This window comes from Streptomyces incarnatus (genome assembly GCF_001027185.1).
Classification (GTDB): domain Bacteria; phylum Actinomycetota; class Actinomycetes; order Streptomycetales; family Streptomycetaceae; genus Streptomyces; species Streptomyces puniciscabiei.
In genome coordinates this window covers 6,341,835-6,399,173 of sequence record NZ_CP011497.1, presented here as the reverse complement: position 1 = coordinate 6,399,173, position 57,339 = coordinate 6,341,835, and the positions used below count along the sequence as shown (strand labels likewise).

The following is a 57,339-nucleotide window of genomic DNA, read 5'->3' as shown; positions in this document are numbered from 1 at the left end:
CCAGCGCGGTCAGGGTCACGCGCCTCACCGGCGCGGTCGGGGGCATGCCCGCCGGATCACCGCGCCGGCCGCCGCCCCCATCTCCTCTCCTTGGGCAGCGGCTGCTGGTGGCTGCCCGCTCGGCTGGTGGTCAGGTCCAGGGTGACCAGGGACTCGGCGAGTTTGACCGCCGCCGCGACGCCGTCGACCACGGGCAGCCCCAGCTTCTCCCCCACCGCCCGCTGCAGCCCCGTCATCCCGGCGCAGCCCAGGACCAGGACCTCGGCGCCCGCGTCCCGGGCCCGCTCGGCCGCCGTCAGGAACGCGGCCTCGGGGCGGCCGGGATCGCCGGCGAGGTCGAGGACGCCGAGACCGGTGCCGACGACGGCGGCGCAGTTCCGGGCCACGCCCGCCGTCTCCAGGCTGTCCTCGATCTGCCCGCAGGAGCGGTCGAGGGTGGTGACGACGCCGTAGCGGCGGCCGAGCAGGCAGGCGAGGTGGGCGGCTGCCTCGGTGATGTCCACGACCGGGACGTCCACCAACTCCCGTACGCCCTCCGGGCCGTGCTCGCCGAAGCCGGCCAGGACGACGGCGTCGTAGGCGGGCCCGTCGTACGTCCGCAGGGTGTCGAGCACGGCGGCGGCCGAGAGGTAGCTGTCCAGCCAGCCCTCGGCCGACGCCGGGCCCCAGGCGGGGGTCAGGCCCGTCACCGTGGTGCCGGGGCCGCGGCGTGCCGCTGACGGGCGCGGGCCGGCCGAGGCCGGTGTCGGGGCGGGCCGGTCACCGCAGTCCGGCCGTCCTCGCCGCCGCGCGCAGTACCTCGCGGAGCATCTCGGTGGTGAGCCGGCCGGTGAAGGTGTTGCGCTGGCTGACGTGGAAGCAGCCGAACAGGTCGAGGCCGTCGAGCGCGACCCGGGTGCCATGGGCGAAGGCCGGGCGGGGCCGGGGCACGGTCCAGCCCGCCTCGCTGAACGCGGGCAGCGCGGCCTGCCAGCCGAAGGCGCCCAGCACGACCGCGGCCCTCAGCGTCGGGCGCAGCAGCCTCAGCTCCTGGACCAGCCAGGGGCGGCAGGTGTCCCGCTCGCCCGGGGTCGGCTTGTTGGCGGGCGGGGCGCAGTGCACCGGCGCGGTCACACGGACGCCGTAGAGCTCCAGCCCGTCGTCGGCGCTGACGGACGTGGGCTGGGAGGCGAGGCCCTCGTCGTACAGCGCCTGGTAGAGCACGTCTCCGGAGCGGTCTCCGGTGAACATCCGGCCGGTGCGGTTGCCGCCGTGCGCGGCCGGGGCCAGCCCGATGATCACCAGCCGTGCGTCGGCGGGGCCGAAGCCGGGCACCGGCCGCCCCCAGTACGTCCAGTCGGCGAACGCGGCCCGCTTCGTGCGGGCCACCTCCTCGCGCCACTCCACCAGCCGAGGACAGGCCCGGCAGTCCGCGACCCGCCGATCGAGCCGGGCAAGGGCGCTGCTGTCGTCCATACGGCCACCGTATGCCCCGACGGGCCCGACCAGCACGGGTGCGATGGAGACGGCGGGAGCCGCTGCGGGAGGGGTGGGCCGAGGTCAGGGCCGTCGAAGCCGTCGAGGCCGTACGGCGTGGTGTCCGTCTCGGCGGTGAGCGCACGAGGACAGGGCACCGCCGTGCTGTGGCACATTCAGGGTGCGCCAGGCTGGGTGCGGCCTCCCGTGATCCGCACGGGTGCCTGGGCACCGCCGGCCTCCACCACCCCGGGAAAATCGCCTCCGGCTCACCCGGCCCGGGGAGTTAAGGTCGGGGCATGGCTTCCGAGGATGCGGACGAGAACGTGAACCGTGGGACCGCCGGACCGGATGGGCCCGACCCCGCCCAGGACGCGCCGGACGCGCAGGGCACCCACGGCTCCGGTGTCGCTGCCTCCGCCGAGCAGCCCCTCGATCCGAAGATCGCCGCCGCGGTGGCCGCCGCCGAGGACGCGGGGCCGGGCAAGGGCGAGACGGTCCGGATCGACAGCTGGATCTGGGCCGTGCGTCTGATCAAGACGCGTTCCCTGGGCGCCACCGCCTGCCGGGGCGGCCACGTCCATGTGAACGGCGAGCGGGTGAAGCCCGCCTACTCCGTGCGCGTCGGCGACGAGGTCCGCCTGCGGCACGAGGGCCGGGAGCGGATCGTGATCGTCAAGCGCTTGATCCGCAAGCGGGTCGGCGCGCCTGTGGCCGCCCAGTGCTACATCGACAACTCCCCTCCGCCGCCACCCCGCGAGGCCGTCGCACCCGCGGGCCTTCGCGACCGCGGTACCGGCCGCCCCACCAAGCGCGACCGCCGCGAAATGGAACGCCTCCGCGGCCTCGCGGGCCCGGGCCTCCCGGGCGGCTTCGGGGCCCTCGGCGCCGCCGCAGGCTCCCCCGGCTTCGCCGGACTCGGCGGGCCCACCGGCCTCGGCGGCTCCGGTGGATCCGGGGGCCGAGGCGGGTCCGGGGGCCGAGGCGGGTCCGAGGGCGGGGGCGGGTCCGAGGGCGGGGGCCGCTCCGAAGGCCGGAGTCGGTCCGGGGGCCGAGGCGGGTTCGGATCGGGCGGCCCCGGTGGATCCGGTGAACGTGGTGGATCCGGTGGGCGCGGCGGATCCGGTGGGCGCGGTGCATCCGGCGCGTCCGGCAGGCGCGGCGCGTCCGGGTCGGGCGGCAGTGGAGGGCGCGCCCGGGGACGGTGACCCGGAGCCGCCACTTCCCGCCCGCACACGACTTCCCGCACGCACCCGCCGGCGCCGTCGGCCGGGCCCCCGCGCCCGGCCGGCCGCGTCGGCGCCGCGCTCCCGCGTCACCGCCGCCGCACCAGCCGCAGCAGCTCCCCGTTGTGCTCGCGCCGGACCCAGGCGATCAGGGCGAGCGGCACGATCAGGATCAGCGGGGTCGCCGCGTTCTGACCGTCGAAGGCCGTGAGCTGGACGATGAACGCGCCCACCATCAGCGCGCTGAGCGCGATCGCCGCCAGGGACTGCAACACGGGGACCAACAGCGCGACCGCTCCGGCGAGTTCGAGCGCACCGATGGTGTACATGGCCCCGCTGCCCCAGCCGATCCTGTCGAAGGCCTCGACGGCCGAGGGGTGCGCGATGAGCTTGGGCAGCGCGCTCGCTACGCCGTAGAACAGCGCGAGCAGCACCTGCACGGTCCGCAGCGCGACCCGGGCCGCACGCCTGCGGCCACTGAGGGAGCCGGCGGAGGAGGCGGAGGCGGTGCGGGCGGTGGGAGCGGCGGTCGTCTCGGACATGAGGATCTCCTGGGGAAGCGGTGCCGATTGCTTTCACCGTGGTAGACCCCGCGCCGTCCGGAAACTCATCGCTCTCCCGGCCGCGCCGCGCGACCGAGTGCCCGCTATCCCTTCCGCACCGCACGCACCCATGTCCGGTCCGGTGTCAGATACGCGTCCACCTCCAGCCCCGCTTCCTCCAGTGCCGACTCGAACTGCTCCTTGGTCAGCGGCCGGGCCAGGAACGTCTGGGTCCAGCGCGCGTCCGGGAAGTCGTACTCGACATGGACCGAGTTCGCTCCGTTGCCGACCGGCTCCGCGGAGACGATCCGCACGGTGAAGCCGCTCGAATCGACCCGCTCCCTGGGCACGTTCGTGTGGTAGTCCTCGCCCTCCCGCTGGATGAGCACGCAGCCGTGCTCATCCACATGCCGGGCGCAGGTGCGCAGCAGGCCCCGGCGCACCTCCTCGTCACCGGCGTGCACGAGGAACGACGCGAGCATCACCACGTCGAACTTCTCGCCGCCCAGGTCGAGTTGCTCGATGGGCCCGCATATCGTGCGTGCCCCGCGGATCCGGCTCAGCATCTCGGCGGACTCGTCCACCGCCGTGACCGTGAAGCCTCGTTCGAGCAGGGGGTGGGTCATCCGGCCCACCCCGCTGCCCAGCTCCAGGATGTGCGCCCCGGCCGGTACCGCCGCGGCGATGATGTCCGGCTCGTCGCCGACCGGCAGCCGCTCGTACAGTTCGACCGCGCAGCCGTCCGGGGTGATCGCGCCGGGTCCCGTGCCCTCGTATCCCTCACGCATTTCGACCGTCATGCCCGAACAACGGCCCGCCCTCGCACGGTCGTTCCCCTCCGACCATGGTTCACCCGTTCGAGTGAGCCCGCGCTGCCCGGCTCAGCCCTCACCGTCCGGCTCAGGCCACACCGTCCGGCGCAGGCCACACCGTCCGGCGCAGGCCACACCGTCCGGCTCGGCCCGCACCGTCCCTCAGTCCTCACCGTCGACCGTCCGCTGTTGGCCATCGGGCCAGAACGGGAACCAGCCGTGTCCGATGTACCAGTGGCCGCCCGCACGCAGGTGGTCCCCCACCGCCCGCTCCACGGACGTGCGGCGCGGCAGGTCCGCGATCGCAAGGCCGGGGTCGCCGAAGACGAACTGGACGGGTTCGGTGTCGGACGGCTCGGTGTCCTCGCGGGCGGTGCGGAACCGGTCCTGGAAGCGGATGATGTTGGAGTCGGCCGGCAGGTATCGCTTCAACTGCGGGTCGAGCAGCCAGGAGTGGCACAGCGCGGCCACCGGCCGCTCCTCCGGGAAGTGCCGGGGGAAGAACTCACGGGCCCGGGCCAGCGAGCGGTCGCAGGCGGACGGGGTCAGCGGGCCGAGGAAGTCGGGGATGTGCAGGTTCAGGCAGGGGGTGCCGGGCGCCACGTCCAGTCCGGCCGCAGCGATCACCGCGGACGTGCGCTGTCCGTGCCGCGCCCGCTCGAACTGCAGCCGCCCCAACTGGTACAGCTCGCCGCGGAAGTGCCGGACGAGCCAGCGCCGGGCGTTCACCCCGGTCGTTCCGTGCCGTCGGCGGTGCACGGCCATCTGACGGCCCAGGTCGGCCAGGGTGCGCCGGGAGACCTCGGCCGGTATGCCGCGTTCCCGGTGCCGGGCGAGGGTGTGCGGGGCCGCGGCGACGAAGACGTACGCGGCGAAGGTGCCGGTCACATCGGCCGGCGCCGCGTCGAGGAGTTCGGTGAGCTCGGGTGTGCGGCCGGTCTCCTCCGGATCGCGGAACAGCTCCTCGACGCACTCCCGCAGGAGTCTCAGCACCCCCGGGTCACCGGTCACCCGGCGGGACCCGGCCACCAGGCCGTTGATGTCCTCGTGCGGCACGGCCAGGTCGAGGAGCAGTTCGGGCAGGTCGTCGGCGTCCGGCAGCAAGAGATCCCCCTTCGATGAGCAGCGGATGAGCGGCGGGCGAGCGGCGGGCGAGCGACGGACGGGCGCCGTTGATGAGCGTCGTCCGCGGAGAGTACGTTGCAGGCAGGAGTGGTGGTCCGATGCGTACGGGCAGTGAACCGGTGACCGCGCGCAGTGCTCTGCGGGCGCGGTTCTGGCTGTGCGTGTGGGGGCTGGTCTGGGCGGTCTTCGGCACCGTGGCGTTCGCGCTCGTCGGGCGCCCCGGCTGGGCGGCGGCCTGCGGGGCGCTGTGGCTGGTGGTCACCGCCGACATGATCATGGTTCTCAGGCACATCCGCCAGGGTCCGCACTATCAGCCGGGCCGTGACGTGCCGCCGTACCGCCCGCCGGAGGAGGGACCGCCGTCCCCGGGGCCGCCGAGGCACCGGCATCCATGACCAACGCCCGGCAGCCATGACCGACGCCCGGCGCCCGTGCCACCGCACCCGTACGCCGGTGCCACCGCACCCGTACGCCCGTGCCACCGCACCCGCACTCCGATGTCCGCAAGGCCCGGCGCACGCGTGCCGCTCAGTCGTCGAAGCGTGCCGCTTTCACGTACTGCGGGTTCGGGTCCAGCGCTGCGGCGAGACGGAAATGGCGTTTGGCCTGGTCGGGGCGGCCCTGGCGCTCATAGGTCCGGGCCAGCGCGAAGTGCGCGAACGCGTTGTCCGGCTCGCGCTCCAGCACGATCGTGAACTCCAGCTCGGCGGGCCGCAGTTGGGCCGCGGCGAAGAACGCACGCGCGCGGAGCAGCCGGGCGGCGGTGTTCTCCGGGTGCGCGGCGATGACTGGGTCGAGCAGCTTCACCGCACCCCGCGGGTCCCGTGAGTTGAGCAGATGCTCGGCGGCACGGAAGTCGATGACATGCGTCTCCGGAGTACGTCCGGTGGAACCGCTGGTCTCGGGCACGGCAGAATCCTTCCCTCACTCCGTCCGTTCAACGCGCGAGGAGGGGGCCGCTATTCCTGTCTCTGCCTGCGCTACCGCGCGGTGCCCTCATGCGCCCGCCGTACGAGGTCCTCCCACACCTCGGTGACACGCTTGTGCAGCGCGTCCAGCGGTACGTCGTTGTCGATCACGATGTCCGCGATCTGTCTGCGCTGCTCGCGGGTCGCCTGTGCGGCCATACGCGCGCGCGCGTCCTCCTCGGTCATGCCGCGCAGCCGGACCAGCCGCTCGAGCTGGGTCTCGGGGGTCGCGTCCACGACGACCACGACGTCGTACAGCGGCGCCAGGCCGTTCTCGGTGAGGAGGGGCACGTCGTGGACCACGACGGCGTCGGCGGCCGCGGCCTCCTCCAGCTCGCGGGAACGGGCGCCCACCAGGGGGTGCACGATCGAGTTGAGGACGGCGAGCTTCTCGGGGTCGGCGAAGACGATCGCGCCGAGTCCGGGCCGGTCCAGGCTGCCGTCAGCGGCGAGGACGTCCTCGCCGAAGGCCTCGACCACGGCCGCGAGGCCGGGGGTGCCCGGCGCCACGACCTCGCGCGCGATGCGGTCGGCGTCGATCAGCACCGCTCCGTGTTCCACGAGCAGCCGTGACACCTCGCTCTTGCCGGCACCGATTCCACCGGTCAGGCCCACTTTCAGCATGAGCGTCAGCTTAGGCCCTGGCACTGACAGCGGGGCCGGCGCAGGTCAGTTCTCGCCTTCCCGCTCCGCCAGGAACCGCTCGAACTCGCGCCCGATCTCGTCCGCCGAGGGGATCTCCACCGGCTCGGCCAGCATGTTGCCCCGGGTCTCGGCGCCCGCGGCCGCGTCGTACTGGTGCTCCAGGCCCTGGACGAGCGCGGTGAGTTCCTCGTCGCCCTCCTGGATCTGCCGGTCGATCTCCGTCTGGGTGCGGTACGCGTCCGTGCGCAACGAGTGCGCGACGCCCGGAAGCACCAGACCGGTGGCGGCCGTGATGGCCTCCAGAACGGTCAGGGCGGCGTCCGGGTACGCCGAACGGGCGATGTAGTGCGGGACGTGCGCGGCGACGCCCAGGACGTCGTGCCCGGCCTCCATCAGGCGGTACTCCACGAGCGACTCCGCGCTGCCGGGCACCTGGGCCTCCTCGAAGGGGCTGCGGTGGCCCGGGACGAGGTCGGTGCGGTTGCCGTGCGGGGTGAGACCCACCGGGCGGGTGTGCGGGACGCCCATGGGGATGCCGTGGAAGTTCACGGAGAGGCGGACGCCGAGCCGCTCCACGATCTGGCGCACGGCGGCCGCGAACCGCTCCCATTCCACGTCCGGCTCGGGCCCGGAGAGCAGCAGGAAGGGAGCACCGGTGGTGTCCTGGACGAGGCGGACCTCGATGGCCGGCACCTCGTAGTCGGTCCAGCGGTCCCGCTTGAAGGTCAGCAGGGGGCGCCGGGCCCGGTAGTCCACCAGCCGGTCGTGGTCGAAACGGGCGACGAGCTGGTGGGGCAGCGAGTCGAGCAGCCGGTCGACGATCTGGTCCCCGGTCTCGCCCGCGTCGATGTATCCGTCGAAGTGGTAGAGCATGACAAGACCGGCCGACTCCTGGGCGAGCGCCATGTCGACCACGGCGAGGCCCTTCGGCTCCCATGCGTACAAACCCTGCGGATCAAGCACTGTGACCGCTCCTCCTCGTGTCCGACATCGTCAACACGCCCTGGAGGGTGGGCATTCCCGCGACACGCCGTTGATCAGGGATCTCACGGACGACAGTACAAGGGCAACTCCTCGGCCACGGACGCGGTGATCCCCTGGGGGCGCGGGGAACCGCGCGACAAGCCGCGACGAACCTGCACGCGAAGGACGACGGAAAGCCCCCGGACACGCCCGAGGGGCCGCACCTCGAAAGGTACGGCCCCTCAGAACCAGCTATCGGCTAAGCCCAGCGGCTTGCGTCAGCTCTGGCCACCGGCCAGCTTCTCGCGCAGCGCGGCCAGCGCCTCGTCCGAGGCCAGCGCACCGGAGGTGTCCGCGCCCTCGGAGGAGTACGAACCGCCGGTCGCGGCCGGAGCGGCGGCCTCGCCGCCACCCTCGGCGGCAGCGGCGGCGTCCGCCTCGCGGGACTTGATGACCTGCTGCTGGTGCTGCTCGAAGCGGGCCTGCGCCTCGGCGTACTGGCGCTCCCACTCCTCGCGCTGCTTCTCGTAGCCCGGCAGCCAGTCGTTGGTCTCCGGGTCGAAGCCCTCGGGGTAGATGTAGTTGCCCTGGTCGTCGTAGGACGCGGCCATGCCGTAGAGGGTCGGGTCGAACTCGACCTCCTCCGGGTGGGCACCGAAGGACTCGTTGGCCTGCTTCAGCGAGAGGCTGATGCGGCGGCGCTCGAGGTCGATGTCGATGACCTTGACGAAGATCTCGTCGTTGACCTGGACGACCTGCTCCGGGATCTCCACGTGGCGCTCGGCCAGCTCGGAGATGTGGACCAGACCCTCGATGCCCTCGTCCACGCGGACGAACGCACCGAACGGCACCAGCTTCGTGACCTTACCGGGCACGACCTGGCCGATCTGGTGGGTGCGGGCGAACTGCTGCCACGGGTCTTCCTGGGTCGCCTTCAGCGACAGGGAGACGCGCTCGCGGTCCATGTCGACGTCGAGGACCTCGACGGTGACCTCCTGGCCGACCTCGACGACCTCGGACGGGTGGTCGATGTGCTTCCAGGACAGCTCGGAGACGTGGACCAGACCGTCGACGCCACCCAGGTCCACGAAGGCACCGAAGTTGACGATCGAGGAGACCACACCGGAGCGGACCTGACCCTTCTGCAGGGTCGTGAGGAACGTCTGGCGGACCTCGGACTGGGTCTGCTCCAGCCAGGCACGGCGGGACAGGACCACGTTGTTGCGGTTCTTGTCCAGCTCGATGATCTTGGCCTCGAGCTCCTTGCCGACGTACGGCTGGAGGTCGCGGACACGGCGCATCTCGACCAGGGAGGCCGGGAGGAAGCCGCGGAGGCCGATGTCGAGGATGAGACCACCCTTGACGACCTCGATGACGGTACCGGTGACGATGCCGTCCTCTTCCTTGATCTTCTCGATGGTGCCCCAGGCACGCTCGTACTGGGCGCGCTTCTTCGAGAGGATCAGGCGGCCTTCCTTGTCCTCCTTCTGGAGGACCAGGGCCTCGATCTCGTCGCCGACGGCGACGACCTCGTTCGGGTCGACGTCGTGCTTGATCGAGAGCTCGCGGCTCGGGATGACACCTTCGGTCTTGTAACCGATGTCGAGCAGGACCTCGTCCCGGTCGACCTTCACGATGACGCCGTCGACGATGTCGCCGTCGTTGAAGTACTTGATCGTCTCGTCGATCGCTGCGAGGAAGGCTTCCTCGTTACCGATGTCGTTGACCGCTACCTGCGGGGTGGTGGCGGTGGTCTCGGTGCTGCTCGTCATGTGGGAAAGGGCTCCGGTACGGACATTGAAGTCGTAGGTACTGCTTACGCCGGGAGCCCGTTTCGCTCTGCAGAAGCCGGACAGCCAAGGAAGCGCCACCAAATGGACACCGGGTGCCCGGTGGCGCCTCGACAACCGAGGGGACATACAACAGATGCGAGCGCAGCCTGCTACGTCTGAGGTGCGCAGGCCCGCAGCGCAACTTGTAGCATACGGGGGCAGCCGGACATGGTCAATGCGCGAAGGCGCACACCCGGGGCGGATCGCCCCATAACCGGCAGAAGAAACGTCCCTTGAGGCCACGCAGGCCTACGGGACCGGTTCCGTGAACCCCGGCGGGTTGGACGGAAGAGTACGACGAGGGAGCCGATCATCCAAGAGCCGGAAGCGTACGAGCCCGGAGGACCCGAGGCGGGCGAGCCGGAGGCGACACGCCGTGACGCCGGGGTCGCGGAGAGCGCACGGGCCAACCGGGGCTGGTGGGACCGCAACGCGGACGAGTACCAGGTCGAGCACGGCACGTTCCTCGGCGACGACCGCTTCGTGTGGGGCCCGGAGGGCCTGGACGAGGTGGAGGCGGAGCTGCTCGGCCCGCCGGAGGAGCTGAAGGGCAAGGACGTCCTGGAGATCGGCGCGGGCGCGGCGCAGTGCGCGCGCTGGCTGGCCGCCCAGGGGGCCCGCCCGGTGGCGCTGGACCTCTCGCACCGTCAGCTGCAGCACGCCCTGCGGATCGGTGGATCGTTTCCGCTCATCTGCGCGGACGCCGGCGCGCTGCCCTTCGCGGACGGCTCCTTCGACCTGGCCTGCTCCGCGTACGGCGCGCTGCCCTTCGTCGCCGACCCGCGGCTGGTGCTGCGCGAGGTGCGCCGGGTGCTGCGGCCGGGCGGCAGGTTCGTCTTCTCGGTGACGCATCCGATCCGCTGGGCGTTCCCGGACGAGCCGGGCCCCGAGGGTCTGTCGGTGTCGTCCTCCTACTTCGACCGCACGCCCTACGTGGAGCAGGACGAGGAGGGCCGCGCGGTCTACGTGGAGCACCACCGGACGGTCGGCGACCGGGTCCGGGACGTCGTGGCGTCCGGCTTCCGCCTGGTGGACCTGGTGGAGCCGGAGTGGCCGGCCTGGAACACCTCGGAGTGGGGCGGCTGGTCCCCGCTGCGCGGCCATCTCATCCCCGGCACGGCGATCTTCGTGTGCGAGCGGGACTGACCTCCCGTTCTTCTGCGCACGTGCACGCGCGTGTGAGGGGCGGTCTCGCCGTCGTACGACACTGGGGGGCGTGATCCGTTACGACGCCCTGGACGCGCTGCCCGTGCGCTCCGCGCTGCCCGCCCTGGCCGAGGCCCTGGAGGACGGCGGCACCGCCGTGCTCGTGGCGCCGCCCGGCACCGGCAAGACGACGCTGGTGCCGCTGGTGCTGGCGGGGCTGGCCGGGGGCGGGCCCGCGCGGCGGGTCGTGGTGGCCGAGCCGCGCCGGATCGCGGCACGGGCGGCGGCCCGTCGGACGGCGTGGCTGCTGGGTGAGAAGCCCGGTCAGAGCGTGGGCTTCACGGTGCGCGGCGAGCGGGCCGTGGGACGGCACACGCGCGTGGAGGTCGTGACGACCGGGGTGCTGCTGCAGCGGCTGCAACGCGACCAGGAGTTGCCGGGCGTCGACGTCGTCGTCCTCGACGAGTGCCACGAGCGGCATCTGGACGCCGACACGGCGGCCGCGTTCCTGTGGGACGTACGGCAGGCGCTCCGGCCGGAGCTGCGGCTGGTGGCCGCGTCGGCGACGACCGACGCGGAGGGCTGGGCGCGGCTGCTGGGCGGGGCGCCGGTGGTCGAGGCGGCGGGCGTCGCGCACCCGGTGGAGGTGGTGTGGGCGCCTCCGGCGCGTCCGGTACGGCCGCCGCACGGGATGCGGGTCGATCCGGCGCTGCTGGCGCACGTGGCGTCGGTGGTGCGGCGGGCGCTGGCCGAGCGGGACGGGGACGTGCTGTGCTTCCTGCCCGGTGTGGGCGAGATCGCGCGCGTGGCGGGGCAGCTCGGCGCGCTCGGTGAGATCGACGTGCTGCAGGTGCACGGGCGGGCGCCGGCCGCCGTGCAGGACGCGGTGCTGGCGCCCGGGGCCCGGCGCCGGGTGGTGCTGGCGACCTCGGTGGCGGAGTCCTCGCTGACGGTGCCCGGGGTGCGCGTGGTGGTGGACTCCGGGCTGGCGCGGGAGCCGCGGGTGGATCACGCGCGCGGGCTGAGCGGGCTGACGACGGTGCGGGCGTCGCGGGCGGCCGGGCGGCAGCGGGCGGGGCGGGCCGGGCGGGAGGCGCCGGGGGCGGTGTACCGGTGCTGGTCCGAGGCCGAGGACGGGCGTCTGCCGGCGTATCCGGCGCCGGAGATCAAGGTGGCCGATCTGACCGCGTTCGCCCTGCAGGCGGCCTGCTGGGGGGATCCGGACGCCTCCGGGCTGCCGTTGCTGGATCCGCCGCCGGGTGGGGCGATGGCGGCGGCGCGCTCCGCGTTGACGGCGGTGGGCGCGGTGGACTCCGTCGGGCGGGCCACGTCGGTCGGTGTGCGGCTGGCCCGGCTGGGTGTGCATCCTCGGCTGGGGCGGGCGCTGCTGGACACGGGCGGCGAGGGTGCGGAAGTCGTCGCTCTGCTGTCCGAGGAAGTGCCGCGGGACCACGGGGATGATCTTGCCGGTGCGTTGCGTCGTGCGCGGCGTGGGGGTGACGCCTATGCGGGGCGGTGGGCTGCGGAAGTACGGCGGCTGCGGGCCGTCTCGGGGGAGGTTTCCCACCCGCCCACCCATGACCTTCGGTCGGAAGGCGCCTTCCGGGTCGGACCAGGCACCGGTGACGACAGGCTCGCCGGTGTCGTCGCCGCGCTCGCCTTTCCCGAGCGGGTCGCCAAGCTCGACGGTGGGTCGTACCTGATGGCGTCCGGCACGCGGGCCGAGTTGGGTGATGCGTCGGCGTTGCGGGGAGCGCCCTGGATCGTCGTCGCCGTCGCCGACCGGCCCTCCGGTACGGGACACGCGCGCGTGCGGCTCGGCGCCGCCGTGAGCGAGGACGTGGCGCGGGCCGCCGCCGGGGCGCTGCTCGGCGAGCGGGACGAGGTGCGCTGGGGCGACGGGGATGTCGTGGCCCGGCACGTCGAGCGGCTGGGCGCCATCGAGCTGGCCGTACGGCCGCTGAAGGACGCGGACCCGGCGCTCGTGCGCGGCGCCCTGCTCGAAGGGCTGCGGCAGGAAGGGCTCGGATTGCTGCGGTGGCCGCCGGAGGCGGAGGTGCTGCGGCAGCGGCTGGCGTTTCTCCGTGCCCGCCTTGGCGAGCCCTGGCCGGACGTGTCCGACGACGCGCTGCACGCGCGCGTGGACGAGTGGCTGGAGCCGGAGCTGAGCCGGGCCCGGCGGCGGGCCGATCTCGGCCGGATCGACGCCGGGCAGGGGCTGGCGCGGTTGCTGCCGTGGGCGAGTGGGCAAGCCGGGCGGCTGGACGAGCTGGCGCCGGAGCGGATCACCGTACCGAGTGGGTCCAGAATCCGGATCGACTATCGGGATCCGGAGCGGCCGGTGCTCGCGGTGAAGCTGCAGGAGATGTTCGGGCTGCGCGAGACGCCGGCCGTGGCGGGGGTGCCGCTGCTCGTGCATCTGCTCTCCCCCGCCGGGCGGCCCGCCGCCGTCACGGCCGACCTCGCCTCCTTCTGGAAGGACGGCTACCAGGGCGTACGGGCCGAGCTGCGCGGGCGGTATCCGAAGCACCCGTGGCCCGAGGACCCGGCGGCCGCCGAGCCCACCCGGCACACCAACGCGCGGCTCAGGCGCTGACCGGTTCGGGTTCGGCCGGCTGCGCGGGTGCCGGGTCACGGGGACGGCGGGCGCGGGCCTCCAGGTAGAGGGAGAGGGCCAGGAGCAGGGCTCCGGCGGTCAGGGAGCCCCAGGGGACGTACGAGGTGAGCATCAGCACCAGGGTGCGGTTGTGCTCGACCAGGGTGACCGTGTGCGCGATGTAGTCCTCGCGCATCTTCACGTCCCCGGCGAACGCCGTGACCCTGGCCCGGCCGCCGAGCAGGGTGCCGCCGCGCAGTTCCTCCTTGTGGAGTTCCTCGCCGTAGACGGGCGCGCCGGTGACGGGTTCGACCCAGAACCTGCGGACCGTGCTGTACCAGCGGGTGGTTCCGGTCCTGGCGACCGATTCCGGCGTGATGCCCTGGACGGGCATGGTCTTCGGCATGGGGACCCTGGTCCAGCCGATGGTCTGCTCGAAGTAGTAGACCTTCAGGCCCCGGAAGGTCCGCGTGCCCTTGTAGTGGATGGGGCTGGTGGTGCGGGTCTGCGCGTCGAAGTACTCGTAGTCGCGTTTCTGCGTCAGGAACGGCCACTTGAACTCGATGCCCTGCCGGGTGACGGGGTCGCCGTCGACCATCTCGCCGGTGGCGTGCACGGGGTCCTGGCTGTGGGCGTCGAAGATGTAGCGCTCGGGGACCTTGGAGACCATCTTGCCGTCGGGACCCTGGACGTAGGAGAGGCCGTCCCAGACCACGACCGGCCGGCCCGCCGTCCTCTCGATCCGCTGGGCGGCCGCCACGTCGCCCTTGAGGGTCTGCACGATGGTGACCTTGGAGACCTTCCTCGCGCGCATGGTGCCGTAGTCGAGCAGGGTGGCACCCCTGGCCTCCAGGACCATGTCCTGGTACTGGTTCGCGGGGATCCTGGCCAGGCGCGGGAAGGCGTACCAGCGCAGGAGCGGGGCGAGCGCCGCGCAGAAGACGGCGCAGGCGAGCAGGACCAGGCTTGCCTTGCGGCGCATGAAGGCCTCCCTCCCGGACGGGCGCGGCTACGGATGCGAGGGCACCGTCGTCAGCAGCGGTTTGGGGGATGTCCGGCCCGTCGGCGCACCCATGGCGGTCATCGCCAGGACCAGGGCGAGCGCGAGGGCGAGACCGGTCGCGGCGGCGATCAGGGCGCGCATACGGGCCTCCCGGCGGACGGTGGTGTCCCCATGGGTTCCTGATGGTTCGTCAGGTTCGGCACCGTAGCAACCGGCGGGTGAGATGAGAACAGCGGTGCACGCACGAACGAGGGCGCCCTCCCCGCGGGTGCGGAGGAGGGCGCCCTCGCGTGCTCTCAGGAGGAGGCGGACGGGCTGGGCGACGGGCTCGGCGAGGCGTCCGCCGCGGCGACCTTCAGCTCGACGGTGAGCGTCGCGCCGCCGGTGGTGGTGATGCGGAGCAGGAAGGTACCGGTGGTGTCGTCCGCGTACAGCTTCGGCAGGGTCAGCAGGCCCTTGGCGTCCGTCTGGAGGCCGGTGAGCGTGCGGACCGGCTTGCCGTCGGCGTCCTTGAAGTACGGGCCCTTGTCGTTCTCGGTGGCGTCGGTGTCGGACTTGATCAGGGTGGCGGTGGCGGCGACCTTGTCCGCGACGGCGCCCTTGTACGTCGCCTTCACCTGGACCTGGTCGGCGAACTCGCCGCCCGGGGTGCAGGTCAGCGGGGTGTCGCTGGTGCGCGCCAGGGTGTCGGCGGCGCGCTCGGTGACGGTGACCGGATAGCCGAGGCCCGTGACCGTGCGGCCCACGACGGTGGCCATGACCTTGAAGTCGCCGGTCTTCTCGCCCGCCTGGAGCGCCGGGGCGAGAGCGACGCCCTTGGCGTCGGTGGCGACCGTGGCCACCCTCTCGCCGCCGGCGAAGGTGGCGTCGGTGTCCCCGGTGATGGTGAACCGGATCCTGACCTTGGCGACGGCCTTGCCGGCCTTGGTCTCGGCGCGGGTGCCGATCCGTCCGCTGAAGGCGTGCCCGGCCATCGCGGTGAGCTTGGCGGTGCCCGCGTCCCGCAGGTGGTCCACGGTGTCGGTGGGGGTCGGCGAGGGCGTCGGCGGGGCGGGCGGCTTCGGCGGGGTCGGGCTGGGGCTGCCGTTGCCGCCGGGCGTGCTGGGCTTGGGGTCCGGCTTCGGATGGGCCTTGGTCTTCGGTGCCTTCGTGTGCTTCGGGGACTTGGCGGGCGGGGTGCCGTCGTCGCTGCGGTGGCCGGGCACGCTGCCGGTGCCGTCGGGCACGGAATGGGTGCCCTTGCGGTAGTACTCCAGCCACGACAGGACGGTGTTCAGGTAGTCCTGCGAGTCGTTGTAGCTGAGGATGGCGCTGTGCAGGTCGTCCTCGCGCGCGAGGTCCCAGCCGTTGCGGCACAGGTAGTGGCCGGCGGCGAGGGCGGCGTCGTAGACGTTGTTGGGGTCCTTCTTGCCGTCGCCGTTGCCGTCGCGGCCGGCCCACGCCCAGGTCGACGGGATGAACTGCATGGGGCCGACGGCCTGGTCGTACGCGGTGTTGCCGTCGTAGAGGCCGTGGTCGGTGTCCTTGATGAGCGCGAAGCCGTTGCCGTCGAGCGCCGGGCCCAGGATCCGGCCGATCGTGGTGCCGTCGGCGTCGACCCGGCCGCCTTCCGCCTGGCCCGACTCGACCTTGCCGATGGCGGCGAGCAGCTGCCAGGGCAGGTTGCAGCCGGGCTTGGCGGAACGCAGTTCGGCCTCGGCCTTCTTGTAGGCGTCGAGGACCGTCGCCGGGATGCCGGCCTCGGCGTCGCCCTGGGGGGCGGGGGTGCCGGTGGCGCTCGGCGAGGGGCTGGGGTTGGGGCTGTTCAGGGGCGGGAGGTCCGTGTAGTACGGCGAGTTGCCGGTGGCGTTGCCGTCGGAGGTGGCGTCGGGTGCGGGGGCGGAGGCGCCGGCCGTCGCCGGTCTGCCGTGGTCCTCGCCGGGCATTCCCGGAGCCTGGGACGCGGACAGGGCCGCGACCGCCGCCGCGGCCACGGCGGTGGTCGCCGCCCCCTTGCGCAGCCGCCTTCCGAAATGCGCCGCCATCGAGTGAACCCCTCCTGTGGACTCCGTACGTCCGTCCGCGTCTGTCTGCCTCGCACTGGTGTGACGGTCGACCCGGTGTTCTGGTTGCCCCTGTGGCGTCCTTCCCCTTGTGCGACGTGCGTTCCGCCGCGCGCCGGGCAGGACACGCCGCAGGTGACCCTACGACAACTTGCTTTGCGCCGGGACCCGTTCCTGCCCGCTTTTCACCCGTTGGCCAACTCTCGTTGGTGCGCAGGACCAGGGAGGGCGGTCCGGCGTACCGGACGGACATGGGGGGCGGCCGGCCGTGCTGCTGCGCTGCGGTCGCCACGCGCGTGCGGGCACCGTCACGGTGGTTGCGCCACGCGCGCGTGCGGGCGCCGTCACGGTGGTGTGGTGGTACGTCTCCGCGGTGCCGGGTGCGCTGACGCATGTGGTGTGGGACGCGTTCACGCATCAGGGGCGGTGGGGGACGCGGCTGGTTCCGGCCATCGGGCGGGACCGGGTGGCGGGGGTGCCGCTGTGCTCGCTGCTGCGGCACGGCTCGTCCGTGGCGGGCGCGGTCGTGCTCGCGGTGTTCGCCGTGCGTGCGCTGCGGCGTGCGCCGGGCGGGGCGGCGGTGGGGTGCCCGTGCTGTCCGTGCGGGACCCGTGGCGGGCCGGCGTGGTGATCGGCGGCTGTGCGGTGGCCGGGGCGGTGCGGCGGGCGTCGCGCCGGCGAGCGCTTACAGGGGCGCCGGAGCGGCCGTGGGATCTGGTACCGCCCTGTGCTGTGCTTCGGGACGGGCGCCGGGCAGGTCCTTGGGGTGGTGCTGTACGCCGTCGGGCTCAGGGTGTGGCGCCGGGGCCCGGCTCCGGATGGTCCGGCTGATCCGGCCGATCCGGCTGATCCCGTCGGCCCCGGGGATCCCGGTGGGGTGGTCGGTGCGGGGCGGGGGCGGCCGGCCGGTCGGTGAGCGACGCGACGAAGACCGTGAGGGTGCGTCGGGGGCGCGGTCTCGGGAGCGCGGTGAGTGCGAGGGCGAGGTAACCGCGGGCGAGATCGGCCCACTGACGCCAGTCGGGGGCGTGTTCCACGGGGGCGGTCAGGCCGGCGAGTCTGTGCCGGAGGTTCCTGGCGGCCCTGCGGACGGTCGCGCTCAGGTCGGCGGGGATGCGGGCGGTGCTTGCGTCGGCCGCGAGGGCCGGGACCGGCGAGACGGGCACGGCCCGCGCCGAGGCGGCGTCCGCCCAGGCCCGGATGTCTACCTCGGGCGTCCGGCGGTGAAGCGTGCGTATACCCATGCCCGCAGTGTTGCGGCTGTGGGGGGTGGGGGGCGTTTTGGCGGGGGCCACGTGAGTGACGGTTCCCCCCGGGGGTTCGGCCGACTTGCTCTGTGCGGGTGCCGGGGGCTTGTGCTGGTGGGGGTGGGTGGGGGCGTGGGCCTGGATGCGGGGGAGTAGTGCGGGGGCGTGGGTGCGGGGGGTTTGGCACCGCCGGGTTGCGCCGTGGGGGCGGAGCGCCGTTGCGGCGGGATCTGGGGGGCGGGATTTCCAGGTGCGGGTTGAACCCGGACGTGGCCCTGCGGTGCTTCGGCACCGCCGGATTGCGCCGTGGGGGCTGGGCGCCGTTGCGGCGGAGAAATTGGTGCCGGTGCGGGGCGGCGATGGCCGGTATCGCAGGTGGCGGTGCCGGTGCGGGGCGGCAGTGGCGGCGGTGCCGGTGCGGAGGGCGCCGGTGTGGAGGCGCGGCAGTGCCGGAGCGGAGGCCGCGGTGCCGGGGCGGAGGCGGCGGGGGCGTTGCGACCGGCGGTGGTTGCAACGCCCCGCTGCTCAGGCGCCGCAGGCTAGTGCGCTGCCGATTCCCAGTCCGGGCCGACGCCGACCGAGACGTCCAGGGGGGCCCGGAGGTGGACCGCGTTGGACATCTCCTTGCGGACGACCTGCTCGGCGGCCGACTGCTCGCCGGGGGCGATCTCCAGCACGATTTCGTCGTGGACCTGCAGGAGCATGCGGGACTTCAGGTCCGCCTCCCGCAGGGCGCTGTCCACCTTGAGCATGGCGATCTTGACGATGTCGGCGGCCGTGCCCTGGATGGGCGCGTTGAGGGCCATGCGCTCGGCGGCCTCGCGGCGCTGGCGGTTGTCGCTGTTGAGGTCCGGCAGGTAGCGGCGGCGCCCGAAGAGCGTCGCCGTGTAGCCCGTCGCCCGGGCCTCGTCGACCGCCCGGCGCAGGTAGTCCCGGACGCCGCCGAAGCGCTCGAAGTAGGCGTCCATCAGGGCGCGCGCCTCGGCCGCCTCGATGTTCAGCTGCTGGGACAGGCCGAAGGCGGAGAGGCCGTAGGCCAGGCCGTACGACATCGCCTTGATCTTGCGGCGCATCTCCGCGTCCACCGCGGCGGGCTCGACGCCGAACACCTGCGAGGCGGCCGTGGTGTGCAGGTCCTCGCCGGAGGTGAAGGCCTGGATCAGGCCCTCGTCCTCGGAAAGGTGGGCCATCACGCGCAGCTCGATCTGGCTGTAGTCGGCGGTCATCAGGGACTCGAAGCCCTCGCCGACCACGAAGCCGCGGCGGATCGCGCGGCCCTCGTCCGTGCGGACCGGGATGTTCTGCAGGTTCGGGTCCGTGGAGGACAGGCGGCCGGTCGCCGCCACCGTCTGGTTGAAGGTGGTGTGGATACGGCCGTCGCCCGCGATCGTCTTGATTAGGCCCTCCACGGTGACACGCAGCTTCGCCTGCTCCCGGTGGCGGAGCATGATCACCGGCAGTTCGTTGTCGGTCTGGGTGGCGAGCCAGGCCAGGGCGTCGGCGTCCGTGGTGTAGCCGGTCTTGGTCTTCTTCGTCTTCGGCAGGGCCAGCTCGCCGAAGAGGACCTCCTGGAGCTGCTTGGGCGAGCCCAGGTTGAACTCGTGGCCGGCGGCCGCGTGGGCCTCCTTCACGGCCTGCTGCACGGCACCCGCGAAGGTCTGCTCCATCGTTTCGAGGTGCGCGCGGTCGGCCGCGATGCCGTGCCGCTCCATGCGGGCGAGCAGGGCGGAGGTGGGCAGCTCCATGTCGCGCAGGAGGTCGGCCGCGCCGACCTCCTCGAGACGGGTGCCGAAGGCCTCGCCCAGGTCGAGGACCGCGCGGGCCTGGATCATCAGAGCCTCGGCCTCGGCGCCCTCGTCGGCGCCGAAGGCCAGCTGGCCGTCGGCCGCGGCGGCGGGCGCCAGCTCCCGGTGCAGGTACTCCAGGGACAGCGCGTCCAGGTCGAAGGAGCGGCGGCCGGGCTTGACGAGGTAGGCGGCGAGCGCGGTGTCCATGGTCACGCCCTCGACGGACCAGCCGTGCTCGGCGAGGACGCGCATGGCGCCCTTGGCGTTGTGGAACACCTTGGGGCGGGCGGCGTCGGCCAGCCAGGCCGCGAACGCGTTCTCGTCGGCCTCGTCCAGCTCGGCGGGGTCGAACCAGGCGGCCGCTCCCCCGGCCGCGGCCAGGGCGACCTCGGCGACCGAGCCGGTGCCCAGCGCCCAGGTGTCGACGGTGGCGACGCCCAGGGTCCCGGCGCCGTGCTCGGCGAGCCAGGGGGCCAGCTCGCCGGTGCGCAGGATCTTGCCGTCCAGCTCCACCCCGTCGGTGGCGATCGGCGTGACCTCGGCCTCCTCGGCGCCGGGGTCGACGGCGAAGAGACGCTCGCGCAGGGACGGGTTGCGGATCTCCAGGGTGTCCAGGACCAGCGTGACGGCCCTGCGGTCGTACGCGGCCCGCTCCAGGTCGGCGACCGCCCTGGGCAGCTCGACCTGGCGCTCCAGCTCGGTGAGGACGCGGTTGAGCTTGACCGACTCCAGGTGGTCGCGGAGGTTCTGCCCGGCCTTGCCCTTGACCTCGTCGACGCGTTCGACCAGCTCGGCGAACGAGCCGAACTGGTTGATCCACTTCGCCGCGGTCTTCTCGCCGACGCCGGGGATGCCGGGGAGGTTGTCGGACGGGTCGCCGCGCAGGGCCGCGAAGTCCGGGTACTGGGCGGGCGTCAAGCCGTACTTCTCGAAAACCTTCTCCGGGGTGAACCGGGTCAGCTCGGAGACGCCCTTGGTCGGGTAGAGCACGGTGATGTTGTCGGTGACCAGCTGGAAGGAGTCGCGGTCGCCGGTGACGATCAGCACCTCGAAGCCCTCGGCCTCGGCCTGGGTGGCGAGGGTGGCGATGACGTCGTCCGCCTCGAAGCCGTCCACGGCGAAGCGCGGGGCGTGCATCGCGTCGAGGAGCTCGCCGATCAGCTCGACCTGGCCCTTGAACTCGTCGGGGGTCTTGGAGCGGTTCGCCTTGTACTCGGTGAACTTCTCGGAGCGCCAGGTCTTGCGCGAGACGTCGAAGGCCACGGCGAAGTGCGTGGGCGCCTCGTCACGCAGGGTGTTGGCCAGCATCGACGCGAAGCCGTAGATCGCGTTCGTCGGCTGGCCGGTCGCGGTCGTGAAGTTCTCCGCGGGCAGCGCGAAGAACGCGCGGTAGGCCAGCGAGTGCCCGTCCATGAGCATCAGCCGGGGACGGGTGCCGCCGGGGGTCTTGTCGGTCTTCTTCGATGCTGTCTCTGCCACGTCCCCGATCCTGCCACGCCGCACTGACACTCCGGTCCGGGCTGCCGAGGGTTGCCTCCCGGTCACGGACTGTGCCGGCGGTTGGTGAAGAGGAGCGGCGCGGAACGCGGGCGGGGCGTTGTCAGTCGGCCGTGGGAGGATCGGCAGCGTACTTCTCACACGCAGTCGAAGGGGAGCGTGCGATGGCGACGAAGCCGCCCAAGGGTGATCCGGTCCAGGACGCGCCGCAGGTCGCGGAGCCCAAGCACGCGGCGGCGGGGCTGCCCGCCATCGGGCACACGCTGCGCATCGCCCAGCAGCAGATGGGCGTGCGGCGCACGGCGCTGACGCTGCTGCGGGTGAACCAGAAGGACGGGTTCGACTGCCCGGGCTGCGCCTGGCCGGAGCCGGACCACCGGCACAAGGCGGAGTTCTGCGAGAACGGCGCGAAGGCGGTGGCCGAGGAGGCCACCCTGCGCCGGGTCACCCCGGAGTTCTTCGCCGCGCACTCCGTGGCCGACCTGGCCACGAGGAGCGGCTACTGGCTGGGGCAGCAGGGGCGGCTCACGCACCCCATGTACCTGCCGGAGGGCGGCACACACTACGAGCCGGTCGACTGGGAGCGCGCCTTCGACATCGTCGCCGAGGAGCTCGCCGCCCTCTCCTCCCCCGACGAGGCCGTCTTCTACACCTCGGGCCGCACCAGCAACGAGGCCGCGTTCCTGTACCAGTTGTTCGCACGCGAGCTGGGCACGAACAACCTGCCGGACTGCTCCAACATGTGCCACGAGTCGTCCGGTTCGGCGCTCAGCGAGACGATCGGCATCGGCAAGGGCAGCGTCCTGCTGGAAGACCTGTACAAGGCCGACCTGATCATCGTCGCCGGTCAGAACCCGGGCACGAACCACCCCCGCATGCTCTCCGCGCTGGAGAAGGCCAAGGCGAACGGCGCGCGGATCATCAGCGTCAATCCGCTGCCCGAGGCCGGTCTGGAGCGGTTCAAGAACCCGCAGACCGCGCAGGGCATGCTGAAGGGCGCCGCCCTCACCGATCTGTTCCTGCAGATCCGCATCGGCGGCGACCAGGCGCTGTTCCGCCTCCTCAACAAGCTGATCCTCGAGACCGAGGGCGCGGTCGACGAAGAGTTCATCCGTGAACACACCCACGGCTTCGAGGAGTTCGCCGCGGCCGCCCGTGCCGCCGACTGGGACGAGACGCTGCGGGCGACGGGCCTCACGCGCGCGGAGATCCAGCAGGCCCTCGGCATGGCGCTCGCCTCCGAGCGCACCATCGTCTGCTGGGCCATGGGCCTCACCCAGCACAAGCACGCCGTCCCGACCATCCGCGAGGTGGTCAACTTCCTGCTGCTGCGCGGCAACATCGGCCGGCCGGGCGCGGGCGTGTGCCCGGTGCGCGGGCACAGCAACGTCCAGGGCGACCGCACCATGGGCATCTTCGAGCGGCCCGCGCCCGCCTTCCTGGACGCGCTGGAGAAGGAGTTCGGGTTCGCGCCGCCGCGCGCGCACGGCTTCGACGTCGTACGGGCCATCCGTGCGCTGCGCGACGGCGAGGCGAAGGTGTTCTTCGCCATGGGCGGCAACTTCGTCTCCGCCTCCCCCGACACCGAGGTCACCGAGGCCGCGATGCGGCGGGCGCGGCTGACGGTGCACGTGTCGACCAAGCTCAACCGCTCGCATGTCGTCACGGGCGCGCGGGCGCTGATCCTGCCCACGCTGGGCCGCACCGAGCGGGATCTGCAGGCGAGCGGCGAGCAGTTCGTGACCGTCGAGGACTCGATGGGCATGGTGCACGCCTCGCGCGGGCGGCTGGCGCCGGCGAGCCCGCGGCTGAGGTCCGAGCCCGCGATCATCTGCGGGCTCGCGCGGCGGGTGCTCGGCGCGGACAGCGTCGTGCCGTGGGAGGAGTTCGAGAAGGACTACGCGACGATCCGTGACCGCATCGCGCGCGTGGTCCCCGGTTTCCAGGACTTCAACGCGCGCGTGGCCCGGCCGGGCGGCTTCACCCTGCCGCACGCCCCGCGCGACGAGCGCCGCTTCCCGACCGCCACGGGCAAGGCCAACTTCACGGCGGCACCGGTGGAGTACCCCGAACTGCCCGAGGGCCGGCTGCTGCTGCAGACCCTGCGCTCGCACGACCAGTACAACACCACGATCTACGGCCTGGACGACCGCTACCGGGGCATCACCGGCGGCCGCCGCGTGGTGCTGGTGAACCCCGAGGACGCGCGGGCGCTCGGGTTCGCCGAGGGGTCGTACGTCGACCTGGTGAGCGAGTGGAAGGACGGCGTGGAGCGACGGGCACCGGGTTTCCGGGTCGTGCACTACCCGACGACCCGGGGATGCGCGGCGGCGTACTACCCGGAGACGAACGTCCTGGTCCCGCTCGACGCGACCGCCGACACCAGCAACACCCCGGCCAGCAAGTCCGTGGTCGTACGTCTCGAAGGTCACACCCGCGGCGGGGAGGGCCGTCTGGAACAATCGGCGACCGACTGAGCGTTTGCTCAGCCAGCAGACAGCCGCAACGGACAGCTGTACGACGAACGGAGCCGGGCCCATGGGCGAGCAGCAGCAGGTGAGATTCCCGCAGGAGGTCATCGACGAGTACGCGGCGCTCGGTGTCGACCTGCCCGCCCTCTTCTCGGCCGGGCACCTCGGCACGCGCATGGGCGTGCAGATCCTGGAGGCCTCGGCGGAGAAGGTCGTCGGGACCATGCCGGTGGAGGGCAACACCCAGCCGTACGGCCTGCTGCACGGCGGCGCCTCCGCGGTGCTGGCGGAGACGCTCGGCTCGGTCGGCTCCATGCTGCACGGCGGCAGTTCGAAGATCGCCGTGGGCGTGGACCTGAACTGCACGCACCACCGCGGGGTGCGCTCGGGCCTGGTGACCGGTGTGGCCACGCCGGTGCACCGGGGCCGGTCCACCGCGACGTACGAGATCGTGATCAGCGACGAGCAGGGCCGCCGGGTGTGCAGCGCCCGGCTGACCTGCCTGCTGCGGGACGTGAACAAGGGCGACGCCGCGCACGTCCAGGGCAGCGGCGCCTGACAGCGACCGGCGGGGGCCGGCCGGCTCCCGCCGGTCCGTCGTGCCCGGCGAAGGGACTGCTCCGGGACTGCTCCCTGTAGCGGCCCGCCGCTGGACACGAACCTCGCACACGGAAGACCAACAGGCGACTTTCACCAGTGAATTGACGATCCGTCGGCGCCAACCGGCCCCGATCGGCGGCCCGGTGGACCGCCTCCGCTCCAGTCGCACGCACCACCCCGGCCCCCCACCCATGGCCCAACACCCGTGGCGCACCGCACCTGGCGGCCCGTCACGCGGCTCCGCCGCCGGCGCGAAAAACGCGGGGAAGTCCCGAAGCCCCGCCCGCCGGCCACGCCCCCGGCCCGGCCCCTCCAGCCCTGTCTTCCGCCCCGCCTTCCGGCCGGTTTTCTTTTTCGTGCATGTAACCCTACGTAATGTGCATGCAATACGCATTCATACTTTCACTTCCGGGCCGGCCGATACACAACACCACCCGAGCCCCGGAAGTTACCTGCAGCAACGGCATTGTGTAATCACCAAAACGCCCGAGACGCCTGAACCGATGGAGGCGAGGCCTGCGGGTTCTCAGAATGCGGACGGGGTGAATCGGGCCGAATTCCTGCTTTCCCCCCACGCAGTACCGCTCTGCATTACCTCGTGTCATAACAAGAGCGTCACAGCCTTGGTCAAGCACTCCTCCACGTTCCTCACACACGCTTAGAGTCACCGCCAGTCACCGCTCCATAGGGAGTTCGGTACCGGCCGGCATCCCCAGTCCCCTGCCAGGGGCGGATCGTGCCTGCGGAAAGGATCGATAGTGCGACAGCGTTCTCTGGTGATTCTTACCTCCGTGCTGACCACCGGAGCTCTGACTCTCACCGCTTGCGGCTCCCGCAACAACGACAGCAAGGGCGGCGACAGCGGCAACGTGACCGTCACGATCGGCGTCGACGCTCCGCTGACCGGCCAGAACTCCGCGACGGGCCTGGGTATTCAGTACGGCGCGCAGATCGCCGTCGACGACGCCAACAAGAACAAGACGGTCCCGGGCGTCACCTTCAAGATCAAGGCGCTGGACGACAAGGCGATTCCCGCCACCGGCCAGCAGAACGCCACCCAGCTCGTCTCCGACAAGAGCGTGCTCGGCGTCGTCGGCCCGCTCAACTCCGGTGTGGCCACGCAGATGCAGCAGGTCTTCGCCACCGCCAACCTGGTGGAGATCTCCCCCTCCAACACCAACCCCGAGCTCACCCAGGGCAAGAACTGGCAGACCAGCAAGTCCCGCCCGTTCAAGACCTACTTCCGCACCGCCACCACCGACGCCCTGCAGGGCGCCTACGCGGCGGACTACGCCTACAACGGCGTCCACGCGAAGAAGGCGTTCGTCGTCGACGACAAGCAGACCTACGGCGCGGGCCTCTCCAAGATCTTCACGGAGCAGTTCACCAAGCAGGGCGGCAAGGTCATCGGCACCGACCACGTCAACACCGGCGACCGTGACTTCTCCACCCTCGTCACCAAGATCAAGAACTCGGGCGCCGACCTGCTCTACTACGGCGGCCAGTACGACGAGTCCCAGGTGCTGACCAAGCAGCTCAAGGACGCCGGCGCCAAGATCCCGCTGTTCGGCGGTGACGGCATGTTCACCCCGACCTACATCAAGACCGCCGGCAAGGCCGCCGAGGGCGACCTGGCCACCTCCATCGGCGTCCCCGTCGACACCCTGCCCGCCGCCAAGGACTTCGTGGCCACCTACAAGGCCAAGAAGTACCCCGGCGACTACGGCACCTACGGCTCCTACGCCTACGACGCCGCCACCGCCATCATCAAGGCCGTCGGCCAGGTCGTGAAGGACGGCAAGCTTCCGTCCGACGCCCGCGCCCAGATCGTCGACGCCGTCCAGAAGACCTCCTTCGACGGCATCTCCGGCAAGATCTCGTTCGACGAGTACGGCGACACCACGAACAAGCAGCTGACCGTCTACCAGGTCAAGAACGGCGAGTGGAAGTCCGTCAAGAGCGGAACGGCCAGCCCGAAGTAAGCCACCCGAGCACATCGCCTCACCAGGGCCGCGCGGCGCAGACCACCGTCACCGCGCGGCCCGCCTTCTACCGCCCCCTTGACTCTCCCCACCACATGGAGGCCATGCGGTGAACACCCTGCCGCAGCAGCTGGCCAACGGGCTGTTCCTCGGCTCGATGTACGGGCTGATCGCCATCGGCTACACGATGGTGTACGGCATCGTCCAGCTCATCAACTTCGCCCACGGCGAGATCTTCATGACCGGAGGCTTCGGCGCCCTCACGGTCTACCTCGTCCTGCCGGACGGCATATCCATGTGGATAGCCCTGCCGGCGATGCTGATCGGCGGTGCACTGGTCGCCGTGCTCATCGCCGTCGGCGCGGAACGTTTCGCCTACCGCCCCCTGCGCGGCGCGCCACGCCTCGCACCACTGATCACCGCGATCGGCCTGTCGCTCGCCCTGCAGCAGGCGGTCTTCAACTGGTACCACGTCGACGGCGACGCCAAGTCCGCCCGAGTCTTCCCGCAGTTGCCCTTCGGGCCCCTGCACCTCGGCTCCGTGACCGTGCAGAGCGGTGACGTCTTCCTGATCATCGCCGCCCCGGTCTGCATGGCCGTCCTCGCCTTCTTCGTCCGGCTCTCCCGCACCGGCCGCGCCATGCAGGCCACCGCCCAGGACCCGGACACCGCCCAGCTGATGGGCATCGACACCAACCGCATCATCGTCATCGCCTTCGCCATCGGCGGCTTCTTCGCGGCCGTCGCCGGCGTCTCCTACGGCCTCAAGTACGGCTCCGTCTCCTACGACATGGGCTTCATCGCCGGCCTGAAGGCGTTCACCGCCGCCGTCCTCGGCGGCATCGGCAACATCTACGGCGCCATGCTCGGCGGCCTCGTCCTCGGTCTCGCCGAGGCCCTGGCCACCGCCTACATCGCCAACATCCCCGGCATGCACCAGCTCGGCGGCCAGGGCTGGGCGGCCGTGTGGGCCTTCGTCCTCCTCATCCTCGTACTCCTCTTCAGGCCACAAGGCCTGCTCGGCGAACGCGTCGCGGACAGGGCGTGAGCAGCATGACCGACACCACCACCGAGACCACCGCCACCACCCCGGAACCCGCCGCCCGCGGGCCCCTCCCGCTCCCGCCGGCCGCCGCCCGCCTGCTCATCGCCGCCGGCGCGATCGGCACCATCGCCAGCACCTTCCTCAGCTGGACCTGGACCCCGAACTTCCCCGGCGATCTGACGATCTACGGCTACCCGGCCGGCCTGCAGGTCATCGCCCTCGTGGCCGGCGCCCTCACCCTGCTGTACGGGCTCACCCTCTGGAACGTACGAGGGCTCGGCCCGCTGAACCCCGGCAAGGCCACCAGCCCGGTCCTCCTGATCGCCCTCTCCGCGTTCGCCGTCTGCTGGTTCACCGGCATCGCCATCGCCGTCGACCTCGGCGGCCTGGTGAACCTGGACCCCGGCGCCTTCGTCGCGATGGCCGCCTCCGCACTCCCCGTCCTCGGCGCCCTCGCCCTGCCCCACCCGGCCCCCGGCACAGGCCTGAAGGGCTACCTCAGCAAGCCCGACCAGCCCCGGCCCCGCACCCTCTCACCACTCGCCGAGCGCGCCGCCATCACCATCGGCACCGCTCTCGCCCTGGTGGTCTTCACCTACGGCATCGGCATCAACGACGACGACAGCGAAACCTTCATCGGCTTCCTGCTCGTCCTCGTCCTCGCCTCCTGGGGCCTGGTCCACGCCGGCCTCCTCGACCGGTTCGCGACGATGTCCGCCCACCACAAGGGCTTCGCGACGACCCTCGCCTTCATCGCCGCCGTCATCTTCCCGTTCACCCAGAGCGACGACCACAACGCCAACATCGGCGTCAACATCCTCATCTTCGCCACCGTCGCCCTCGGCCTGAACATCGTCGTCGGCCTCACCGGACTGCTCGACCTCGGTTACGTCGCCTTCCTCGGCGTCGGCGCCTACGCGGCCGCCCTGGTATCCGGCTCCGAATACTCCCCGTACAACGTCCACTTCCCCTTCTGGGCCGCCGCCCTCACCGGCATGGCCGCCTCGCTGGTCTTCGGCGTCCTCATCGGCGGCCCCACCCTGCGGCTGCGCGGCGACTACCTGGCGATCGTCACCCTCGGCTTCGGAGAGATCTTCCGCATCACCGTCAACAGCCTGGACGGCACCTCCGGACCGAACGTCACACGCGGCCCCAACGGCATCACCCAGATCCCCGACATCAAGATCTTCGGATTCAACCTCGGCGACGCCCACGACATCGGCGGATTCACCCTCGGCCGGTTCGCCAACTACCTCTTCCTGATGCTCCTCATCACGGCGATCGTCGTGCTCGTCTTCACCCGCGCCGCCGACTCCCGCATCGGCCGCTCCTGGATCGCCATCCGCGAGGACGAGACCGCCGCCACCGCCATGGGCATCAACGGCTTCCGGGTCAAACTCATCGCCTTCGCCCTCGGCGCCTCCCTCGCGGGCCTCGCCGGCACCGTCATGGCGCACGTCAACTACAGCGTCAACCCCCAGCCGTACCAGTTCGCCGGCGCCGCCCCGCCCAACTCGGCCTTCCTCCTGGCCGCCGTCGTCCTCGGCGGCATGGGCACCGTCAGCGGCCCACTGCTCGGCGCCAGCGTCCTCTACCTGGTCCCGGAGAAGCTCCAGTTCCTCCAGAACTACGAGCTGTTCGCCTTCGGCCTCGCACTGATCCTGCTCATGCGCTTCCGGCCGGAGGGCATCATCGCCAACCGCCGCCGCCAGCTGGAGTTCCACGAGACCGGCCAACTCGACGTACCGGAACAGAAGACGCTGACCGACGAGGCGGCCGTCAGCAAGGCAGGGGCGTAAGGAACCATGACGACACCCGTACTCGAAGCCCGCGACGTCACCATGCGCTTCGGCGGCCTCACCGCCGTCCGGTCCGTCGACTTCACGGTCAACAGCGGCGAGATCGTCGGCCTCATCGGCCCGAACGGCGCCGGCAAGACCACCTTCTTCAACTGCCTCACCGGCCTGTACGTCCCCACCGAGGGCACGGTCGCCTACCAGGGCAAGGTGCTGCCGCCCAAGCCGCACCTGGTGACACAGGCGGGCATCGCCCGCACCTTCCAGAACATCCGGCTGTTCGCCAACATGACCGTGCTGGAGAACGTCCTCGTGGGCCGCCACACGCGGACCAAGGAAGGCCTGTGGTCCGCCCTGCTGCGCGGCCCCGGATTCCGCAAGGCCGAAAAGGAGTCCGAGGCCAAGGCCATGGAACTCCTCCAGTTCGTCGGCCTCGCCGCCAAGCGCGACCACCTCGCGCGCAACCTGCCCTACGGCGAGCAGCGCAAGCTGGAGATCGCCCGGGCACTGGCCAGCGAGCCCGGCCTGCTGCTGCTCGACGAACCGACGGCCGGCATGAACCCGCAGGAGACCCGGTCCACCGAGGAACTCGTCTTCGCCATCCGGGACAAGGGCATCGCCGTCCTCGTCATCGAGCACGACATGCGCTTCATCTTCAACCTCTGCGACCGGGTCGCCGTACTCGTCCAGGGCGAGAAACTCGTCGAGGGCACCTCCGACGTCGTACAGGCCGACGAGCGGGTCGTCGCCGCCTATCTGGGTGAGCCCTTCGAGGGCGACCCGGGCGAGGCGGAAGCCGCGGAGGTCGAGGCCGCGGAGGCCGTAGCCGCGGAAGCCGAAGCCGAAGCCGCGGAGGCCGAAGCCGCAGAAGCCGAAGCAGAAGCCGCAGAAGCCGAAGCCGCGGAAGCCGAAGCCGAAGCCGAGGCCGCGGAAGCCGCCGCGGACCCCGACACCGGCACCGAACCGGCCGAAAACGCGGAGAGCACCAGCACCACCAAGGGAGAGGCCCAGTGACCGCACTGCTGGAGGTCGAAGACCTCAGGGTCGCCTACGGCAAGATCGAGGCCGTCAAGGGCATCTCGTTCAGCGTCGAAGCCGGCCAGGTCGTCACCCTCATCGGCACCAACGGCGCCGGCAAGACGACCACCCTGCGCACCCTGTCGGGCCTCCTCAAGCCCACATCCGGGAAAATCGCCTTCGACGGCAAACCCCTCACCGGCGTCCCCGCACACAAGATCGTCGCCCTCGGACTCGCCCACTCCCCCGAAGGCCGGCACATCTTCCCCCGCCTGACCATCGCCGAAAACCTCCAGCTCGGCGCCTTCCTCCGCAAGGACAAGGACGGCATCGACAAGGACATCCAACGCGCCTACGACCTCTTCCCCATCCTGGGCGAACGACGCAAGCAGGCCGCAGGCACCCTCTCCGGCGGCGAACAGCAGATGCTGGCCATGGGCAGGGCACTGATGTCCCGGCCCAAACTGCTGATGCTGGACGAGCCCTCCATGGGCCTGTCACCGATCATGATGCAGAAGATCATGGCCACGATCGCCGAACTGAAGTCCCAGGGCACCACCATCCTGCTCGTCGAGCAGAACGCCCAGGCGGCACTCTCACTCGCCGACCACGGCCACGTCATGGAAGTCGGCAACATCGTCCTCTCCGGCACCGGGCAGGACCTGCTCCACGACGAGTCCGTCCGCAAGGCCTACCTCGGCGAGGACTGACCCGTACGACGACGCCGGCCCGCGCCCCCTTCCCCGGGGCGCGGGCCGGCGTCGTACACCTACAGGTCAGCCCTTCTTGGCCGCCTTCTTCTCCTCGTTGTCCGCGATGACCGCCTCCGCCACCTGCTGCATCGACATCCGGCGGTCCATCGAGGTCTTCTGGATCCAGCGGAACGCGGCCGGCTCGGTCAGGCCGTACTCCGTCTGCAGGATGGACTTCGCACGGTCCACCAGCTTGCGGGTCTCCAGACGCTGGGTGAGGTCGGCGACCTCCCTCTCCAACTGCTTCAGCTCCGTGAAGCGGGACACCGCCATCTCGATGGCCGGGACCACATCGCTCTTGCTGAACGGCTTGACCAGGTACGCCATGGCACCGGCGTCCCGGGCCCGCTCGACGAGGTCACGCTGCGAGAAGGCGGTGAGCATCAGCACCGGCGCGATGGACTCCTCGGCGATCTTCTCGGCGGCCGAGATCCCATCGAGCTTGGGCATCTTCACATCCAGGATGACCAGGTCCGGCCGGTGCTCGCGGGCCAGCTCGACGGCCTGCTCACCGTCCCCGGCCTCGCCGACGACGGTGTACCCCTCCTCCTCCAGCATCTCTTTGAGGTCGAGCCGGATCAGGGCCTCGTCCTCGGCGATGACGACACGGGTCGTCAGCGGAGGCACGTGCGACTTGTCGTCGTCGGGCGCGTCTACGGGCTGGGGCGACTCGGGGGCGGTCACTGAGGCTCCTTGGTCCTGGGCAGGGTACTGCTGACAAGAGCCTACCTAGCTGCGCTTCACATCGGTGACCCGGTACACTCCTCCAGGGTTACCGAGCCGGGTTGGCGCAACTGGTTGACGCGGAGGTCTCAAACACCTCTGTCCGAAAGGACGTGTGGGTTCGAATCCCATACCCGGCACTTTAAGCGGAGGATCACGTTCGCGTGGTCTTCCGCTTTTTGCTGCATGGGGTCACGATCAATCACGCACAGTGGCCGCATGAACTTCCATGGCACTGAAGTGCGACAGAAGGCCCTCGTACTGCTGCGCGGCGGAGCGAAGAACGCGGACGTGGCACGCAAGCTCAACGTGCCCAACGGGACGATCAGCTACTGGAAGCACATGGACCGAGCGAAGCGCGGTGAGTGTCCGGGCCGGCACGAGCCGAAGTGCCCCCGGTGCGACGGACGTGAACTCGACAAGCCGGCCTACAGCTATCTGCTCGGCCTCTACCTCGGCGATGGCCACATCAGCCACTATTCCGAGCACAGGGTACCCAACCTCATGATCACCTGTACGGAATCATGGCCTGGTCTCATGGACGACTGCGAGCAGGCCATGCGCGCGGTCTTTCCCGAGAACTCCGTCTGCCGCGTCCGCAGGACCGGCTGCCGCAACGTGAAGGTCTACTCGAAGCACCTGCACTGCCTGTTCCCCCAACACGGCCCCGGCAAGAAGCACGAGCGCTCAATCACCCTCGAACCCTGGCAGCAAGCCATCGTGGACGCCCACCCTTGGGACTTCATCCGCGGCCTCATCCACTCCGACGGCTGCCGGATCACCAACTGGACGACCCGCATGGTCGCTGGTGAGCGCAAGCGGTACGAATACCCGCGCTACTTCTTCACCAACAAGTCGGACGACATCAGGAAGCTCTTCACGAATGCCCTCGACCTGGTCGGAGTCGAGTGGACCACACTGGCCCGCGGGAGCGATCCGTTCAACATCTCCATCGCCCGCAAAGCCTCCATAGCCCTCATGGACGCCCACGTCGGCCCGAAGTACTGACCCTCGCCCCACCTACTTCGGGCTGTCGTCCTCCCCGATGTGGTGCACCCTGACCATGTTGGTCGAGCCGGAGACGCCGGGCGGGGAGCCGGCCGTGATGACCACGATGTCGCCCTTTTCGCAGCGGCCGTACTTCAGGAGGAGTTCGTCCACCTGGTCGACCATGGCGTCGGTGGAGTCGACGTGCGGGCCGAGGAAGGTCTCGGCGCCCCAGGTGAGGCTGAGCTGGGAGCGGGTGGCCGGTTCGGGGGTGAAGGCCAGGAGGGGGATCGGGGAGCGGTAGCGGGAGAGGCGGCGGGCGGTGTCTCCGGACTGGGTGAAGGCGACGAGGAACTTCGCGCCGAGGAAGTCGCCCATCTCGGCCGCCGCGCGGGCGACCGCGCCGCCCTGGGTGCGGGGCTTGTTGCTCTCCGTCAGCGGGGGCAGGCCCTTGGCGAGCATGTCTTCCTCGGCCGCGGCGACGATCTTGGCCATGGTGCGTACGGTCTCGACGGGGTATGTGCCGACGCTGGTCTCGCCGGAGAGCATCACGGCGTCCGTGCCGTCGAGGACCGCGTTGGCGACGTCGGAGGCCTCGGCGCGGGTGGGCCGGGAGTTGTCGATCATGGAGTCGAGCATCTGGGTGGCGACGATGACGGGTTTGGCGTTGCGCTTGGCGAGCTTGATCGCGCGTTTCTGCACGATGGGTACCTGTTCGAGGGGCATTTCCACGCCGAGGTCGCCGCGGGCGACCATGAGGCCGTCGAAGGCGGCCACGATGTCGTCGAGGTTGGTCACGGCCTGTGGCTTCTCGATCTTGGCGATGACGGGGAGGCTCCGGCTCTCCTCGGCCATGATGCGGTGTACGCCTTTGGCGTCGTCGCCGCTGCGGACGAAGGAGAGGGCGATGATGTCGAAGCCGGTGCGCAGGGCCCAGCGCAGGTCTTCCTCGTCTTTTTCGGACAGGGCGGGGACGGAGACGGCGACGCCGGGGAGGTTCAGGCCCTTGTGGTCGGAGATGATGCCGCCTTCGATCACGCGGGTGCGTACGCGGGGGCCGTCGACGGCGGTGACCTCCAGGCAGACCTTGCCGTCGTCGACGAGGATGCGTTCGCCGGGGGTGACGTCGGTGGCGAGGCCGGCGTGGGTGGTGCCGCACTGGTGGCGGTCGCCGTCGGTGTTCTCTTCGACGGTGATGGTGAAGGTGTCGCCGCGTTCAAGGAGTACGGGGCCTTCGGTGAAGCGGCCGAGGCGGATCTTCGGGCCTTGAAGGTCGGCGAGGATTCCGACGCTGCGGCCGGTTTCGTCGGCCGCTTTGCGGACTCGCCGGTATCGCTCCTCGTGTTCGGCGTGGGTGCCGTGGCTGAGATTGAACCGGGCGACGTCCATTCCGGCGTCGACCAGGGCTTTGATCTGGTCGTACGAGTCGGTGGCGGGTCCCAGAGTGCAGACGATCTTTGCTCGGCGCATATCTCGAGCCTAGGCCTTACCCGCGGGTAGAGAATCGGCTCCACATGGCCGCTCAACAACCTTTGGGTGAAGGCTCATTGACAAGTGTTGAATTGTGCGACCACTCGCTCCGATGAGCGAATTTCCGTGGTCACCTTTCGTCGACGAGGGGTGTGAGGTGTTGTGGGTGCCGGGATGGTGGCACTCGGTGCCGGTCTTCCTGGAGGCCGAAGGTGGTGAAGGCCGTGCGGTCGGCGGTCGGGTATGGATCTTTTCCGGTGAGGGTGTTGAGGATGGTGGCGCTGCGCCAGGCGGCGAGGCCGAGGTCGGGTGCGCCTACGCCGTGGGTGTGCAGTTCGGCGTTCTGGACGTACACGGAGCCGGTCACGGACGGGTCGAGGACGAGTTTGAACTCTTCGTCGATGCGGGGGCGTTCGCTGCTGTCGCGGCGGAGGTAGGGGTCGAGCCCTGCGAGGATGCGGTCGAGGGGGCGCTCGCGGTATCCGGTGGCGAGGACGACCGCGTCGGTGGTGAGCCGGGAGCGGCTGTCCTGCTGGAGGTGTTCCAGGTGGAGTTCGACCTTGGTGGTGGCGATGCGGCCGGCGGTGCGGACGCGGACGCCGGGGGTGAGGACGGCGTCGGGCCAGCCGCCGTGCAGGGTGCGCCGGTACAGCTCGTCGTGGATGGCGGCGAGGGTGCCGGCGTCGATGCCTTTGTGCAGTTGCCACTGGGCGGTGACCAGCCGGTCCCGGACGGGTTCGGGGAGGGCGTGGAAGTAGCGGGTGTAGTCGGGGGTGAAGTGTTCCAGGCCGAGCTTGGAGTACTCCATCGGGGCGAACGCCTCGGTGCGGCCGATCCAGTGCAGCTTCTCCCGTCCGGTGGGGCGGTGCCGGAGCAGGTCGAGGAAGACCTCGGCGCCGGATTGTCCGGAGCCGACGACGGTGACGTGTTCGGCGGCGAGGATCTCGGTGCGGTGGTCGAGGTAGTCGGCGGCGTGGACGACGGGTACGCCCGGGGCGTCCACCAGCGGTTTGAGCGGGTCGGGTACGTGGGGCACGGTGCCGATGCCCAGGACGACGTTGCGGGTGTAGGTGCGGCCCAGCGCTTCGGCTTCGCCGTCGGCGTCGAGTTGGGTGTGGTCGACTTCGAACACGTCGCGTTCGGGGTTCCAGCGGACCGCGTCGACCTGGTGGCGGAAGCGCAGTCCGGGCAGGCTCTGGGCGACCCAGCGGCAGTAGGCGTCGTATTCGGCGCGCTCGATGTGGAAGCGCTCGGCGAAGTAGAAGGGGAAGAGGCGCTCGCGGGTGCGGAGGTAGTTCAGGAAGGTCCAGGGGCTGGTGGGGTCGGCGAGGGTCACCAGGTCGGCGAGGAAGGGTACTTGGATGGTGGCGCCCTCGATGAGCAGGCCGGGGTGCCAGTCGAAGCCGGGGCGCTGTTCGTAGAAGACGGCGTCGAGTTCGGCGAGCGGGTGGGCGAGGGCGGCGAGCGAGAGGTTGCACGGGCCGATGCCGACGCCGACCAGGTCGCGGGGGGTGGTGGGCTCGTGGTGTGGGGGGTTGGTCATGCGGGGGTGCCTTCTTCTGCGAGTTTGAGGAGCTGGACGAGGTCGTCCGGCTGGGTGTGGGGGTTGAGGAGGGTGGCTTTGAGCCAGAGGCGGCCGTCCTGGCGGGCGCGTCCGAGGACGGCCCGGCCTTCGTGGAGCAGCCTGCGGCGTACGGCGGCGACGTCGGCGTCGGGGGCGCCGGCGGGCCGGAACAGGACGGTGCTGATGGCGGGCCGGTCGTACAGCTCGAAGCCGGGGTGCTCCTCGATGAGCGTGGCGAACTCTTCGGCGTGTGCGCAGACTTGGTCGACGAGGGCGCCGAGTCCGGTGCGGCCGAGGGTCTTCAGGGTGACCGCGATCTTGAGGATGTCGGGGCGGCGGGTGGTGTGCAGGGAGCGGTCGAGCAGGTCGGGGAGTCCGGCCTCGGTGTCGTCGGCGGCGTTCAGGTAGTCGGCGTGGTGGTGGAGTGCGGCGAGTTCGCCGGGGTGGGCGACGGCGAGGAGGCCTGCGGGGACGGGCTGCCAGCCGAGCTTGTGCAGGTCGAGGGTGAGGGTGTGGGCGGTTTCCAGCCCGGCGAGCTTGTGGCGGTGCCGGTCGCTGAAGAGCAGGCCGCCGCCGTAGGCGGCGTCGATGTGCAGGCGGGCGTGGTGTGTGGCGCACAGGCCGGCGATCTCGGGGAGCGGGTCGATGAGGCCGGTGTCGGTGGTGCCGGCGGTGGCGGCGACGAGCAGCGGGCCGGGGAGCGTGGTGAGGGCCTGGTCGAGGGCGGCGAGGTCGAGGGTGCCGCCGGGGGCGGGGACGACGACGGGGTCGGGCAGGCCGAGCAGCCAGGCGGCGCGGGGCAGCGAGTGGTGGGCGTTGGCTCCGCAGACCAGCTGGACGCTGCCGCCCAGGGTCTCGCGGGCGAGCAGCAGGGCGAGTTGGTTGGACTCGGTGCCGCCGGTGGTGACGAGGGCGTCGGTGAGGTGGGCGGCGCGGGCGAGGGCGCGGGTGACGGCGGCTTCCAGGGCGGAGGCTGCCGGGGCCTGGTCCCAGGAGTCCAGGGAGGGGTTGAGGGCGCTGACGGCGAGGTCGGCGGCGGTGGCGACGGCGAGCGGCGGGCAGTGCAGATGGGCGGCGCACAGCGGGTCGGCGGGGTCGGCGGCGCCCTGGGCCAGGGCGTGCACGAGGGCGCCGAGGGCGCCGGGGTCGCCGTGCTCCGGCAGGGCGTCACCGAGGACTTCGGTGACGCGTGCGGCCACGGCCTCCGGGCCCCCGCCGGGCAAGGGCCCGCCGCGTGCCCGGGCACCGGCGGTGAGCGCGTCGAGGACGGTGCCGAGGAGGGGGCGCAGGGTCCCGGGGCCGTGCGGGCCCGAGGCGAGGGGCGGTGTGGGCTGGGGTTCCGCACCGCTCATCGGCTGTCCCTCCGCTCGTGGGCCGACCCTGGCGCTTGCGGCGTTCGCGGGTCGTTGGGTTTCCAGGTTGTACGGGAAGTGCCCCGTGTGTCCTGAAAGTTCAACGAGCGGAACCCGAAAGGGGGTACGGCGGGAGCGGAGTGCTCAGGCCTTTCCGCCGAAGTCCTCGGCGTGGTCTCGCGCCCACTCGGCGAACGTGCGTGCCGGGGTGCCGGTGAGCTTGTGCACGGTGTCGGTGATCTCGGGCGGTACGCCGACCGTTTCCTCGAAGGTCTGCAGCAGCCGCTCGAGCAGGGGCGGTGGGACGTGCGGGAAGAGTTCCGGGCCCGCCTCGCGGGGGTCGGTCTCGACGAATGTCAGTTTCCTGCCGATGGCTTCGCCGATCGCCGCGAGCTGCCCGGTGTTGCTGATCGCCTCGGGGCCGGTGAGGCGGTGCGCGGTGCCTTGGTGTCCGCTGTCGAGCAGGACCCGCTCGGCGACCGCCGCGATGTCGTCCTCGTGGATGGGTGCGGAGAGCCCGTCCGCGAACACGCTCCGGACGGTGTTGCCGGCGCGGATCTGCGGCGCCCACTGCAGGGCGTTGGTGGCGAAGGCGTTCGGGCGCAGGAAGGTCCAGTCGAGTCCGCTGTCGCGGATCTGCTGTTCGGCGGTGGCGTGCATGATGTGGATGGGGTGGGTCTCGTCGGCGCCCTCCTGGATGATGCCGCTGGAGAGCAGCACGACGTGCCGTACGCCGTGGGTGCGGGCCGCCGCGAGCAGTTCGGGCGTGGTGGCCTGGGCGTAGAGGAAGAGGGCCGTCGCCCCGCGGAACTGGGCCGCGGGGTCGTCCGGCTGGAACCGGACGACCTCGGCGGCGCCGGGCAGGGCGGCGCGCTGCGGGTCTCGGGTGAGCGCCCGCACGGGCCTGCCCGCGGCGAGGAGACGGTCGACGAGGGCACGGCCGACATTGCCGGTCGCGCCGGTCACTACGATCACGGAAACTGCCTCCGAGGAATCGGACTGGTCGTTCCTTACAGTCCGAGCCTAGGAAGGCCGACCGCACCGGCGCATCGTCGGCAGGGACCAGCCGGGCCCTGGGCCGCCGGACCTACTCCGCCTCCGCCATCTGTGTCTCGGCCTTCTCCTGTGGCTGTTCGCCGCGCACCCGCAGGGCGCGGGCCAGGTCGTCGAGGCGGTCGGCGAGGGTGCGGCGCAGGGCCGGGGTGGGGTCGGCGTCTTGCAGGCAGGCCTCGCCGAGCCGCAGGTTCTCGGTGTCGACGGCGTGGGCGGGGAAGGCATGGCGGCCGGCGGCGACCGCTATGGCGGGGCCGCGCCGGGCGCTGACGGCGACGGCGTCCGTGTAGAAGCGTGGCACGTACTGCCGTACCAGGTCGGCCTGTTCGGGCTGCCAGAAGCCCTGGGCGGTGGCCGTGAAGAGGTAGTTGGACAGGTCGTCGCCGGCGAACATCGCTTCCCAGGCCGTGCGCTTGGCGTCCGGGTCGGGCAGGGCGGCACGGCAGCGGGCGGCGCCCTCCTGGCCGGTGGCGCTCGGGTCGCGCTCCAGCTCGGCGGCGATGGCGGTCTCGTCGGTGGCGCCGAGCGCGGCGAGCCGGCCGAGGATGCGCCAGCGCAGTTCGGGGTCGAGCTCCGGTCCGCCGGGCACGGTGCCGTCGGCGAGCCAGGCGGCGATGGTGTCGGGGTGGGCGGCCGCGGAGATCAGGTGGCGTACGGCGATCAGGCGCAGGCCCGGGTTGTCTCCGTCCTCGGTGCGGCGCAGGAGGTCGCGGCAGAGGGCGGTGAGGGCCGACAGGGCGGCGGGGCGGTCCTCGGGCGTCAGGTACTGGTCGGCGATCTGGCCGGAGGCGAAGGCGAGGACGCCCTGGACCAGGGCGAGGTCGGTTTCGTGCGGGAGGTGGGCGCGGGCCGTCTCAAGGTAGTCGGCGGGCGGGAGTTCGCCGTCGCGTACGGCGTCCCTGAGGGCGTTCCAGACGACCGCGCGGGTGATGGGGTCGGGCAGGCCGGACAGGCCGGCGCGGACGGTGTCGAAGGATCCGGGGTCGAAGCGGACCTTGGCGTAGCTGAGGTCGCCGTCGTTGAGCACGAGCAGGGCGGGTCGCTTGCCGATGGGGTGCGGGGTGTTCAGGGGGATGTCGAGGTCGAGGCGCTCGCGCAGCACCAGCCGGCCCTCGTCGGCGATGTCGTGGTCGTACAGCCCGGCGGTGAGGCGGTGCGGGCGGCTGCCGGTGCGGTCGACGGTCAGGGTGCAGGTGCCGTCGGCGGGGGCGAGGCGGGGGGTGAGCTTGTCCACGCCGGTGGTGCGCAGCCAGCTGTCGGCCCAGGCGGGTACGTCGCGTTCGGTGGCGGAGGCGAGGGAGTCGATGAAGTCGGCGAGGGTGGCGTTGCCGAACCTGTGGCGGGCGAAGTGGGTGTTGATGCCGGTGAGGAAGTCCTTCTCGCCGAGCCAGGTGGCGAGTTGGCGGAGGGCGGAGGCGCCCTTGGCGTAGGAGATGCCGTCGAAGTTGAGCAGGGCGGAGGCGGTGTCGTCGACCTTCTCGGGGGCGACCGGGTGGGTGGTGGGCCGCTGGTCGGCGTCGTAGCCCCAGGCCTTGCGGGTGACGCCGAACTCGGTCCAGGGGCCAGTGAAGCGGGTGGCCTCGGCGGTGGTCTGGTAGCCCATGTACTCGGCGAAGGACTCGTTCAGCCAGATGTCGTCCCACCACTTGAGGGTGACGAGGTCGCCGAACCACATGTGGGCCATCTCGTGCGCGATGACCATGGCGCGGGTCTGCCGCTCGGTGTCGGTGACGGCGGAGCGGTAGACGAAGTCGTCGCGGAAGGTGACCAGGCCCGGGTTCTCCATGGCGCCCGCGTTGAACTCGGGGACAAAGGCCTGGTCGTAGGAGTCGAAGGGGTACGGCTCCTCGAACTTCTCGTGGTAGCGGTCGAAGCACGCGCGGGTGACGTCGAGGATCTCCTCGGCGTCGGCCTCCAGGTGGGGCGCGAGGGAGCGGCGGCAGTGGATGCCGAAGGGCAGTCCGCGGTGTTCGGTGCGCACCGAGTGCCAGGGGCCGGCGGCGACGGCGACCAGGTAGGTGGAGATCAGGGGGGTGGGCGCGGCCTGCCAGAGGCCGTCGCCGCGGTGCTCGGTGATGCCGTTGGCGAGCACGGTCCAGCCCTCGGGTGCCCTGACGGAGACCTCGAAGACGGCCTTGAGGTCGGGCTGGTCGAAGGCGGCGAGGACGCGCTGGACGTCGTCCATGAACATCTGCGTGTAGACGTACGTCTCGCCGTCGCTCGGGTCGGTGAAGCGGTGCATGCCCTCGCCGGTGTGGGAGTAGCGCATGGCCGCGTCGACGCGCAGTTCGTGGTCCCCGGCGGTGAGGTTCTTCAGCGGCAGCCGGCCGTCGTCGAGCGACTCGGGGTCGAGGTGCTTCCCGTCGAGTGTGACGGCGCGCAACTCGGCGGGCTTCAGCTCCACGAACGTGTCCCCGGCGGACCGCGCGGTGAACCGGATCACGGTGCGGGAGTCGAAGGTCTCGTCCCCGGTCGTGAGGTCCAGCTCGACCGTGTAGCGGTGGACGTCGAGGAGCTGTGCTCGGAGCTGCGCTTCATCGCGCGTGAGTACGGACATGCAGGCCATGCTGCCTGATCGCACTGACAGCGCACAGGGGGTGGAGGGTTTCACGACCTATGTCCGGCTTGCCGGGTGTCCGGTTGTGAAGGATCCTCGCTCACTCCCGACCGTTTCCGTCCACTTCTGGACCGCCCGCTTCCACCCCCGGCCCCCAGCCCCCGGCGTAACGCTCCGGCGTACGGCTACCGGCGTACGGTCAGCCCTCCGTCTGCTGTCCGTTGGCGGTGTCCTCGGCGATGCGCTCGTGGTGCCGGATGACCTCGGCGATGATGAAGTTGAGGAACTTCTCGGCGAAGGCCGGGTCGAGCTTGGCGTTCTCGGCGAGGCGGCGCAGCCGCGCGATCTGGCGGGCCTCGCGGGCCGGGTCGGCGGGCGGCAGCTGGTGCACCGCCTTGAGCCGGCCGACCTGCTGGGTGGCCTTGAACCGCTCGGCGAGCAGGTGGACGACGGCCGCGTCGATGTTGTCGATGCTGTCGCGCAGCCGCTCCAGTTCCTGGCGGACCTCGGGGTCCGCGTCACCGCTTCCGGTGTTGCTGGTGGTCATGCACGTCACCCTATGGGTTCTCCGGGCCGCGTCTCAGGGCTGTCCGGAGAGTGGATCACCGGCGGATCGTCCGGGTCCGGGACGCGGTCGCTCCAGCCGCCGGGCACGCTGCGGCCCTGCTGGGCGCGGAAACGGACCGGGGCGAGGCCCACCCGGCGGGTGAACAGCCGGGAGAAGTACGCGGGGTCGTCGTAGCCGACGCGGCGGGCCACGGCGGCGACGGGCAGCTCGGTGGCGGCGAGGAGTTCCTTGGCGCGGGTCAGGCGGATCCCGAGCAGATAGTCCTTGGGGCTGCAGCCGGCGGCCCGGCGTACGGCGCCGCGCAGCTCCGCGGGCGTCATGCCGTGCACGCGCGCGTGGTCGGCGACGCGCATCGGCGTGCACGCGTCCCGGGCGAGCGCCTGGAGCACCTGGTCGCCGTCCGGCGCGAGATCGGCGCGGGCCCGGCGCAGGGCGACGAGGAGCTCGTGCACCGCGGCACCGGTCTCCACCTCCAGCAGCGGGTTGCCGCGGCGGGCGGCGCGGGCGATGCGGGCGACCACCGCGCGGGGCCCGGCGGCCTCGGAGAGCGGGACGACGGGCCGCTCGGGCTCGATGTAGCCGAGCTCGGTGTACGTCCCGGTGGCGGGCCCGGCGAAGTCGACGAAGCCCTCGTCCCAGCCGGTGTCCGGATCGGGCGCGTAGTGGTGGGTCACGCCGGGGGTGAGCCAGAGCAGCGCGGGCGCGGTGACGGTCGTACGACGGCCGTCGGCGCCCCGGTACCAGCCGCGGCCGGAGCTGATCACGACGGCCACGTGGTGGTCGAGGGCGCGCGGGCCGACCGTCGGCAGGGCGCCGTGCTGGAGACCGACGCCCAGGCAGACCAGACCGAGGCGGTGGTGGGCGGGGCCGGGGCTGAAGAACCGCATCCAGGTCTGGTACACCGGCGCTCCTCCCGGGCGTGCGGCCAGGCGGACTTTTGTCCAAGCAGCGACGATCTTCGTCCATGGCACCGGTCGCCGGAAGGGGTGAGGCTGGGGCGCATGAGCGAGTTCGCGGTGGGGGAATCCGGCTTCCTGCTGGACGGGCGGCCGCTGCGGCTGCTGTCCGGGGCGCTGCACTACTTCCGGGTGCACGAGGGGCACTGGCGGCACCGGCTGGCGATGCTGCGGGCGATGGGCCTGAACTGCGTGGAGACGTACGTCCCCTGGAACCTGCACCAGCCTGTCCCGGGCGGCCACCGGGACGTTGCGGCGCTCGGCCGGTTCCTGGCCGCGGTCGGGGAGGCCGGGCTGTGGGCGATCGTGCGGCCTGGCCCCTACATCTGCGCCGAGTGGGAGAACGGCGGGCTGCCGGCCTGGGTGACGGGCGAGCCGGGCACGCGCGTACGCACGCGTGACGAGCGCTATCTGTCCCCTGTGGAGCACTGGTTCCACCACCTCATGCGCGAGATCGTGCCCCGGCAGATCGACCGCGGCGGCCCGGTGATCCTGGTGCAGGTGGAGAACGAGTACGGCAGCTACGGCAGCGACACCGGTCATCTGGAGCACCTGGCCGGGCTGTTGCGCGCCGAGGGCGTCACGGTCCCGCTGTGCACCTCGGACGGCCCCGAGGACCACATGCTGACCGGCGGTTCGCTGCCCGGGGTGCTCGCCACGGTGAATTTCGGCTCCCACGCGCGCGTGGCCTTCGAGACGCTGCGCCGCCATCGCCCCGGGGGCCCGCTGATGTGCATGGAGTTCTGGTGCGGCTGGTTCGACCACTGGGCCGGCGAACATGCCGTACGGGACCCGGAGGAGGCCGCCGGGGCGCTGCGGGAGATCCTGGAGTGCGGGGCGTCGGTGAACCTCTACATGGCGCACGGCGGCACGAGTTTCGGCGGCTGGGCGGGCGCCAACCGGGGCGGCGGCGAGCTGCACGAGGGCCCGTTGGAGCCGGACGTGACCTCCTACGACTACGACGCCCCCGTGGACGAGTACGGCCGCCCCACGGAGAAGTTCTGGCGCTTCCGCGAGGTACTGGCCGCGTACCACGCCGGGCCGCTGCCCCAACCGCCGCCCCCGCCCGCCCCGTTGGGCGGCCCGGCCGAGGTGACGCTCGGCGGATGGGCGTGCCTGGGTGACGTCCTGGAGACGCTGGGCGGCGCGGAGAGAGCCGCCCCGGCGCCGCCCGCCTTCGAGGAACTGCACGTCACCCGGGGCCTGGTGCGCTACCAGGTGGACGTGCCCGGTCCCCGGCAGCCGTACCCGCTGACCCTGCGCGGACTGCGGGACCTGGCGGTGGTGTACGTCGACGGCGTGCGGGCCGGGGTGCTCACCGAGGAGGAGCCCCGGCTGAAGGAGCCCGTCGCGGGCCCCGCGCGCGTGGAGGTGTGGGTGGAGTCCCTCGGGCGGGTGAACTACGGTCCGCGCTTCGGCGAGGCGAAGGGGATCACCGGCGGCATCCTGCACGAGCGGCAGTTCCTGCACGGGGTGCGCGCGCGTGGACTGGATCTGTGCGCGTTCGACGACGGCGTGGACGCGGTGCGGTTCGGCGCGCTGCCCGAGGAGGGCGCGCCGGGTCTGTACCGGGCCGGCGTCACGGTCCGCGGGGCCGGGGACGCCCGGCTGGAGCTGCCCGGCTGGACCCGCGGGTTCGTCTGGATCAACGGCTTCAACCTGGGCCGCTACTGGTCGGTGGGCCCCCAGCGGTCCCTGTACGTGCCCGGCCCGGTGCTGCGCGAGGGCGAGAACGAGGTGTGGGTGCTGGAGCTGCAGGAGACCGGCCTGGGCCGGCCGGCACCCCGTCTCCTGCCCGTGTGACCGGGCGCCCGCCGCGCCTACAGTGGAGAGGAGTTCCGGCGTCTTTGGGGGTGCGGACGTGGCGAACGGCGGACCGGTCCAGCACGGCTACCCGCATCTGGAGACGGTGCGGGCCGCCATCACCGCGCTGTACAGGCGGCTGTCCTACGACACCGTCCGGACGTTCTCGACCAGCCTGGCCCCCGCCGACGTGGCCTTCTGCGACACCGACGACCTGCATCTGGGGGCGCAGCGGGTGGCCCGCGAGATCGTGCGGCACTTCCGGCTGCCGGACGCGCGGCTGATCGTCGGCTTCCGGGAGATGACCCATGCGGCGAACGTCGAACTGGCCGCGGGTCCCGAGTACTTCGTGGAGCTGAACGACCGTTTCCGCACCCACCGCCGGGACATCGGCGCGGCGCTCGCGCACGAGGTGGCGCACGTGTACCTGCACCGCCTGGACCTGTCCTTCCCGACCACGGCGGAGAACGAGATCCTCACGGACACGGTGACCACGTATCTCGGCGCGGGCTGGCTGCTGCTGGACGCCTTCCGGGAGGACGGCGTCTCGTCCCAGAAGCTGGGTTATCTCACGCCGGAGGAGTTCGGTTACGTCCTGGCCAAGCGGGCGCTGCTCTTCCACGAGGACCCCTCGGTGTGGTTCACCAGCCCGCAGGCCTACGACGCGTACACCGAGGGGCTGGCCGTGGCCCGCCGGGACGAGCAGCAGCCGCCGCTGACCGGGGCCGGGTGGGCGGGGCGGCGGCGGTACGCCCACGACCGCCGGCACGCCTCGGGTGTCCAGGCGACGGTCCCTTACGCCTTCTCCCCCGACCCCGCCGGCCACCTCCGCGTGACCTTTCCCTGCCCCACCTGCCAGCAGCGGATCAGGGTGCCGGTGAAGGGGCGGGTACGGGCGCGGTGCGGTCTTTGCCGCACGGTACTGGAGTGCGACACGTAGGCCCACGGCACGGCCCTGGGGGCTCCGCCCCCAGCCCCCCGTCTTTGCCCACCCGCCCACCCGTCTCGGTCGGCCGAGAGGCGTGGCAAGGGCGAGTTCCTTGGACCTCACTCTCCAGCCGACCGAGTCGGGTGGTGGGTGGGCGAAGGCCGGGGGTCTGGGGGCGGAGCCCCCAGGTGGCCCGGAGCGTCAGCCGAGCTGCTCGGACACCGCCCGGCGGGGAAGCGCCGCGCACAACCCCGCGCACACCACGAACGCCCCGATCACCCACGGCATCGCATCGGTCAACGCCCCGGTCATCCCCTTCCCCACGGCCCCGAAGAACACCGTGCCGACCACGCCGGCCCCCAGCGCTCCCCCGAACTGCTGAGCCGTCGAGAAGATCCCGGACGCCCCGCCGGCCAGCTCCCCCGGCACCGCCGACAACACCACGTTCACCAGCGGCACCACCAGGAATCCCAGCCCGGCCCCGGCGATCACCAGCCCCGGCACCATCGGCCACGCCCCCGCGTGCACGGCCGGCGCCCCGTCGACCACCGCACCGACCCAGCCGAAGCCGCCCGCCATCAGCAGCGCCCCGGCGCCGAGCACCAGCCGCCCGTACCGCACGGCGAGCCCGTCCGCGGCGGGCGCGGTGAGGAAACCGCCGGCCGAGAAGGCGACCGTCACCAGCCCGGCCTGCATCGGCGTGTACCGCTCACCGGCCTGCAGCCAGATGGCGAAGACCAGGAAGAAGCCCTGCATGCCGACGGAGAACAGCAGTTGGACGAGCACGCCGAGGGAGAACGCGGGGAGCCGGAAGGCGCGGGCGGGCAGCAGCGGCACCGTCCCGGGCCGGTGCCGCCGGGCCTCGTACACCCCGAGCGCCGCCACGGTCACGACACCCGCTCCGAGGCAGCTCCAGCCCCACAGCGGCCAGCCGTTCTCCCGGCCCTGCACCAGGGGCAGCACGATCGCGACCAGGCCGCCGGCCAGCAGCAGGCTGCCCAGGACGTCCGGCCGGCCCGCCGACCGCTCCCGCGTGGCCGGGACCAGCAGCAGCCCGCCGACGAAGGTCGCCACGGCCACCGGCACGTTCACCAGGAAGACCGAGCGCCAGCCCCAGCCGAACAGGTCGGCGTCCGTGAGCACCCCGCCGAGCAGCAGCCCGACGGCGGAGGCGAACCCGGCGACGGCGCCGTACATCCCGAAGGCGGCCCCGCGCTCCTTGCCCGTGAAGAGGGTGCGGAACGAGCCGATCACCTGCGGCACGAGTACGGCGGCGAGGACGCCCTGGACCGCCCGGGCGGCGATCAGCTGGCCCGGTGACTGGGCGATCCCGCAGGCCAGACTGGCCAGTCCGAAGCCGGCCGTGCCGGTGAGGAAGAGCGGGCGGCGGCCGATGCGGTCGCCGAGGTGGCCGGAGACGATCAGGGCGGCGGCGAAGCCCAGCAGATAGGCGGAGACGACCCACTGCAGGTCGCTCGCCGAGGCGTGCAGATCACGGCTGATGGACGGCACGGCCACGTTGACGATCGTGCCGTCCAGCAGGTCCATGAGCGCCGCGATCATCATCACGACGGCGGCGGCCCAGCGGCGCGGATGGGGTTCCGCCGTGGCGGGGGCGGGTTCGGTGAGCGTGGCGGACATGAAGGTCCCCTCCAGATTTCTCGCGTCCAGATGGCTGCGGCCAGATTTCTTTCGTTCGGCCTAACGAAAGAATTGCACCGACACGCCCGCCTCCGCAAGTCGTTAGTTCGACCGAACGAAATTTTTGTTAGCCTGGGGACATGACCAAGGCAGACGAGAGGCCGGACGAGCCGGCGCGGTCCGAGGCGCTGCGGCAGTTGATGGAGGTGGGGCGGGTGCACAGCGGGGTGACGGTCATGTTCCACTCCGCGGTCGCCGCCAGGCAGGGGCTGAACGCGACGGAGGAGAAGACCCTCGACCTCCTGCAGCGACACGGCCCGCTCACCGCGAAGGACCTCGCCGAACTGACCGGACTGGCGCCCGCCTCCGTCACCGGGCTGCTGGACCGGCTGGAGACCAAGGCCTTCGTCCGCAGGGTCAAGCACCCGACCGACAAGCGCCGGGTGCTGGTCGAGCTGAATGAGGACAAACTCGCCGAGCTGGCGGGGTTCTTCGAGGACTGGGCGCGGGACATCGTCGAGGCCTGCGAGGAGTTCAGCACCGACGAGCTGCGGACCGTCATCCGGTTCCTGTCCGTCATGAGCGAGCGCCAGCGCGCCGCGGCGGCCCGCCTGACGGGCTGACGCGTACGACGATCCCTACGGCGCGCTATGCGCGTACGGCGATCCCGTCCAGCACCATCGACAGATACTGGCGGGCGATCTCCTCGGGGCTGTGCCCGCCGCCGGGCCGGTACCAGGAGGCGGCGACCCAGACGGTGTCGCGCACGAACCGGTAGGTGAGCCGGACGTCGAGGTCGGCGCGGAAGACGTGCTCGGCGACCCCGCGCTCCAGCGTGCCGAGCCAGGCCTTCTCGAACCGCGTCTGCGACTCGGCGAGGAAGGCGAACCGCTCCTGCGCGACGAGCTGCCGGCTCTCCTTCTGGTAGATCGCGACGGCCGCGCGGTGCCGGTCGATCTCCCGGAAGGACTCGGTGACCAGCGCCTGAAGCGTCTCGCGGGGCCCGAGCCCGGAGGCGAGGACGGTGTCGTAGCCGTCCCACAGCTCGTCGAGGAAGGTCCGCAGGATCTCCTCGAGCATCGACTCCTTGGAGTCGAAGTGGTAGTACAGGCTGCCCGCGAGCATCCCGGCGTGGTCGGCGATCCTGCGGACGGTGGTGGCGTTGTAGCCGTGCTCGGCGAAGACCTCGGCGGCGGTGCTGAGGAGTTCGCCGCGCCGGGCCGCCGCCGCGGTCACCTGGGGCTTCTTCTTGGTCGGCACGCACCCATTGTTTCAAACACCTGTTAGGGAGTCCGTACGACGCCGGCGGCGCGTGCGGCCGTCAGCCAGCGCGGGAACTCGGCCACGAGCCGGTCGTACAGCTCGGCGTCGGAGAGGCGCCCAGGGTCCTGGCCGGCGTGGAAGAAGCCGGCGTTGTCCACGATCCGCTTGTCCGGCACGGCCAGCTCGTCCAGTTTCCGCAGGAACTCGAACTGCCGGCTGCCCGGGTCGCCGAAGCCGACGAACTGCCAGAACAGCGGGAGCTTCGCCGCCTTGCACAGGTAGCGTTCGGCGGCGAGCTTGTTGACCGGGCCGCCGTCGGTCTGGAAGACGACCAGGGCGGGGTCGGTGGCGCCGCTGTCCAGGTAGTGGTCGATGACCGCGTCCATCGCCAGGTGGTAGCTGGTCCTGCCCATGTGCCCGAGCCCGGCCACGATCCGCTCCACACTGCCCTCGTGGCGGTCGAGGGCGATGTCGGTGACCACGTCGACGTCGGTGGAGAAGAACACCACCGGCACCCGGCCGTCGTCGTCCAGGTGCGCGGACAGGCCCAGCACCCGGTCGGCGAGCGCCTGCACGCTGCCGTCCTGGTAGTACGGCTTCATCGAGCCCGAGTAGTCGACCACCAGGTAGACGGCGGCGCGCAGCCCGTCGAGACCGTGCTTGATGAGCGACACCCCGGCCGACCCGTACGCGCCGACGAGCGCGGGCGCTGTCTCCGCCACCTTGCTGAGACTGATCGCGGCCATGCTCCCCCCTCAGCTTTCCGGGCAGCTTATGTGATCACTGGGCCCTGTTAGCGCCCCTGTCACATCAGTTCGCCATCGGCCCGGTTCACCCACGCCGACGACGACCGGGCGATCCGGGCGCGGGACCCTCGCGGGCGTCTGGTACGAGTAGCGCCCTCAGCCGGACATGCAACGACGCCTGCCCAGGCGTCCGGTCGGGGACAGGGCAGGCGTCGTTCGTGTTCCGTACGCCGTTGTACGGGACGTCTTCAGGGGTGCCGTCAGACCGCCAGGGCGCGGTCCGTCGGGCGGATCGGGGCCGGCAGGTCGCTGGCACCGGTCAGGAAGCGGTCGACTCCGCGGGCGGCCGAGCGGCCCTCCGCGATCGCCCACACGATGAGGGACTGGCCGCGGCCGGCGTCACCGGCGACGAACACACCCGGCACGTTGGTCTGGAAGTCGGCGTCGCGGCCGATGTTACCGCGCTCGTCGAGGTCCAGACCGAACTGCTCGACCAGGCCGTTCTCCCGGTCGGTGCCGGTGAAGCCCATGGCGAGGGTGACCAGCTGGGCGGGGATCTTGCGCTCGGTGCCCGGCTTCGGGGTCAGCTTGCCGTCGACGAACTCCACCTCGGTGAGGTGCAGCCACTGCACGTTGCCGTCCTCGTCGCCCTCGAAGTGGGTGGTGGAGACGGAGTAGACCCGCTCACCGCCCTCCTCGTGCGCGCTGGTGACCTTGTAGAGCATCGGGAAGGTCGGCCAGGGCTGGTTGGTCGGGTGCCGCTCGTCGTTCGGGCGGGGCATGATCTCCAGCTGGGTGACCGAGGCCGCGCCCTGCCGGTGGGCGGTGCCCACGCAGTCCGCGCCGGTGTCACCGCCGCCGATCACGACGACGTGCTTGCCCTCGGCCGAGATCGGCGCGGTGACGTAGTCGCCCTCCTGGACCTTGTTGGCCAGGGGCAGGTACTCCATGGCCTGGTAGATGCCCTTGAGCTCGCGGCCCGGCACCGGCAGGTCACGGGCGGTCGTGGCGCCGGCGGCGATCACGATCGCGTCGTACCGCTTCTTCAGGTCGGTCGCCTTGAGGTCGCGGCCGATCTCGATGCCCGTGCGGAAGCGGGTGCCCTCCGCGCGCATCTGCTCGATACGGCGGTTGATGTGCCGCTTCTCCATCTTGAACTCGGGGATGCCGTACCGGAGGAGGCCTCCGATGCGGTCCGCGCGCTCGTAGACGGCGACCGTGTGGCCGGCCCGGGTCAGCTGCTGGGCGGCGGCGAGACCCGCCGGGCCCGAGCCGATGACCGCGACCGTCTTGCCGGACAGGCGCTCCGGGATCTGCGGGGCGACGTCCCCGGTCTCCCACGCCTTGTCGATGATCGAGACCTCGACGTTCTTGATGGTGACCGGCGGCTGGTTGATGCCGAGCACGCACGCCGACTCGCAGGGGGCGGGGCAGAGGCGACCGGTGAACTCCGGGAAGTTGTTGGTCGCGTGCAGCCGCTCCTGGGCGGCCGCCCAGTCCTCGCGGTAGGCGTAGTCGTTCCACTCGGGGATCAGGTTCCCCAGCGGACAGCCGTTGTGGCAGAACGGGATGCCGCAGTCCATGCACCGGCTGGCCTGCTTGCTGATGATCGGCAGCAGGGAGCCGGGGACGTAGACCTCGTTCCAGTCCTTGACCCGCTCGGCGACGGGGCGGGTCTTGGCGACCTCACGGCCGTGGTTCAGGAAGCCCTTCGGGTCAGCCATTGATCGCCGCCTCCATCATCTTCTCGGTGATCTCGGTCTCGGTCAGACCGGCTCGCTCGGCGGCGTCCTTGGCGGCGAGCACTGCCTTGTACGTGCTGGGGATGATCTTGCTGAACCGCTCCACGGCCGCTTCCCAGTCGGCGAGCAGCTTCTCGGCGACCGTCGAGCCGGTCTCCTCGGCGTGGCGGCGCACCACCTCGCGCAGCCACCGCTTGTCCGTGTCGTCCAGCGCCTCGACCGACCCGGCGTTGCCCGCGTTGACGTTGTCGCGGTCGAGGTCGATGACGTAGGCGATGCCGCCGGACATGCCCGCCGCAAAGTTGCGGCCGGTCGGGCCGAGGACGACCGCGTGACCGCCGGTCATGTACTCGCAGCCGTGGTCGCCCACGCCCTCGGAGACGACCAGCGCGCCGGAGTTGCGGACGCAGAACCGCTCACCGGTACGGCCGCGCAGGAACAGCTCGCCGCCGGTGGCGCCGTAGGCGATGGTGTTGCCCGCGATGGTCGAGTACTCGGCGAGGTGGTCGGCCGCACGGTCCGGGCGGACGACGACCCGGCCACCCGAGAGGCCCTTGCCGACGTAGTCGTTGGCGTCGCCCTCCAGGCGCAGCGTGACACCGCGCGGCAGGAACGCGCCGAAGGACTGGCCTGCGGAGCCGGTGAAGGTGATGTCGATGGTGTCGTCGGGCAGGCCCGCGCCGCCGAACTTCTTGGTCACCTCGTGGCCGAGCATGGTGCCGACCGTGCGGTTGATGTTGCGGATGGCGACCTGGGCGCGCACCGGCTGTGCCTCGGTGGCGTCGTTCGCGGCCAGGGCGTCGGCGGCGAGCTTGATCAGCTCGTTGTCCAGCGCCTTCTCCAGGCCGTGGTCCTGCTCGACCACCTGGTGGCGCACCGCGCCCTCGGGCAGGTCCGGCACGTGGAACAGCGGCTCCAGGTCCAGGCCCTGCGCCTTCCAGTGGTCGACGGCCCGCTCGACGTCCAGCACCTCGGCGTGGCCGACGGCCTCCTCGATGGAGCGGAAGCCCAGCTCGGCCAGCAGCTCGCGGACCTCCTCGGCGATGAACCGGAAGAAGTTCACCACGTACTCGGCCTTGCCGGCGAAGCGGTCGCGCAGGGCCGGGTTCTGGGTGGCGATGCCGACCGGGCAGGTGTCCAGGTGGCAGACGCGCATCATCACGCAGCCGGAGACGACGAGCGGCGCGGTCGCGAAACCGAACTCCTCGGCGCCGAGCAGCGCGGCGATGACGACGTCACGGCCGGTCTTCAGCTGGCCGTCGGTCTGCACGACGATCCGGTCGCGCAGGCCGTTGAGCAGCAGGGTCTGCTGGGTCTCGGCGAGACCGAGCTCCCAGGGGCCACCGGCGTGCTTCAGCGACGTCAGCGGGGAGGCACCCGTACCACCGTCGTGGCCGGAGATCAGCACCACGTCCGCGTGCGCCTTGGAGACACCCGCGGCGACCGTGCCGACGCCGACCTCCGAGACCAGCTTGACGTGAATCCGCGCCTGCGGGTTCGCGTTCTTCAGGTCGTGGATCAGCTGGGCCAGGTCCTCGATGGAGTAGATGTCGTGGTGCGGCGGCGGCGAGATCAGGCCGACACCCGGCGTCGAGTGACGGGTCTTGGCCACCCACGGGTAGACCTTGTGGCCGGGCAGCTGGCCGCCCTCGCCGGGCTTGGCGCCCTGGGCCATCTTGATCTGGATGTCGTCCGCGTTGACCAGGTACTCGGAGGTGACGCCGAAGCGGCCGGAGGCGACCTGCTTGATGGCGCTGCGCCGCGCGGGGTCGTACAGGCGCTCCGGGTCCTCGCCGCCCTCACCGGTGTTGGACTTGCCGCCCAGCTGGTTCATGGCGATGGCGAGGGTCTCGTGCGCCTCCTTGGAGATGGAGCCGTACGACATGGCGCCCGTCGAGAACCGCTTGACGATCTCGCTCGCCGGCTCGACCTCGTCGACGGAGATCGGGGCGCGGCCGGACTTGAAGCCGAACAGGCCGCGCAGCGTCATCAGGCGCTCGGACTGCTCGTTCACCCGGGAGGTGTACTTCTTGAAGATGTCGTAGCGGCCCGTGCGCGTGGAGTGCTGCAGGCGGAAGACCGTCTCCGGGTCGAACAGGTGCGGCTCGCCCTCACGGCGCCACTGGTACTCGCCGCCGATCTCCAGCGCGCGGTGCGCCGGGGCGATGCCGGAGGCCGGGTAGGCCTTGGCGTGGCGGGCGGCGACCTCCTTGGCGATGACGTCGATGCCGACGCCGCCGATCTTGGTGGCGGTGCCGTTGAAGTACTTCTCCACGAAGGTCTCGTCCAGGCCGACGGCCTCGAAGACCTGGGCGCCGCGGTAGGAGGCGACGGTGGAGATGCCCATCTTGGACATGACCTTCAGGACGCCCTTGCCCAGGGCGTAGATCAGGTTCTTGATGGCCTGCTCCGGCTCCAGGCCGCTCAGGAAGGTGCCGGCGCGCAGCAGGTCCTCGACGGACTCCATCGCCAGGTACGGGTTGACGGCGGCGGCGCCGTAGCCGATGAGCAGGGCGACCTGGTGGACCTCGCGGACGTCACCGGCCTCGACCAGCAGGCCCACCTGGGTGCGCTGCTTGGTGCGGATGAGGTGGTGGTGGACGGCCGCGGTGAGCAGCAGCGACGGGATCGGCGCGTGCTCGGCGTCGGAGTGCCGGTCGGACAGGACGATCAGGCGGGCGCCGTTCTCGATGGCGGCGTCGGCCTCGGCGCAGATCTCCTCGATGCGCGCGGCGAGGGCGTCACCGCCGCCGGAGACCCGGTACAGGCCGGACAGGGTCGCGGCCTTGAAGCCGGGCATGTCGCCGTCGGCGTTGATGTGGATGAGCTTGGCCAGCTCGTCGTTGTCGATCACCGGGAAGGGCAGGGTGACCGAGCGGCAGGAGGCGGCCGTCGGGTCCAGCAGGTTGCCCTCGGGGCCCAGCGACGAGCGCAGGGAGGTGACCAGCTCCTCGCGGATGGCGTCCAGCGGCGGGTTGGTGACCTGCGCGAACAGCTGGGTGAAGTAGTCGAACAGCAGCCGCGGGCGCTCGGACAGGGCCGCGATCGGCGAGTCCGTGCCCATGGAGCCGATCGGCTCGGCGCCGGAGCGGGCCATCGGCGCGAGGATGACGCGCAGCTCCTCCTCGGTGTACCCGAAGGTCTGCTGGCGGCGGGTGACCGAGGCGTGGGTGTGCACGATGTGCTCGCGCTCGGGCAGGTCGCCCAGCTCGATCTCGCCGGCCTCCAGCCACTCGGCGTACGGCTTCTCGGCGGCGAGGGACGCCTTGATCTCGTCGTCCTCGATGATGCGGTGCTCGGCGGTGTCGACGAGGAACATCTTGCCGGGCTGCAGCCGGCCCTTGCGGACGACCTTGGCCGGGTCGATGTCGAGGACGCCGACCTCGGAGCCGAGGACGACGAGGCCGTCGTCGGTGACCCAGTAGCGGCCGGGGCGCAGACCGTTGCGGTCGAGCACGGCGCCGACCTGGGTGCCGTCGGTGAAGGTGACGCAGGCGGGGCCGTCCCAGGGCTCCATCATCGTGGAGTGGTAGCCGTAGAAGGCGCGCCGGGCCGGGTCCATGGAGTCGTGGTTCTCCCACGCCTCCGGGATCATCATCAGCACGGAGTGCGGCAGCGAACGGCCGCCCAGGTGCAGCAGCTCCAGGACCTCGTCGAAGGAGGCGGAGTCGGAGGCGTCCGGCGTACAGACCGGGAAGATCCGCTCCAGCTTCTCCTGCGGCCCGAACAGGTCGGAGACCAGCTGGGACTCGCGGGCGCGCATCCAGTTGCGGTTGCCCTTGACGGTGTTGATCTCACCGTTGTGCGCGACGAAGCGGTAGGGGTGGGCGAGCGGCCACGACGGGAAGGTGTTCGTGGAGAACCGCGAGTGCACCAGCGCGACAGCGGAGGCGAAGCGGCGGTCGGACAGGTCCGGGAAGAAGGGCTCCAGCTGGCCGGTGGTCAGCATGCCCTTGTAGACGATCGTGCGCGCGGAGAGCGACGGGAAGTAGACGCCCACCTCGCGCTCGGCGCGCTTGCGCAGCACGAACGCCTTGCGGTCCAGCGCGATGCCCTCGCTGGCGCCGTCGGTCACGAAGATCTGCCGGAAGACCGGCATGGTGGAGCGGGCGGTGGCGCCCAGCAGCTCGGGGGCGACGGGAACCTCGCGCCAGCCGAGGACGGTCAGCCCTTCCTCGGTCGCGATCGTCTCGATCTTCGAGACGGCGTCGGCGGTCCCCTCCTCCGGCAGGAAGGCGATGCCTACCGCGTAGGAGCCGGCCGCGGGAAGGTCGAATCCGGCCACCTCGCGGAAGAAGGCGTCCGGCACCTGGGAGAGGATGCCCGCGCCGTCGCCCGAGTCGGGCTCGGAGCCGGTGGCGCCGCGGTGCTCCAGGTTGCGCAGCACGGTGAGTGCCTGCTCCACCAGGGTGTGGGACGCCTCGCCGGTGAGGGTGGCGACGAAACCGACGCCACAGGCGTCGTGCTCGTTGCGGGGGTCGTACATACCCTGCGCAGCAGGGCGAGCATCCATGAAGGACCAGTTCTGGCCATTCGCGGAGTGCTGGGACGGCTGGCGCGGCGTACGCATCGGCTCTCCCGTCGTCGTCATCAGGCATGTGGCAGCTGCCGAGGGACGACGTTGGCCCTCTGCGTGATCTCAAAATTTCGTGCAGGTTACATGATGGGGCGGTTCCCGGGAAGCGGATAGACCGTTCCAACATGCGGACGCCACGGGGTCCGTGGCGAGGGTGCCGCGCGGGGGCGGCGGGGTGCCGCGCGGGGCGGCGAGTGCCGTACGGCGCACGGCGGGGCCGCGCGTGACGGCCTGGGGGCCGCACGGTCGCGGCGAACGTGTGAAGGGGACCGGACGGACACGATCGGTCGGATCGGCATCCGGCGGCCCTACGGGGGGGCGGGGGGAGCGTCGTCACTCACCCCGCGGGGTGCCACAGGCGTCATTGCCCACAGCGCTTACGGCTCATGCCCGGTGGTCACGCGGTCGAAACCAGCGAGTAACGGGCTTTCGCGGCTACTTATGCGGCCCAACGCATAAGTACCGGCGGCGCTATCCTACGGCCGTTCCGAACAGGGTGCCCAGGGCGTACGTCACACCGGCCGCCGCGCCGCCCAGCGCGAGCTGCCGCAGGCCGCTGTACCACCAGCTGCGCGCGGTCACCTTGGCCACCACGGCACCGCAGCCGAAGAGCCCGGCGAGGGCGAGCAGCACGGTGGGCCACAGGGCGGTCGCGCCGAGCAGGAACGGCAGCACGGGGAGCAGGGCGCCGAGGGCGAAGGACCCGAAGGAGGAGACGGCGGCGACCAGCGGCGAGGGCAGGTCACCGGGGTCGATGCCCAGCTCCTCGCGGGCGTGGATCTCCAGGGCCTGCTCGGGATCCCGGGACAGCTGCCGCGCGACCTCCCGGGCCAGGTCCGGCTCCACGCCCCGGGCGACGTACAGCGCCGCGAGCTCGTCCTCCTCGTCCTGGGGGTGCTTGCGCAGCTCACGGCGCTCGACGTCGAGTTCGGCCTCGACCAGCTCCCGCTGGGAGGCGACCGAGGTGTACTCGCCGGCCGCCATGGAGAAGGCGCCCGCCGCCAGCCCCGCGAGCCCGGTGATGACAATGGTCTGCTGGCTCACGGAACCGCCGGCCACACCGGTCATCAGGGCGAGGTTGGAGACGAGCCCGTCCATGGCACCGAAGACGGCGGGCCGCAGCCACCCTCCGTTGACATCACGGTGGGTGTGGTTGTCGCGGTGCGCTTCGTGCAGCGCGGCCTGGGTCTCGATGATGGCCATGCGGGCCCCCCGGATAGCTTAGCCAAAGCTAACTTTGGACGAGTTCTACTTTTCGACGCCACCGAACCTACGCCCATTCCCCCTTCGCCGCCAGCAAGGAAAGGCTGGGCTAACCTGCACCTTTACCCGGCTTTGCTCATCCGTGCATGATCTTGCTCAGTTGCCAAGTGGGTGACTCGCACCCGGCCGAGGCTCTCGGGGCGGCGCGTGGTGGCACACATCCGCAAAGCGTCCCGTGGTCCCGCTGAAGGAGGCCGCCCATGGCATCGATCGCCTGCACTCCCCCGGTTCCGGCGCCCGACGACGCCGCCGGGCTCCGCGACCGGGCCCGCGGCGCGCTGCTCGGCCTGGCCGTCGGGGACGCGCTGGGGGCGCCCGCGGAGAACCTCAAGCCGTCCGAGATCCGCGCCCGCTGGGGCCGTATCACGGGCTACGTCACGGAGCGGCCGTGCGGCACGGACGACACCGAGTACGCGATCTTCTCGGGGCTGTTGCTCGCCCGGCACGGGTCGGCGCTGACTCCGGCCCATGTGGAGGCGGCCTGGCACGAGTGGATCGCCGACCGCGCCGAGGGCCCCTTCCGGGGCGCGGGGTTCAGCGAACGCGGCACGCTGGAGAACCTGCGCCGGGGCCTCGCCGCCCCCATCTCGGCCCAGCACCGGCATGCCTGGAGCGACGGCCTGGCCATGCGGGCGGCCCCCTTCGGCGTCTTCGCCGCCGGCCGCCCCGCCGAAGCGGCCCGTCTGGTGGCGATCGACGGTTCGGTCAGCCACGAGGGCGAGGGGATCTACGGCGGCCAGGCGGTCGCGGCGGGGGTGGCGGCGGCGATGACGGGCGCCCCGGTCGCGGTGGTGATCGCCTCCGCCCTCGCGGTCGTCCCCGAGGACTCCTGGACGGCACGCTCCCTGCGCCGCGCCGTCGCCGTGTCGCACCTCGGCGAACGGGCGGTCCGCTCGGCGGTCGTCATCGGCGGCTATCCCTGGACCGACCTGGCCCCCGAGGCGGTCGCGCTCGCCTTCGGCGCGTACGCGGCGGCCGACGGCGACTTCGCGAAGGCGGTCCTCACGGCCGTCAACATGGGCCGCGACGCGGACACGACGGCAGCGGTGGCCGGCGCCCTGGCGGGCGCGACCCAGGGCAACGCGGCGATTCCGGCCCACTGGTCAGCGGCGATCGGCCCGGTCCACGGCCGCTGCCTGCCGTCCATGGCGGGCCGCCACGTCCTGGAGGTGGCGGACCTCCTGCTCCCGGACCCGACCACGCTCCCACCACCCCCGCACCCCACCGAGCCACACCCAGCCCTGGCACCCACCACGCACCCCACCGAGCCACGCCCACCCCTCACCCCCACCTCCCAGCCACCCCACCGAGCCACCCCCACCCGGATCTCGCCGACCTCCCCACCCATCGAGCCACGGCCACCCCTCACCCCCACCTCTGGGCCCACCGAGCGCCCCGCCCCTCTTCCGCCCACCTCGCCAACCCCTCGAGCCACCCCCACCCAGGTCGCGCCGGCCTCCCACCCACTCGAGCCACCCACACCCTCCTCCCCCACCTCTCGACCACCCGAGCCCCCCACACCCCCCTCGTCCGCCTCTCGACCGACCGAGTCGGGTGGGTGGGTGGGCGAGCGGGGGTCCAGGGGGCGGAGCACCCTG

At 71.6% G+C, this 57,339-nt stretch carries 44 protein-coding genes, 1 tRNA gene and 2 pseudogenes (1 of these 47 cut by a window edge); 18 read left to right on the top strand and 29 right to left on the bottom strand.

What is annotated here, in order from left to right:
* From ABB07_RS28895 to ABB07_RS28885, 3 genes and pseudogenes are all read right to left on the bottom strand, one after another.
* Positions 1-19 carry the 5' portion of a hypothetical protein gene (locus ABB07_RS28895; RefSeq protein ID WP_208901458.1) on the bottom strand. It extends 146 nt beyond the left edge of the window, so 19 of the gene's 165 nt are visible here — the first part of the coding sequence; it begins with the start codon at positions 17-19; its stop codon lies beyond the left edge, outside the window.
* A 37-nt stretch (positions 20-56) separates the two neighbouring features.
* Positions 57-713, bottom strand: a pseudogene (locus ABB07_RS28890) (aspartate/glutamate racemase family protein); the annotation flags it as partial.
* Positions 714-759: 46 nt separating this feature from the next.
* A complete protein-coding gene (locus ABB07_RS28885; protein ID WP_208901457.1) occupies positions 760-1,455 on the bottom strand; it encodes a uracil-DNA glycosylase in 696 nt (231 codons plus the stop codon).
* A gap of 299 nt (positions 1,456-1,754) precedes the next feature.
* On the opposite strand from ABB07_RS28885, the gene ABB07_RS42070 reads away from it, so the two are divergent.
* Complete coding sequence (locus ABB07_RS42070) at positions 1,755-2,663, top strand: RNA-binding S4 domain-containing protein (protein WP_208901456.1); 909 nt, start codon at positions 1,755-1,757, stop codon at positions 2,661-2,663.
* A gap of 107 nt (positions 2,664-2,770) precedes the next feature.
* Here the strand turns inward: ABB07_RS42070 and ABB07_RS28875 are convergent, their stop codons facing one another.
* The 3 genes from ABB07_RS28875 to ABB07_RS28865 all read right to left on the bottom strand — a co-directional run bounded on the left by ABB07_RS28875 (position 2,771) and on the right by ABB07_RS28865 (position 5,139).
* Positions 2,771-3,223, bottom strand: a complete 453-nt coding sequence (locus ABB07_RS28875) for a DoxX family protein (RefSeq protein ID WP_208901455.1) — start codon at positions 3,221-3,223, stop codon at positions 2,771-2,773.
* Positions 3,224-3,327: 104 nt separating this feature from the next.
* A complete protein-coding gene (locus ABB07_RS28870) occupies positions 3,328-4,023 on the bottom strand; it encodes a class I SAM-dependent methyltransferase (RefSeq protein WP_244189550.1) in 696 nt (231 codons plus the stop codon).
* A 174-nt stretch (positions 4,024-4,197) separates the two neighbouring features.
* Positions 4,198-5,139: an acyltransferase domain-containing protein gene (locus ABB07_RS28865; RefSeq protein ID WP_208901454.1), complete on the bottom strand. Its 942-nt coding sequence runs from the start codon at positions 5,137-5,139 to the stop codon at positions 4,198-4,200.
* A 119-nt stretch (positions 5,140-5,258) separates the two neighbouring features.
* Between ABB07_RS28865 and ABB07_RS28860 the strand changes: the two genes are divergently transcribed.
* Entirely contained in the window at positions 5,259-5,555 is a 297-nt protein-coding gene (locus tag ABB07_RS28860; protein ID WP_208901453.1) for a DUF6343 family protein, read from the top strand.
* Between the two features lie 133 nt (positions 5,556-5,688).
* On the opposite strand, the gene ABB07_RS28855 is transcribed toward ABB07_RS28860, so the two are convergent.
* From ABB07_RS28855 to rpsA, 4 genes are all read right to left on the bottom strand, one after another.
* Positions 5,689-6,069 (bottom strand): tetratricopeptide repeat protein, encoded by a 381-nt coding sequence (locus ABB07_RS28855; protein ID WP_208901452.1) that lies wholly within the window; start codon positions 6,067-6,069, stop codon positions 5,689-5,691.
* A gap of 71 nt (positions 6,070-6,140) precedes the next feature.
* Positions 6,141-6,752 carry a dephospho-CoA kinase gene (gene coaE / locus ABB07_RS28850; protein WP_208901451.1) on the bottom strand — a complete coding sequence of 204 codons (612 nt, stop codon included), beginning with the start codon at positions 6,750-6,752 and terminating at the stop codon, positions 6,141-6,143.
* A 45-nt stretch (positions 6,753-6,797) separates the two neighbouring features.
* Positions 6,798-7,736: a PAC2 family protein gene (locus ABB07_RS28845; RefSeq protein WP_208901450.1), complete on the bottom strand. Its 939-nt coding sequence runs from the start codon at positions 7,734-7,736 to the stop codon at positions 6,798-6,800.
* A gap of 278 nt (positions 7,737-8,014) precedes the next feature.
* The gene (gene rpsA, locus ABB07_RS28840) at positions 8,015-9,508 is read right to left on the bottom strand and encodes a 30S ribosomal protein S1 (RefSeq protein ID WP_055707059.1); all 1,494 of its coding nucleotides are present in this window, start codon (positions 9,506-9,508) and stop codon (positions 8,015-8,017) included.
* Between the two features lie 369 nt (positions 9,509-9,877).
* Between rpsA and ABB07_RS28835 the strand changes: the two genes are divergently transcribed.
* Both ABB07_RS28835 and hrpB read left to right on the top strand, forming a co-directional pair.
* Positions 9,878-10,714, top strand: coding sequence for a class I SAM-dependent methyltransferase (locus ABB07_RS28835; protein WP_208903663.1), 837 nt, complete (start codon positions 9,878-9,880; stop codon positions 10,712-10,714).
* A 70-nt stretch (positions 10,715-10,784) separates the two neighbouring features.
* Positions 10,785-13,310: an ATP-dependent helicase HrpB gene (gene hrpB, locus ABB07_RS28830; protein ID WP_208901449.1), complete on the top strand. Its 2,526-nt coding sequence runs from the start codon at positions 10,785-10,787 to the stop codon at positions 13,308-13,310.
* Here the strand turns inward: hrpB and pgfA are convergent.
* From pgfA to ABB07_RS28815, 3 genes are all read right to left on the bottom strand, one after another.
* Positions 13,300-14,292, bottom strand: a complete 993-nt coding sequence (gene pgfA, locus ABB07_RS28825; protein WP_208901448.1) for a cell envelope lipid trafficking protein PgfA — start codon at positions 14,290-14,292, stop codon at positions 13,300-13,302. The two genes, hrpB and pgfA, sit on opposite strands and share 11 nt — an antisense overlap.
* Positions 14,293-14,319: 27 nt before the next feature.
* Entirely contained in the window at positions 14,320-14,454 is a 135-nt protein-coding gene (locus ABB07_RS28820; protein WP_208901447.1) for an SPW_0924 family protein, read from the bottom strand.
* A 155-nt stretch (positions 14,455-14,609) separates the two neighbouring features.
* Positions 14,610-16,337: a lytic transglycosylase domain-containing protein gene (locus ABB07_RS28815; RefSeq protein WP_208901446.1), complete on the bottom strand. Its 1,728-nt coding sequence runs from the start codon at positions 16,335-16,337 to the stop codon at positions 14,610-14,612.
* Positions 16,338-16,668: 331 nt separating this feature from the next.
* On the opposite strand from ABB07_RS28815, the gene ABB07_RS41805 reads away from it, so the two are divergent.
* Complete coding sequence (locus ABB07_RS41805; protein WP_341845903.1) at positions 16,669-16,986, top strand: DUF4184 family protein; 318 nt, start codon at positions 16,669-16,671, stop codon at positions 16,984-16,986.
* 157 nt (positions 16,987-17,143) lie between these two features.
* Here the strand turns inward: ABB07_RS41805 and ABB07_RS41800 are convergent, their stop codons facing one another.
* Positions 17,144-17,599: a hypothetical protein gene (locus ABB07_RS41800; RefSeq protein ID WP_341845902.1), complete on the bottom strand. Its 456-nt coding sequence runs from the start codon at positions 17,597-17,599 to the stop codon at positions 17,144-17,146.
* Positions 17,600-18,141: 542 nt separating this feature from the next.
* Positions 18,142-20,868, bottom strand: a complete 2,727-nt coding sequence (polA, locus tag ABB07_RS28800; RefSeq protein WP_208901445.1) for a DNA polymerase I — start codon at positions 20,866-20,868, stop codon at positions 18,142-18,144.
* Positions 20,869-21,050: 182 nt separating this feature from the next.
* On the opposite strand from polA, the gene ABB07_RS28795 reads away from it, so the two are divergent.
* The 7 genes from ABB07_RS28795 (at position 21,051) to ABB07_RS28765 (ending at position 30,507) form a co-directional block, all read left to right on the top strand.
* The gene (locus ABB07_RS28795; RefSeq protein ID WP_208901444.1) at positions 21,051-23,363 is read left to right on the top strand and encodes an FdhF/YdeP family oxidoreductase; all 2,313 of its coding nucleotides are present in this window, start codon (positions 21,051-21,053) and stop codon (positions 23,361-23,363) included.
* 61 nt (positions 23,364-23,424) lie between these two features.
* Complete coding sequence (locus tag ABB07_RS28790; RefSeq protein ID WP_208901443.1) at positions 23,425-23,916, top strand: hotdog fold thioesterase; 492 nt, start codon at positions 23,425-23,427, stop codon at positions 23,914-23,916.
* A 799-nt stretch (positions 23,917-24,715) separates the two neighbouring features.
* Positions 24,716-25,939: a branched-chain amino acid ABC transporter substrate-binding protein gene (locus tag ABB07_RS28785; protein WP_244189549.1), complete on the top strand. Its 1,224-nt coding sequence runs from the start codon at positions 24,716-24,718 to the stop codon at positions 25,937-25,939.
* Positions 25,940-26,048: 109 nt separating this feature from the next.
* Positions 26,049-26,987, top strand: coding sequence for a branched-chain amino acid ABC transporter permease (locus tag ABB07_RS28780; protein ID WP_208901442.1), 939 nt, complete (start codon positions 26,049-26,051; stop codon positions 26,985-26,987).
* Between the two features lie 5 nt (positions 26,988-26,992).
* Complete coding sequence (locus ABB07_RS28775) at positions 26,993-28,783, top strand: branched-chain amino acid ABC transporter permease (RefSeq protein ID WP_208903661.1); 1,791 nt, start codon at positions 26,993-26,995, stop codon at positions 28,781-28,783.
* A 6-nt stretch (positions 28,784-28,789) separates the two neighbouring features.
* Positions 28,790-29,794, top strand: a complete 1,005-nt coding sequence (locus ABB07_RS28770) for an ABC transporter ATP-binding protein (RefSeq protein WP_208901441.1) — start codon at positions 28,790-28,792, stop codon at positions 29,792-29,794.
* Complete coding sequence (locus tag ABB07_RS28765) at positions 29,791-30,507, top strand: ABC transporter ATP-binding protein (protein WP_208901440.1); 717 nt, start codon at positions 29,791-29,793, stop codon at positions 30,505-30,507. The genes ABB07_RS28770 and ABB07_RS28765 overlap by 4 nt, the downstream gene beginning before the upstream one ends.
* A gap of 66 nt (positions 30,508-30,573) precedes the next feature.
* On the opposite strand, the gene ABB07_RS28760 is transcribed toward ABB07_RS28765, so the two are convergent.
* Entirely contained in the window at positions 30,574-31,233 is a 660-nt protein-coding gene (locus tag ABB07_RS28760) for an ANTAR domain-containing response regulator (RefSeq protein ID WP_208901439.1), read from the bottom strand.
* Positions 31,234-31,328: 95 nt separating this feature from the next.
* Between ABB07_RS28760 and ABB07_RS28755 the strand changes: the two genes are divergently transcribed.
* Positions 31,329-31,412: transfer RNA gene (locus ABB07_RS28755), tRNA-Leu, on the top strand.
* 79 nt (positions 31,413-31,491) lie between these two features.
* The gene (locus ABB07_RS28750) at positions 31,492-32,280 is read left to right on the top strand and encodes a helix-turn-helix domain-containing protein (protein ID WP_208901438.1); all 789 of its coding nucleotides are present in this window, start codon (positions 31,492-31,494) and stop codon (positions 32,278-32,280) included.
* Positions 32,281-32,292: 12 nt separating this feature from the next.
* Here the strand turns inward: ABB07_RS28750 and pyk are convergent, their stop codons facing one another.
* The 7 genes from pyk to ABB07_RS28715 all read right to left on the bottom strand — a co-directional run bounded on the left by pyk (position 32,293) and on the right by ABB07_RS28715 (position 41,725).
* Positions 32,293-33,729, bottom strand: coding sequence for a pyruvate kinase (pyk, locus tag ABB07_RS28745; protein WP_208901437.1), 1,437 nt, complete (start codon positions 33,727-33,729; stop codon positions 32,293-32,295).
* Between the two features lie 130 nt (positions 33,730-33,859).
* Positions 33,860-35,272 carry a lysine N(6)-hydroxylase/L-ornithine N(5)-oxygenase family protein gene (locus ABB07_RS28740; RefSeq protein ID WP_208901436.1) on the bottom strand — a complete coding sequence of 471 codons (1,413 nt, stop codon included), beginning with the start codon at positions 35,270-35,272 and terminating at the stop codon, positions 33,860-33,862.
* A complete protein-coding gene (locus ABB07_RS28735) occupies positions 35,269-36,645 on the bottom strand; it encodes a pyridoxal phosphate-dependent decarboxylase family protein (RefSeq protein WP_208901435.1) in 1,377 nt (458 codons plus the stop codon). Before ABB07_RS28735 ends, ABB07_RS28740 begins: the two co-directional genes overlap by 4 nt.
* 144 nt (positions 36,646-36,789) lie before the next feature.
* Positions 36,790-37,620 (bottom strand): SDR family oxidoreductase, encoded by an 831-nt coding sequence (locus ABB07_RS28730; RefSeq protein WP_208901434.1) that lies wholly within the window; start codon positions 37,618-37,620, stop codon positions 36,790-36,792.
* A 112-nt stretch (positions 37,621-37,732) separates the two neighbouring features.
* Positions 37,733-40,255 carry an aminopeptidase N gene (gene pepN / locus ABB07_RS28725; protein ID WP_208901433.1) on the bottom strand — a complete coding sequence of 841 codons (2,523 nt, stop codon included), beginning with the start codon at positions 40,253-40,255 and terminating at the stop codon, positions 37,733-37,735.
* A gap of 199 nt (positions 40,256-40,454) precedes the next feature.
* On the bottom strand, positions 40,455-40,802 hold the full coding sequence (locus ABB07_RS28720) for a chorismate mutase (RefSeq protein ID WP_208901432.1): 348 nt from the start codon (positions 40,800-40,802) through the stop codon (positions 40,455-40,457).
* A 5-nt stretch (positions 40,803-40,807) separates the two neighbouring features.
* On the bottom strand, positions 40,808-41,725 hold the full coding sequence (locus tag ABB07_RS28715; protein ID WP_208901431.1) for a helix-turn-helix domain-containing protein: 918 nt from the start codon (positions 41,723-41,725) through the stop codon (positions 40,808-40,810).
* Between the two features lie 99 nt (positions 41,726-41,824).
* Here ABB07_RS28715 and ABB07_RS28710 point away from each other — a divergent pair, with 99 nt between their 5' ends.
* Together ABB07_RS28710 and ABB07_RS28705 are read left to right on the top strand one after the other, a co-directional pair.
* Complete coding sequence (locus tag ABB07_RS28710; protein WP_208901430.1) at positions 41,825-43,582, top strand: glycoside hydrolase family 35 protein; 1,758 nt, start codon at positions 41,825-41,827, stop codon at positions 43,580-43,582.
* A 58-nt stretch (positions 43,583-43,640) separates the two neighbouring features.
* On the top strand, positions 43,641-44,522 hold the full coding sequence (locus ABB07_RS28705; protein WP_208901429.1) for a hypothetical protein: 882 nt from the start codon (positions 43,641-43,643) through the stop codon (positions 44,520-44,522).
* Between the two features lie 189 nt (positions 44,523-44,711).
* Here the strand turns inward: ABB07_RS28705 and ABB07_RS28700 are convergent, their stop codons facing one another.
* The gene (locus tag ABB07_RS28700) at positions 44,712-46,151 is read right to left on the bottom strand and encodes an MFS transporter (RefSeq protein ID WP_208901428.1); all 1,440 of its coding nucleotides are present in this window, start codon (positions 46,149-46,151) and stop codon (positions 44,712-44,714) included.
* Between the two features lie 140 nt (positions 46,152-46,291).
* On the opposite strand from ABB07_RS28700, the gene ABB07_RS28695 reads away from it, so the two are divergent.
* Positions 46,292-46,774: a MarR family winged helix-turn-helix transcriptional regulator gene (locus tag ABB07_RS28695; protein ID WP_208901427.1), complete on the top strand. Its 483-nt coding sequence runs from the start codon at positions 46,292-46,294 to the stop codon at positions 46,772-46,774.
* Positions 46,775-46,799: 25 nt separating this feature from the next.
* Here ABB07_RS28695 and ABB07_RS28690 read toward each other — a convergent pair whose 3' ends face one another.
* The 5 genes from ABB07_RS28690 to ABB07_RS28670 all read right to left on the bottom strand — a co-directional run bounded on the left by ABB07_RS28690 (position 46,800) and on the right by ABB07_RS28670 (position 55,681).
* Positions 46,800-47,411 carry a TetR/AcrR family transcriptional regulator gene (locus ABB07_RS28690; RefSeq protein ID WP_208901426.1) on the bottom strand — a complete coding sequence of 204 codons (612 nt, stop codon included), beginning with the start codon at positions 47,409-47,411 and terminating at the stop codon, positions 46,800-46,802.
* 23 nt (positions 47,412-47,434) lie between these two features.
* Positions 47,435-48,160: a VWA domain-containing protein gene (locus ABB07_RS28685; RefSeq protein WP_208901425.1), complete on the bottom strand. Its 726-nt coding sequence runs from the start codon at positions 48,158-48,160 to the stop codon at positions 47,435-47,437.
* Between the two features lie 260 nt (positions 48,161-48,420).
* Positions 48,421-49,884: a glutamate synthase subunit beta gene (locus ABB07_RS28680; protein WP_208901424.1), complete on the bottom strand. Its 1,464-nt coding sequence runs from the start codon at positions 49,882-49,884 to the stop codon at positions 48,421-48,423.
* Entirely contained in the window at positions 49,877-54,472 is a 4,596-nt protein-coding gene (gltB, locus tag ABB07_RS28675; RefSeq protein ID WP_208901423.1) for a glutamate synthase large subunit, read from the bottom strand. The genes ABB07_RS28680 and gltB overlap by 8 nt, the downstream gene beginning before the upstream one ends.
* A 477-nt stretch (positions 54,473-54,949) precedes the next feature.
* Positions 54,950-55,681 (bottom strand): VIT1/CCC1 transporter family protein, encoded by a 732-nt coding sequence (locus ABB07_RS28670; RefSeq protein ID WP_055705279.1) that lies wholly within the window; start codon positions 55,679-55,681, stop codon positions 54,950-54,952.
* A gap of 260 nt (positions 55,682-55,941) precedes the next feature.
* On the opposite strand from ABB07_RS28670, the pseudogene ABB07_RS28665 reads away from it, so the two are divergent.
* Positions 55,942-56,940 (top strand): annotated as a pseudogene (locus tag ABB07_RS28665) (ADP-ribosylglycohydrolase family protein); the annotation flags it as partial.
* Positions 56,941-57,339 lie beyond the last annotated feature (399 nt).

Excerpts from the sequence above, each read along its gene's own strand:
- pepN (WP_208901433.1), bottom strand. The coding sequence starts at position 40,255 with ATGTCCGTACTCACGCGCGATGAAGCGCAGCTCCGAGCACAGCTCCTC.
- ABB07_RS28750 (WP_208901438.1), top strand. The coding sequence starts at position 31,492 with ATGAACTTCCATGGCACTGAAGTGCGACAGAAGGCCCTCGTACTGCTG.
- ABB07_RS28685 (WP_208901425.1), bottom strand. The coding sequence starts at position 48,160 with ATGGCCGCGATCAGTCTCAGCAAGGTGGCGGAGACAGCGCCCGCGCTC.
- coaE (WP_208901451.1), bottom strand. The coding sequence starts at position 6,752 with ATGCTGAAAGTGGGCCTGACCGGTGGAATCGGTGCCGGCAAGAGCGAG.
- ABB07_RS28735 (WP_208901435.1), bottom strand. The coding sequence starts at position 36,645 with ATGAGCGGTGCGGAACCCCAGCCCACACCGCCCCTCGCCTCGGGCCCG.
- ABB07_RS28870 (WP_244189550.1), bottom strand. The coding sequence starts at position 4,023 with ATGACGGTCGAAATGCGTGAGGGATACGAGGGCACGGGACCCGGCGCG.
- ABB07_RS28885 (WP_208901457.1), bottom strand. The coding sequence starts at position 1,455 with ATGGACGACAGCAGCGCCCTTGCCCGGCTCGATCGGCGGGTCGCGGAC.
- pgfA (WP_208901448.1), bottom strand. The coding sequence starts at position 14,292 with ATGCGCCGCAAGGCAAGCCTGGTCCTGCTCGCCTGCGCCGTCTTCTGC.
- rpsA (WP_055707059.1), bottom strand. The coding sequence starts at position 9,508 with ATGACGAGCAGCACCGAGACCACCGCCACCACCCCGCAGGTAGCGGTC.
- ABB07_RS28695 (WP_208901427.1), top strand. The coding sequence starts at position 46,292 with ATGACCAAGGCAGACGAGAGGCCGGACGAGCCGGCGCGGTCCGAGGCG.
- gltB (WP_208901423.1), bottom strand. The coding sequence starts at position 54,472 with ATGCGTACGCCGCGCCAGCCGTCCCAGCACTCCGCGAATGGCCAGAAC.
- ABB07_RS28700 (WP_208901428.1), bottom strand. The coding sequence starts at position 46,151 with ATGTCCGCCACGCTCACCGAACCCGCCCCCGCCACGGCGGAACCCCAT.
- ABB07_RS42070 (WP_208901456.1), top strand. The coding sequence starts at position 1,755 with ATGGCTTCCGAGGATGCGGACGAGAACGTGAACCGTGGGACCGCCGGA.
- ABB07_RS28775 (WP_208903661.1), top strand. The coding sequence starts at position 26,993 with ATGACCGACACCACCACCGAGACCACCGCCACCACCCCGGAACCCGCC.
- ABB07_RS28790 (WP_208901443.1), top strand. The coding sequence starts at position 23,425 with ATGGGCGAGCAGCAGCAGGTGAGATTCCCGCAGGAGGTCATCGACGAG.
- ABB07_RS28670 (WP_055705279.1), bottom strand. The coding sequence starts at position 55,681 with ATGGCCATCATCGAGACCCAGGCCGCGCTGCACGAAGCGCACCGCGAC.
- ABB07_RS28875 (WP_208901455.1), bottom strand. The coding sequence starts at position 3,223 with ATGTCCGAGACGACCGCCGCTCCCACCGCCCGCACCGCCTCCGCCTCC.
- ABB07_RS28740 (WP_208901436.1), bottom strand. The coding sequence starts at position 35,272 with ATGACCAACCCCCCACACCACGAGCCCACCACCCCCCGCGACCTGGTC.
- pyk (WP_208901437.1), bottom strand. The coding sequence starts at position 33,729 with ATGCGCCGAGCAAAGATCGTCTGCACTCTGGGACCCGCCACCGACTCG.
- ABB07_RS28795 (WP_208901444.1), top strand. The coding sequence starts at position 21,051 with ATGGCGACGAAGCCGCCCAAGGGTGATCCGGTCCAGGACGCGCCGCAG.
- ABB07_RS28720 (WP_208901432.1), bottom strand. The coding sequence starts at position 40,802 with ATGACCACCAGCAACACCGGAAGCGGTGACGCGGACCCCGAGGTCCGC.
- ABB07_RS28680 (WP_208901424.1), bottom strand. The coding sequence starts at position 49,884 with ATGGCTGACCCGAAGGGCTTCCTGAACCACGGCCGTGAGGTCGCCAAG.
- ABB07_RS28860 (WP_208901453.1), top strand. The coding sequence starts at position 5,259 with ATGCGTACGGGCAGTGAACCGGTGACCGCGCGCAGTGCTCTGCGGGCG.
- ABB07_RS28770 (WP_208901441.1), top strand. The coding sequence starts at position 28,790 with ATGACGACACCCGTACTCGAAGCCCGCGACGTCACCATGCGCTTCGGC.
- ABB07_RS28820 (WP_208901447.1), bottom strand. The coding sequence starts at position 14,454 with ATGCGCGCCCTGATCGCCGCCGCGACCGGTCTCGCCCTCGCGCTCGCC.
- ABB07_RS41800 (WP_341845902.1), bottom strand. The coding sequence starts at position 17,599 with ATGGGTATACGCACGCTTCACCGCCGGACGCCCGAGGTAGACATCCGG.
- ABB07_RS28815 (WP_208901446.1), bottom strand. The coding sequence starts at position 16,337 with ATGGCGGCGCATTTCGGAAGGCGGCTGCGCAAGGGGGCGGCGACCACC.
- ABB07_RS28710 (WP_208901430.1), top strand. The coding sequence starts at position 41,825 with ATGAGCGAGTTCGCGGTGGGGGAATCCGGCTTCCTGCTGGACGGGCGG.